This is a genomic window from Bacillus cereus group sp. BfR-BA-01379 (assembly GCF_022663605.1).
Taxonomy (GTDB): Bacteria; Bacillota; Bacilli; order Bacillales; family Bacillaceae_G; genus Bacillus_A; species Bacillus_A mobilis.
The window spans coordinates 1-48638 of record NZ_JAKUFT010000040.1; the positions used below are offsets into that span (position 1 = coordinate 1).

The following is a 48638-nucleotide window of genomic DNA, read 5'->3' on the forward strand; positions in this document are numbered from 1 at the left end:
AGCTTGTTGTGCTTTTTTCTGCTCTTCTTGTTGTTTACGAGCCTGTTCATCAGCTAGACGTTTTTGCTCTTCTTGTTGTTTACGAGCCTGTTCATCAGCTAGACGTTTTTGCTCTTCTTGTTGTTTACGAGCCTGTTCATCAGCTAGACGTTTTTGCCCCTCTTGTTGTTTACGAGCTTGTTCATCAGCTAGACGTTTTTGCTCTTCGGCTTGGCGTTTTTCATCCTCTTGCTTACGAGCTTGTTCTTCGGCTTGACGCTTCTCATCTTCTTGTTTTTGAGTTTTTTCGTCCGCTTCTTTCTTTTCTAGTTCTTTTTTCTGCTCGTTCTCTTTTTGTTCTGCATTGTTAGAAGCAACTTTTTTACTAGTTGCTGTCGTCTTTTCAGAAGAAGGAGCTGAAATACTTAATAATGCAACAAAAATGACAAATAAAATAGCAGTGATAATAAATTGTTTTTTTGCTACACCTGTCTTTTTAATTACAGATAAGATTGCTAGCACAAGGAAGAAAACAAATAAAACAAAACTTAAAATAGAAAAGAATTCAACAATTGGATTATTAGAAGTCTCAGCACTAGTTATTATTAATACAATCGAAATCATAAAAAGAATAACGGCAGGACGACCATATTGTGTTGCTTTTCCATTTTTCTTAAAGAATGAAATGATACATAAAATTAAAAGAATAAAAGCAATAAAAAATAAAGCTGCACCAATATTACTCAAAATCGCCATTTTTATACCTCCATTTGTAAGATTTTCACTATTGATTATATAGGAACTTATTGGTAATTACACGTTTTATATAAATTTAGAAAATTAGTATTTTTAATAGACTTATAAACATTTATTTTGTATATGAGGAAAAATAGATGTATTTCCTATTACATTTTTAAAGAGAATTCATAAAGTATAATATATCGATTGAAAGGAGGGGGTTTAAATGGAATTTCAATTATTGGTAACTTGTATATTACAAGAAGGTAATGCTTTCTTTTTAGTAACGAAAGTAGACGATGTTATTACGTTAAAAGTACCGATTACTGCGGGAGTAGCAGGTTTGTTCTTAGCTTTAGGTGTACCAAGATGTTCGTAATTTAAATCTCTACAGTAGAAAGAGGAGGACAAGCCTCTTTCTACTAGTACATAATAATTTTATGTAAACTGAAATTATGTTTTATTAATAGCACATTTAAAATGGACATGCATATACTATAATGTTTTTTAAGTTATGAAAATTAAAGAGGTGCTATTATATATGAAAAGAAGAACATTTGATATTCCAGTTACATTGCGAAGAGAGTGGTTTTTAATAGAATTAGCCCATTTAACGAAAAAATATGGAATTGAAATTGCAACTAGTAAAATGGAAGCTGCACCGTTTTTAAGAGATCAAGTTACGGAATCGAAAATAGGGTCAGGGCTCCAATATGATAAATATGATGATGAGTATATCATTGATTTATAAGAAAGAAGCTGCGTATAAAAGGTTATGGTATAAACCTTTTATACGCAGCTTTTTAGTTAGAAATATGTTGAGAAATTTTTAATGAGTTTAATAGGAAAAGGAATGAATACATGTTGAGAGAATAACGTTTCATAAGAAAGGACAGTTACTATTTTTTACCTAAAAAATAAGTAAGAAATAACTAGAGTAAAAATAGTACGTCCTTTCAAAAAAGGGGGAATGTTAATGAGGATTTTGAAAAGGTGTATGTTATTACTTCTCGCATTTTTTATTATGACTCCGATGGCAGTTAGTACGAAGGTAGAGGCAGAGGAAGTAAAAGAAATTAAAACGGGATTTCCAGATAAAGAAGTAGCTACACCTGGAGAATGGTTTTTAGGTCAAAAACCTGCAAATTATGATGAGAATAAACCTCCAATTCTTTTTGTACAAGGAAGGAATGGGAATGCCGATAGTTGGTATGGAAAGACAGTGTATCACGATATAAATGATATGTATGACTATGCTTTGAAAGCGGGCTATCAAACAGTATTTATACAATTATATGATGCTGCTGGAAAAGGATCAGCTAGTCAGTGGGACAACGGAAAATTATTAGCACAAAAATTAGAAGAAATATATAATCATTTCGGTAAAAAAGTTAATATTGTAGCACATAGTAAAGGTGGTATTGATACACAGGCTGCGTTAGTAGGATATGGTGCAAATCGGTTTGTCGGAAATGTTATTACGCTTGCGACGCCACATCATGGATCAAACTTGGCGGATTTATCATATAGTTGGTGGGCAGGATGGCTTGCTTCTATATTAGGTCAAAAAGATGATGGTACGTACTCATTACAAATGGGGGAAATGGCGAAATTTCGTTCAACGATTGATAATAATCCAGCAGCTAAATTAAACCGTTACTATACGGCTACCGGGACTAGCTGGGGACCAGTATTTTCTGCTTTATCTATGGGCGGGTTCTATTTGTCATCATACGGTTCAAATGATGGATTAGTAAATGAGTGGAGTGCTAAGTTACCGTATGGAACGCATTTATTTACAGATTCCAGATTTGATCATGATAATATACGAAAAGGATCAGCTGTTTTCGCGCGAATTGAACCATATTTACGGACAGCAAATGTAGCCGTACCAGCTTTAGTAGCATCCAGCACTAGTTCAAATGAAAATATAGAACAATTAAATACAACTTCAAATCAAAATATTTTAGGCGGAGAATTGCCACAAAATCAGTGGATAGAGCAAACTGTTGCGGTTGATAAAAAAGCTGAAGGAATCGTTTCTATATTAACGGCTTCTTCTGATGTAGAAGTACAAATGATATCTCCAAAAGGAAAAATGTATACAAATAAAGATAGCGTTATAACTGCTGGTGAAGGTGAATCTTTCTTTAATGGTGCGACAATTAGAACATTTAAATTTGATAAAATGGATGTAGGAGAATGGAAAGTTAAAATGATGGCGAAGCAGTCGAAAGATGCATATTTAATTGTAAGCGATTACGATAGTGGTGCGCCATTTGTTCTCCAAATGCCTACAAAAGTTAAAGTGAATAAATCTGAGTATAAACTGAAAAAATCACCTGTGGCGCCTGAAATGAAAGGGGATCTTTCCATAACAGTAAGAGTAGTTAATAAAGAAGGAAAGCTAGTCTCTGAATATAATGAATTACAAAATGTTAATAATACTACATTTACTGGTGCTTTAAAGGACATAAAGCAACCAGGAGTATACAACGTTACGATGGATATAAAAGGGATGAATAAAGAAGGACAACCATACAATCGTACAATTGTTAAGTCGGTTTATGTGGAGAAGTAAGAAAGAATGAGGGGGGATTAATATAAAAAGTACCGAACTTTTGTAATAGAAGAGTTCGGTACTTTTTTCATGTTATTAGATTAACAGAAAAGCATAATGGGAATCAAAAGAACAGTATTCAATAAAAAAAAGATGCTGAAATAGCATCTGAATGTGAAGATGATTATTAACTTAGTTTTATAACTGTTAATTCAACTGAATTGATACCATTATCACAAGTTGCAATACTTTGACGATTAAAACCACTATTATTTTTCAGTTGAAGAGTTGAATTAGCGGTAACTGTAACGATCGTTTCGCCTGCAAGTTGTAGGCATTCGTTATTGGATGAAGTATTCATTTGAAAAGCAAAGTCACCTTGACTATTAGCAAGTGGATTGTCATTTAGAAATATAGTCATGACTGGAATATGTGGAAACACAGGATTTACAGTAGTGTTAATCGTTGAAATGAAAGAAACTCTATAATCACCCGCTTGACTAAATTGTATCGTAGTAGGATTTAGTAAGGAAACTCCTCCTGCTATAGGGCCAACGTGATTAAATGGAAAAGGATCTCCAAAAGGAACAGTTATAAACTCTGTTTGCCAAAAAGTGCCGTATGCCGGACAGCTTTTTTTACAGGAACTAGAAGAGGAATTGCATGAGCATTTTTTATATGAGCTAGAAGAAGATTTACATGAACATTTTTTATTGGAGTTTGAAGAATGATAGTACGAACCCAATATATTACCTCCTATTATGAATGAAGTGTATACTCATAGTATTTTATGCCTGTCTTATATAAAAGGTGATAGATTTGGAGTATAAAGTGCTAATACGATGAAATATAGTAATAGAATAGAAGCTGTAACCATTTTTGAAGAAAAAAAGTTAATGATTTGATAAAAATACAAGTGGAATATATTGGGGGATTGAAGTGGAGCGGGAACGCATATTTTACTTACACATGTAAAAATAAAACCAGTAGTCTCAGTTGCAATGATGTGATCGTTTAAGCGAATGTCTGTCTTTTAAAATGTTTGTATATTAGAGTTTATGGTTGTTTGCCTTTATCCCGCTTTAATGGGTAGTAAGACCCCCACCTCAAAATGCAGCGAAAGCAAAGAAGTTAGGTGGGGGTCGGGCTGCCCATAAAAGTCCGATTGGTGAGGGCTGATTAAAGTTTCACTTTATTTACGTAGTGGGGCAGGAAGAAGACGAAAAGTATCGAATGAATGTACATATGTAGCATTGTTTGCTTTTGGTGTGAATAGTAGTAAAAGATACGTTGAAATATTTTAAACGGTAACAAAAGAGCGATTAAATAATAGAGGGAGCAACTTACATGGAAAATATATTAAAGGTATCTTCAAAATCAAAACCAAATTCAGTGGCAGGTGCAATTGCAGGTGTACTAAGAACAAGTGGTAATGTAGAAATTCAAGCGATTGGGGCAGGTTCTTTAAATCAGGCAATTAAAGCAATTGCGATCGCAAGAGGGTTTGTTGCTCCAAGTGGCATTGACTTAGCTTTTGTTCCAGCGTTTCAAGAGGTTACTATTAATGATCAAGAAAGAACGGCGATTAAACTAATTATTGGTCCTAGAAAGAAAAGGTAACTGCAGTAATTCAGTATTGAAATGATATTTAACATAACAAACAAAAAGTGTCACAAATGCTTGTAAAACAGGCATTTGTGACACTTTTTTTGATTTGTTTAAAATGAACAACCCTAAAACTGCTCATTCTTCTCCCAAGATTCAACGGGATAGTATGAAACACAAGGCCCAGACAAAGTTTAACTACAATCTTTATCTGGGTTTTGTCTATGTATTTGATATTATAGAGGGTGAAAATGCTATTAGAGAAAAAAGTCAATTTCTAATGTTAATAACTTATACTACCAACTGTATAATCATTACTGTAATCTATACTTGCAGAAACCTTCTTCTGTTTGTCACCAGATATATAGCCAGATACCTCAAGCCTACTACGAGAGATATCTGTAGAAAATTCTACTTTTGTCACGGTCATATCCCAATTTTTCTCCTTTTTAAAATAATCGATAGCGGCTTGTGATGCTTTTTCTTTCATTTCATTTTGTTCTTTTTAACTATAAGGGTGGGTAGCCTTATAGATTTGATATATAGTGCACGAACCTAAACCTAAAACAACCAATAATGTTATTAAAAGGATTTTTTTCATTTCTTACCACCTCTATTGATATTATAATAGATGTAACAACAGTTAGAAAATATGGAATGTTATGGCAAATGAGATTTCAGATCAAGCATATCGAGAATTAGCCAATGGAGCATATAAAAGTGATGAAAGGAAAGAAATTAATAATAAAAGAGGAAGTGAAGTGTGGGAACCAATACACCCTAAAGGAGCAAAACTCCATGATAAGGAAACTGGTTTTGATGCGACAGTATATCAAAATACAGTGACTGGTGATATTGTTGTTGCTTATTGAGGAACGGAAGGGGGAGAATCATTAGATAGATCAGTACCTGATTTTATAACTGATGCAAGATATATTTTGATGGGGCAGAATCCCATACAAGATGGAGAGAAAATAGATCCGTATGATAAAAGTCAAGTAATAGCGGCTAACCAGTTTACACAATCAGTATCACTTTTAGAAATAGTAAAAAAGGAATATCCTAATCAGAAGATTTCAACTACATGTCATTCTTTAGGTGGAGCCAATGCTCAATTTGCTAGTGCAATATGCAGTGTGCCCGCTGTTACTTACAGTGCTCCTGGTGTTTATGATATGCTTCCAAATGACATACAGAAAAAAGTAGATGCAGGAGAATATAAAGGACAAATAATTAATTATATTAACCCGAAAGATACAATTTCTGGTGGAGGTCTTAGAGAAGATAAAACACATATTGGTGATACCTATATGGTAAACTCTGATTTTAAAACAGCAAATAATGACTACGGGATGCATCAAATTGATAGGTTTTTAGATTCAATAGGAGCAAAGGATTTTCACGGGATAAAGAATTACCACGTCGATGCGTTTGGAAATATAGATAATTCTATGTTAGTAGATGCTAATACAGGTGAAAAAATATATAGATCACCTAGATTTTCAATTGGAGGTGCTGGAGAAGTTAGGGTACTTATGGAATACTTAGAGGAATCGGCAAAAAAAATGCAACAAAGTGCGGAAGAATTTCAAAATCAGATACCACGAGTAGTTTCAGAAGTAATGCAGCAGATGAAAAAATTGTTAATTTTCATTTAGCATAGTCTCTAATTTATCTAATTCAATAAGTAGAGGGTCGTCAAAACTTTTTACGAGACCGGTATCAGTATAGGCTCTCACCGCACCTTTAATTCGACGAGATTCTAATCCGTCATTAGTATAATTGTTATTTTGCAGATAATTAGCTAAAAGATTTAATCGTTTTAGTAAATCTTCATAGAATGGATCTTCTTTTTCTTTTTGTTTATTTTTTGTAATTTCAATTACTATCTCGATTTGACTTAATAGTACATTTGCATTTTTAGACATATATATATTTTCCTTCTATTTACCTGGAATTTCTCTAACTTCTTTGATCCATTCTGATGGATATCCGAATGGTAATAATACTTGATCTTCATCACCTTTAAATATTGTTCCAGACCTAGTTGTTTGTTTTTCAGCTCGTCCTATTTGTAATATTGTACCATCCGGGGCTTGTATTACCGCTTCATATTGTCGAGTGTTTTTCCATTCAGGTAATAACGCTAAATCTATTTTTGTTTGAATTTTGTTCGGCGCAGGAACTGTAGTAACAAATGTTCTGTTTGGTTTAGCTTGTCCACCATATGCTCGGTAAAAATTGATATCTTCTGTTGTTTTTACTGTTTTATAATTACCATTTTTAAATGTTGCACCAAGAGTTCCAGGTAGGTTTTGTTTTTCAACCGCTATTACTTTATCTTCAATACGAGTGGAGTATTGTGTAGTATTTCTTAGCTTTTCAGCTTTTTTAACAGTATTAACAGCTTCAACTGCATTTGCAGTCATTTTTCCCCCTTTTCCAACTGGTGTAAGACCAGCTACAGCCATTCCTCCAGCAAAAATTCTTTCCCAAGTAGAAAGTTTTTCGCCAGTAGAGGGATCAATACCGTTCCAAGCGCGTCGGATATACGTATTCATTTCGCTGATAATTCTCTAAGGAAAATGGATATAAAACGTAAAATATCAATCTTAAGTAATAATTTCAAAGGGGAAATAGATAGTGGGAAGAGTATGGGAAAATAAATAAAGGCGACTTCATGTAGAAGTCAGCCAATTAAATTATTACAATTCTTTATTTTTTTCTTTTTTAAATTCTTTTTGTTTGTCGAGCCAAATATGAATTAAATTTACTAATTCAATCGTTTCTATCTCGCAAAATGCACCTTTATCATCTTCGGCCAAATTGTCTAGAACGGTAGTTGTATCTTTTCGAATTTCTAAACCACAAATATTGCCGTTTACTTCCCCGTAATCCTTTTCTCCGTTTAAAACACTATGTATTTCTTCTAAAATCCAATCTCCAAAAGCGGAAACTTCAACATATACAAAGGTTCCGACAAGTTCAATTTCCTTTGGTAATCTCATGATTAATACGTCATTATCAAGCACTTCAAAACTATATTCATATTTCATTTCTAATATACTCCCTTAAATTTATTGAAAATAGAGTTTATTCTTTTGGAAAAGCAGAGATAATTTTCCCATTGCTATCTATATACATGGTTATCTCTATACCATCTGAACCTACTCCTTTGTATGTATTACCGATTATATGCCTTTTAGTATTGTATGCTTCATTGACATTATCTACAATCTTTTGTGAGCTCCATTCTTTAGGGAAAAATGTGGAGAACCCTCCATTTGTAGTCTTAGGAGTTCCATTTACTTCTATTTTAGCTTTATAGATGCCCTGATCATTTACTATTTCTTCTGTTCCTCTAATAATTTTCCCAGGTGTATTTTCTAATGCTTCAGAATGATAACCAACTGCCTTACCACTTCTATTTATTTCACCTTCTAGGATATGTTTAAGGCCATTTGGTTTGAAGTTTTCTGTTCCTTGTAGACTAGAAATGGCTTCCTGATTAGAAAGTGGTGGCGTATGATTTTCTTCAAAAGAATTACTCTTTCCAGGACTCCCTTCACCTTTAGCAAACTGATAAGTTGATAGTTTTTCTTCGGCTTGTCTAAAAGTAGTATTGTCAAATACAGATTTGATACCATTACTACCCGCAAAAGCAAAGTTGTCACCTTTATTAAATAATTGACCAGCTTTTGATATACCTTGAGAAAATTTGGCACCTTGCGCTAGTTTTGTAGCTTTACTGACCCCTTTATCTCCAAGAAGACCTAATCCAATTTGTGTTAATGCATACGATCCCCATCTTGCACGGGTTTCTGCATCTCCATTTATCACATCTTTATTAAAAGAATCTGATAAGGCATTCCACATAGCTGGCAAAGCTTCATCTAAATGGGTGACAGTGTAGCCCATGCCTTTCCAAGTTTCCCAGTCACCTAATGCCTTTATACCGTCGATTGTATCTCCAACAGCATCTCCCGCACCATCTACTATACCATCCCAAACTTTTCCTAGGAAAGATTTTTCAGATGCTTTACTAGATGTAGTTTTTTTTTGAGTAGTTATATCTTGATTATCCGTAAAGCGGAATTTTTCAGCAATTCTCTTTAATTCTTCTTCAACATGCACAAGTGCATTAATAGCTGTGAATGCAGATGGTCTTGCATTGTTAAACATTTGAACGAAATTTTGATTCGATGCACCTGTCCATTGAAAACACATGTAATCAATTTGATTGCATAAATTATTATGTATGGATTCTAACGCATGCTTTGTATCATTAGCCCGTTTTGCAACTTGTTCTAGTTCTTCAGGTGTAATTTTTATTTGAACCATTTTCTTCCTCACTCTCCCGATTAAAATTATGAGGCAAGAAGAAAAAAATGTAAATATAGAAAATTCACATTATATTAAGGGGCACTTAAGAGGGGAATTTTAATCATATGAATAAATTCAAAGCGCACTCTACTGAGTCGATTTTGTTGCTACGATATTTTAAATTTACTTTTAGCTAATGCTTTTAATATAGGAAAAAACAGATAAAAAAATAAAATAGGCCTAAGTTATTTAGGTTTGTTTTATTTTGTGGGGGTACCCACGAACCTACCCACAATTCACCCGCAAAATAAAAAAAGTGATGAATCACTATGAAACATCACTTTTATAAAACCTTGATAAATCAACGTTTTTGGTACTCTTTAAAACTTGATGAATTCAGAGGATATATTCCGCACGCAAATTCAACAATGGGAACGGTAATAGCTATTTATCAAAATGATTATAATTTAAGATTTATCGTAGAAATTTATGTTAAAAGAATTGTTTTAAATTAGAATTCAAGCTAATACAGTTTAAATAAAAGGTTATTATTTGCTCACATTTTGCTCACAAATAATATAAAAATATGTGAAAAAATACGAAATCCCCTTTTGAAGTAGAATATAATATAACAAATGAAAAGCGTCGCAAATGCTTGTATAACAGACACTTGTGACGCTTTTATAGTTTTATTTAATAAAAATAAACAACCTTAAAACTGCTCATTCTTCTCCCAAGATTCCACAATATAATGTGCAATCGTTGGATTGAATCCTTTCCCAACTAAAAACATAATCGCCGCAACTTCTGTTAAAGCGTGTTTGTGCGATGTATGTTTTGCTTCATTTAAACCGTAATCTACCCAAGGTTTTACGAAATCTAGTACAGGTTTCTTTAAAGGTAAAAACTGTGTACCGACAACTTGTTGAATTTGTTGTTGTGTTGGTTCTGTAATTGGTCCAGGCGGTAAGATTTGAGGCTGTGTGATATCAAATGTTGGTCCTGGTGGTAAGATTTGCGGTTGTGTAATATCAAGTGTTGGTCCCGGTGGTAAAATTTGTGGTTGTGTCGGATCAATTGTTTGTGGTGCCGGTGGTGAAACACGCGCGCCATAGTTTGGTTGATGCATTTGCGGCTGGTATTGCGGGTGTTGCGGCTGAGTTGCGTATGGATTTTGTTGAAATTGTTGTTCTTGATTTTGTGGTGTTGCATATGGATTTTGTTGATATTGTTGTTCTTGATTTTGTGGTGTTGCATATGGATTTTGTTGAAATTGTTGCTCTTGATTTTGTGGTGCTACATATGGATTTTGCTGATACTGTTGTTCTTGATTTTGCGGTGCTGCATATGGGTTTTGAGGGTAATCATAATTTGGACGTGCGTCGTATGCGTTTTGATCATATTGTTGCTCTTGATTTTGCGGTGTTTCGTATGGATTTTGTTGAAATTGTTGTTCTTGTTCCCCATATTCCTCATATTGATCTTCATACCGTTGGTCCTGTTGCTGAGGGTAAAATGGTTGTTGTGGATAAGGCGGTTGATTATTATAGAACATATTTATTCCTCCTTCATGATGATGCTTACCACTCAGTGTATGGGCGGACAAGAAAATATGTGATGAAAAAATGCGGGCGTGTTACAATAAGTAACTGGGTGAAGATAAAATGACAAAACAAGAAAAGATTCAAAAAACAATTACTTTTGTAAAACATATTTTAGAAAAAGATGCGAGTGGGCATGATTGGTATCATATTGAACGCGTACATAAACTGGCGATTTCTTTATCCGAGCAAGAAGGAGGAAATCGTTTTATAATTGAAATGGCAGCATTACTTCATGATGTGGCAGATGAGAAGTTAAATGAAAGTGAAGAAGCAGGAATGAAAAAAGTTTCTGATTGGTTAGAAGAATTACATGTGGAAGAAGAGGAAAGTAAACATGTTCTTCATATCATTGCCAATATGTCTTATAAAGGTGGTCATGGCGGTAAAGTGGAGTCACTTGAAGGGAAGCTTGTTCAAGATGCGGATCGCTTAGACGCACTTGGAGCAATTGGAATAGCTCGCACATTTGCGTATGGTGGAGCGAAAGGGAGATTAATGTACGATCCAACTATTCCTCCGCGTGAAGTGATGACGAAAGATGAATATAGAAAAAATAACGATCCATCTTTAAATCATTTTTATGAAAAACTTTTGAAACTAAAAGACTTAATGAACACGAACGCAGCAAAACAAGAGGCTGAAGTTCGACATCGTTATATGGAACAGTTTATTGAACAATTTATGAAAGAGTGGAATGCACAAATATGAAAATGTTAACTGTGGAAAACTTATCGAAATCATACGGAGAAAAACCGTTATTTGATGGATTATCATGTAGTATTACAGAAGGACAACGTGTCGGAATTATTGGTGTAAACGGTACTGGTAAATCGACATTATTAAAAATTATTGCAGGGTTAGAAACTCCTGATACAGGTGATATGACGCATTCACGTGGGTATACAATTAGTTATTTATCACAGCAACCAGAGTTTGATGAAAAACTAACAGTATTAGAGCAAGTGTTCCATGGTGATACACCTTTAATTCGTCTTCTTCGTGATTATGAACAATCGTTATTAAATATCGAAAAAGATCCAAGTAATGAAAAAGTACAGGAACAATTATTTGCAGTGCAGCAACGTATGGATGCGATGAGTGCATGGGAAGCAAATGCGAATGCAAAATCGTTATTAACGAAATTAGGAATTACTGATTTCACAGCAACTGTTGGAAACCTATCTGGTGGACAAAAAAAGCGTATTGCGATGGCGCAATGTTTTATTGAAACACCTGATTTATTAATTTTGGATGAGCCTACGAATCATCTTGACCATGAGACAGTGGAATGGTTGGAAGAATATTTAGCAAGATATAATGGTGCCGTATTACTTGTAACCCATGATCGTTATTTCTTAGATCGTGTGACGAATCGTATTTTTGAATTAGACAATGGTAAACTATATAGTTACGAAGGAAACTATAGTACATTTTTAGAAGCGAAAGCACTTCGTGAAGAACAAGAAATTGCGCAAGAATCAAAACGTCAAAACTTATACCGTCGCGAACTAGCATGGATTCGACGTGGTGCAAAAGCTCGTTCGACAAAGCAAAAAGCACGTATTCAACGATTTGATGAGTTAAAAGGTCAAGAAGGACCAGCTGCAAAACAGTCAGTTGATATTGCGCTTAGCGGGAGTCGTCTTGGCAAAAAAGTACTTGAGTTAAAAGATGTAACGAAAAAATTCGGTGATAAAACAGTATTACACAACTTTAATCATATAGTGAAGCCGGGCGATCGTATTGGGATTATCGGAGCGAATGGAAGCGGGAAATCTTCTCTTTTAAATATGCTTGCAGGTAAGCTATCTCCTGATAGTGGTGAAGTTGAAGTAGGACAAACTGTAAAAGTTGCTTATTATACGCAAGAAAATGAAGAGATGAATTTAAATCAGCGTATGATTGAATACATTAAAGAGATTGCAGAAGTTATTCATACGACAGATGGAAAAGTAATTGGTGCATCTCAAATGTTAGAACGTTTCTTATTCCCGACGCATTCACATGGTACACCGCTTGGTAAACTATCTGGTGGTGAAAGAAGACGCTTATTTTTATTACGTATTTTAATGGGAGAACCAAACGTACTATTACTGGATGAACCTACGAATGATTTAGATACACAAACATTAACAGTACTGGAAGATTATTTAGAAGATTTCCCAGGTGTCGTTTTAACTGTATCGCATGACCGTTACTTCTTAGATAAAGTAGTAGATGAATTGTTCATCTTTAGTGGTGGAGGCGAAGTGCGTGAATTCCTAGGTAGTTATACGGACTTTTTAGAAATGGAAAAGACGAAAGAACTGATTGAGAAGGCGGAAGTTCAAAAAGAGAAAAAAGTGGTAGAAGAAGCGCCGAAACAACAACGTAAACGTAAACTTTCATACAATGAGCAGCGTGAATGGGAAACAATTGAAGATACAATTGCCGAACTAGAAGAGAAAATTGAGTCAATTGGAGAAGAACTTGCGAAAGTTGGATCTGACTTCACAAAGGCACAAGAATTATCTGAAGCACAGCAGAAAACAGAAGAAGAGCTAGAAAAAACGATGGAAAGATGGAGCGAACTATCAGACATCGTTGAAGGATTAAAATAAAAACAAGCTGCATATATTGAAAAGTAAAGAGAAAAACTTTACACTATTGGTAGAACCTATTTTAGGAGGGAAAAAATGAGAACATCTAATCCAATGTTGAAAAAAGAGGCATTCCGTAAAGAGGGAGCAAGTGCTTCTGCGATGACGATTGGCGGAACAGTAGGCAAAACGTTTATTATGCTTATCTTGCTACTTGCAACGTCTGTCTATTCATACATACAGATGATAGAGGGTACGATGAAAATGCCAGTTTTAATTGGCTCTTTAATCGTTGCGGCAATCATCGCATTTGCGTCTATGTTCTTCCCGCGTATTTCACCTTTTGGTGCACCAATCTATGCGGCGGTAGAAGGGGTTGTATTAGGTAGTATTTCAGCTGTTTATACAATGAAGTTTGGCGATTCTATCGTTTTAAATGCTGTATTACTAACAATCTCAATTCTATTTGCAATGTTAGTGTTATATGCAACGCGCGTAGTAAAGGTAACGGATAAATTCCGTACAGGCGTGATGGCAGCGACACTTGGAATTATGGTTATGTACTTAGTCGTATTTCTACTAAACATGTTTGGTGTAACGGTTCCGTACATTCACCAAGGTGGTACAATCGGCATTATTATTAGTGCAGTTGTAATCGTAGTTGCTGCATTAAACTTATTACTAGATTTCGATTTAATCGAAAATGGTGTACGTAGTCAAGCTCCGAAATATATGGAGTGGTACACTGCAATGGGACTAATGCTTACATTAGTTTGGTTATACTTAGAAATTCTTCGTTTTGTTTCTTACTTTACGAAAAATGACTAATAAAAAAATCCTGCATGAAAAATGCAGGATTTTTTTATTTTCAAAGGTAGAGTGAAATTTTAATCAGTGAGGCTTATACTGCCTGTTAATGCAGGTTAATTTCATAAATGGTATAATATGGTTGTAGGTAACTCGAATTGAAGGGGGATGGAATATGATGAAAGAGAAGAAAGGGATTATGAAAAAACTATTTTCTAAAAGTTTTTTCATAGAACTAGAAGATGCTTTAACGTATCCATCATCAGAAGTTATTACTTCAGCAATAGAGGGATATGCGGCTGAATGCAATGAAAGTCTAAAATTTGAGAGTAAAGTTAAACCGATTACTTTTTACTTAGAAAATGTAATGTACAGCGTTGAAATAAAGATGGCTCGCGGTGGATATTACATATCCTGCAGTGAAGTATAAAGTTCAACTAATAATCAGTGGGGGGACTTCATCCCCCACTGATTATTAGTTGAACCAATCGGACTTTAATGGGCAGCCCGACCCCCACCTAAATTCTTTGCTTTCGCTGAATTTTGAGGTGGGGGTCTTACTGCCCATTAAAGCGGGATAAATTTTGAAACTTTACATGTTTTAAATATGTAAGGTTTCTTTTTTGTTTATATCAGATATAAAAATAATATTTTTACTATAAAAAATATTATTTTACGCTTTTTACCCTTCAAACATTTTTCTTTACAATGAAGAAAAATATATGAGGTGGTATAACTTATGATGAATCGAGTTGTATTAATCGGTAGATTGACAAAGGAGCCAGAATTATACTACACGAAGCAAGGCGTCGCGTATGCACGAGTATGTGTTGCGGTGAATAGAGGTTTTCGAAATAGTTTAGGTGAGCAACAAGTAGATTTTATTAATTGTGTCGTTTGGAGAAAATCGGCTGAGAATGTAACTGAATATTGTAAGAAGGGGTCACTTGTTGGAATTACTGGACGTATTCATACGAGGAATTACGAGGATGATCAAGGAAAGAGAATATATATAACGGAAGTTCTGATTGAGAGCATTACATTTTTGGAGAGAAGGCGGGAGGGGGCACCACAATAAGAGGAGAAGAGTATAAAAAATTAAGAGGGCTTAGTAGTATAGCCCTCTATCACTTTTGATTGATACCTTCCCAAACAACATCTAATTGTTGATTGAGTATATTTTTCGCGTTTATTTCATTAGCATGTAATAGTGAATGGGACATTAATGTATAAAAATAAGTACTCATAATTGTAGAGGTGATAATATGTATATCCCATTTACTGTTTAATTTTCCTGTCTCTTTCGCCTCTGCAATAATGGAAGACAAACCTTCGTGTAGCTGTAGTATACTTTTTAATTCATTTTCTACTAAGAAGTTAGACTTTATAATTTCAAAGACGGCATGCTTCATTAAATCACCATGTCCAGTAAAGCGGTCCAGTAAGTCACCTAGAACAAGTTTGATTCTTTCTTTTGGATGTTCCACATTTTCATATGCTTTTAAACTGTCATTCCATAGCTCAATTTGAGAATCCCCTAAAAATAATAATATGTTTTCTTTTTTCGGAAAGTAGTTGAAGAAAGTTCCTTTTGCAATCCCGCATGCAGTAGTAATATCTTGAACCGTTACATTTTCGTACCCGCGTTCTTGGAAGAGTTGTACTGCTTTTAGGAATATAAGTTCTTTTAATTCTTTTTTTCTCGTTTCTCTAAGCATTTTATCTACTCCTAACACAAACAATTATATCTATTTAATAGATAATCTCAAATAAAATCTTACTTCATAATTAAGTTAATTGTTTTATAAAGTTTCATACAATTGAAAGAAGGATAGAGAGAATTCCGTTCAGGCTTTTCGTTGGAGTTTATCATAAATGAAAACTGTATAGTTCATGTGCTTGTCTATCAGAAACCCATTTTGGAACATGTTTCATTATTTGGTTTCTTATTATAATTAAAGGCTTACTTTCTATTTGCGCCATTTTTCCAACTTTCCAAGCAGTATTTGAGATGTTTTCAATTCTATCTCGTCTTTTTTGTTCGTATTCTATGAATGCTTGACGATAATGGGCATTATTCTTAATACATTCAGCCAAAATAATCGCATCTTCAATTGCCTGACAAGCTCCTTGACCTAAATTAGGAGTAAGTGCATGAGCTGCATCCCCAATAAATACGATGCGCTTTTCAAAAAACTGTTTCATTGGTGTAATGTCCACAATGTCACGATGAATCTTAGTAACGTCCGATGCATTATTTAAAATAGTTGGGATGGGGTTGTGGTAAGTTTTGAAATGATGATATAAATCTGCTGTTGTGTAAGCTTTGTATTTTGGATCTCTAGCTTTAGCGTTTATGAGCGCATACCAGTATACTTCGTTGTTAGGAAGAGGGACGATACCAAATCTACCGTTTGTTCCCCAAGTTTCAATAAAATCGTTTGTTAAAGAAAGGTTATTAGTAGGAGTTACGCCGCGCCAACACGTATATCCTGCATAACGGTAATTATCGTTTTGTGTTACTTGTTTTCGAACGACAGAATGAATACCATCAGCAGCAATCAGTATATTACCGACTGCTTCACTACCATCTTGAAATACTATTTTTAAGGCGTCTTCTTCATTTTGTTCTATTTTTAAACATTCTTTTCCCCATTCGACAGTATCTTTTTGTAGTTCAGAAAGTAGTAATTGATGTAAATCTTTTCTATGAATAGAGTACATTTTTGGATAACAAGCTGGAATAATCAATTTATTGAAAATGGTTCCTTTTTCGGATACAAGCTTAAAGCCGTCACTTTCGTTGCCGAATTTTTTAATTCTGTCAGAAATTCCGTATGGTTCAAGTGCTTGCATTGCATTTGGAGCAATGATAATACCTGCACCAGCAACAGTAGGTTCAGTATTTTTGTCATATACTTTTACTTCTATTCCTATTTTTTGTAAGGAAATTGCTGCACATAGTCCAGCAATACCGCCACCAATAATTATGACATTATTCATTTGTTATCACTCCACCTTTGAATGACTTCGATCATAAAATGACTATGGTCATTTTATGAATTAAGGTTAATCCCTTTTTATGTAATTGTCAATTATACTTTTAACTATAGTTATGGAACGATTAGGTGAAAATAGAATGAATGGAACTTCTAAGAAATGTAGAAAAGGAATTAGCAAAATTAAGCGTCCGAGTAGGAGTCTAGAGTGATAACGTGTTACAATACAGCTAAGAACATGCAATAAAGGAGAGTTTTTTACGTGAAGATTAAAGCAATTGAACCGACGCCAAGTCCAAATACAATGAAAGTTATTTTGAATGAAGTATTACCATCAGGAGCACGTAATAATTATACAAATGAAAATAAAGAACAAGCACCAATGCAAGTGCAAGAAATTTTGAAAATTGAAGGCATTAAAGGTGTATATCATGTAGCCGACTTTTTAGCAGTGGAGCGAAATGCGAAGTTTGACTGGAAAGTTTTATTACAACAAGTTCGTGCTGTTTTCGGTGAAGAGGTAGTAGAAGAAAGTGAAGAACAACAACTTGCTCATTTTGGGGAAGTGAAAGTGTTTGTTCAAATGTTCTTTACAATTCCAATGCAAGTAAAGTTAACAGATGGAACAACAGAAGAACGTGTTGGCTTACCAGATCGTTTTAAAGAATCAATTATGAAAGTTCAAATGTCTGCACCAAACGTCGTAAAAGAACGTAAATGGGTGGAACAAAGTACACGTTACGGTAATTTTGAAGAAATCGGGAAAGAAGTAGTGGAAGAGATTGTTGCTGCTTATTCAGAGGAACGTGTAAATGAAACGGTTAAAGAATTATTAAACCAGGCAGGTGCTGTTGAAGTAACGATTCAAAAGCGTGAGCCATATAAAGTAACAGAAGAGATGATGAAAGATGCTGACTGGAAAAACCGTTTTGCAGCATTAGAACAAATGGATCCTACTGAAGAAGATATGGCAGTGTTGAAGATGGCGTTAGATGATGAAAAAGTTTCGATCCGCCGTTTAGCAACAGCGTATTTAGGTATGGTAAAAGGTGATGGAGTATTACCGTTATTATATAAAGCGTTATTAGATCGTTCAGTAAGTGTTCGCCGTACAGCGGGCGATTGCTTATCAGATGTAGGTGATCCAGCAGCGATGTTCGTTATGATTAAATCTCTGAAAGATTCAAGTAAATTAGTACGCTGGCGTGCAGCGATGTTCTTATTTGAACTTGGAGATGAAAGTGCGATTCCTGCATTAAAAGCAGCGCAAGATGATCCAGAGTTTGAAGTGGCGATGCAAGCGCGTCTAGCATTAGAGCGTATTGAAGGCGGAGAAGAAGCAAAAGGTTCTGTATGGAAACAAATGACGGAGTCTCGTAAAGGGGAATAATGTATGATTGTTTTCTATGATAGTTGGTGTCCGATGTGTACGGCGGTTGCAGAACGTACGAAAAAACTAGATAAAAAGGGTAAAATGAATTTTGTTTCATTTCGAGATGAAGATGTAGTTGAGAAGTATGAACTTTCTCAAGAACTACGAAGTAAGATGGAACAAAGATTGTATATTTTAAAAAATAATAAGTGGTATGACGGAATTCATAGCATACATGTATTAGCAAAGGCCGTTCCATCTTACTGGTTTGCCGTTCCTTTTATAAAACTGTCTATCTTACTCGGATTTGGAAGTAAAGTATACGATTATATCGCTAACAATAGAAAACTTGTCCCAGTTGGACATTGCCGTGAAGGGGTTTGTGAAATCCCTACAAAAAAATGAAATCATCGTAATCTTTCTTTTGCACCTAGTAATAGAGCGTGATATGATGAATTTGGAATGAAAGTTGAAGGAGAGATTACAAGATGTCAAATGCTTATGAAGAATACATGCGCCAAATGGTAATTCCAATGCGCCAAGAATTAGTGCGTTCTGGATTTGAAGAGTTAACTACAGAAGAAGCTGTAACAGAATTTATGGAAAACACGGCAGGTACAACTTTAGTAGTTGTAAACTCTGTTTGTGGTTGTGCAGCTGGTTTAGCACGTCCATCAGCAGGTCAAGCAGTTGTTCGTGCTGAAAAACAACCTGACCATCTTGTAACTGTATTCGCAGGCCAAGATAAAGATGCTACTGCAAAAATGCGTGAATACTTCGGAGAAATTCCTCCATCTTCACCATCTATGGCATTGTTAAAAGGAAAAGAAGTTGTTCACTTCATTCACCGTCATGAAATTGAAGGTGCAACTATGGATGAAATTATTACGAACTTAGAACAAGCTTTCGAAAAGAATTGCTAAAGAAGGGGGAGAGTAAATCTCCCTCTTTTCTTTATATAGAGGTGAAAAAATGATCGTAACAACAGCAGGAAGAACGAACAAAGAAATGACAGATTATGCAAACAAGGTAGCAGCAGAATTAAATGTTTCTTTTGTTAAACGTAATGACATACCAGTACATAAACTACATGAGCAGTATAAGCAAGATATACTTGTTGTAGGGAAAAACCGATTAGCAATTTATCCAAGAGGAACGGAAGAGTCGTTTTTCTTTCATCCAAACTCAGCGATGTTTCGTGTGAAAAGGTTAATGCGCGGAGAACACGATCCGTTTGTACAAGCCACGCAATTAGAGAGTGGAATGACAGTGTTAGATTGTACGCTCGGTATGGCATCAGATAGTATTGTAGCTAGTTATATTGTTGGTGAAAGCGGAAAAGTAACGGGACTTGAAGGCAATGAATATATGGCTTATATTATGGAAAATGGTTTAAAAACATGGTCTTCATCTGTTTCTGAAATTGATGAGGCAATGCAACGAATCGATGTGAAGCAAACGGAGCATTTCGCATTTTTAAAACAATGTGAAGATAATAGTTATGATGTTGTGTACCTTGATCCAATGTTTGAAGAAACTGTGATAGAATCAGATGGAATAAAAGGATTAAAACACTTTGCTTTGTATCATGATATTACTGACGAAACAATTGCGGAAGCGAAGCGTGTGGCAAGAAAGCGTGTCGTTTTGAAAGATCATTTCCGTAGTTCTAGATTTGAAAAACATAATTTTCACGTATACAAAAGAAAAAGTGCTAAGTTTCACTTTGGTGTAATTGACCCTTGCTAATTGTTTGAAAAGATGTATAATAAGCAATAATTAATTAAATATACTGTCTGTGATGAAGAGAGTAGTCTTTTTTTAGAAGGAAAGCGAGCTAGGGATGGTGTGAGCCTAGTGCGGAAGGAAAAGATGAAGCGCACTTCGGAGATGCTTCTTGAACGAATAGTAGAGAAAGCCGAGGCCCCCTGTCCTCGTTATAAACGGGAAAGTGGTTCGTAATGAACAACAAGGGTGGTACCACGGGTTTAAACTCGTCTCTTTTTTAGAGACGAGTTTTTTGTGTTTTAAAAAATAAGGAGGTTGTAGTATGGAGTATAAAACGCATTTTGCAAAAAGTTTATCCAATATTTTCACGAATGAATTAACGCAAAAGCAAATTTTAGATTTAATTGAAACACCGAAACAAGATGAATTTGGAGATGCGGCATTTCCATGTTTTTCACTTGCGAAGCAATATAAAAAATCACCAGCTCTTATCGCAAAGGAAGTTGCAGAGAAAATACATGATCCGTTCTTTACGAAAATAGAGGCTGTTGGTCCTTATGTAAATGTATTTTTTAATCGTGAAACTGTAAGTGATGAAGTATTAAAAACGATTTTAGCGGAGAAAGAAGAGTACGGTCAAAATCACTTTGGCTGTGAAAAGACTGTAGTTATCGATTATTCCTCTCCTAATATCGCGAAACCTTTTTCAATGGGGCATTTACGTTCTACAATGATTGGAAATTCACTAAAACATATTGCTGAAAAGTGTGGTTATGAAGTTGTAGGAATTAATTATATTGGGGATTGGGGAACGCAGTTTGGAAAGTTAATTACCGCCTATAAAAAATGGGGAAATGAAGCAGTAGTTAAAGAGGATCCAATACGTGAATTATTTAAGTTATACGTTCAATTCCATGAAGAGGTAAAAGACGACGAAGAACTAGAAGAAGAAGGGCGTGCTTGGTTTAAGAAATTAGAAGAAGGTGATGAAGAAGCTGTTGAGCTTTGGAATTGGTTCCGTCATGAATCCTTAAAAGAATTTTCTCGTATTTATGAACTTCTCGGTGTTGAATTTACTAATTTTCAAGGAGAAGCTTTTTATAATAATTTAATGGAAGATTTTATTGGGATTTTAGAAGAACATGATTTGCTTGAAGAGTCAGAAGGCGCGTTAGTCGTTAATTTAGAAGAAGAGGGAATGCCGCCTTGCTTAATTAGAAAATCCGATGGTGCAACGATTTACGCAACACGTGACTTAACGGCAGCGTTATATCGTCAAAACACATATGCATTTGATAAAGCACTTTATGTAGTTGGCCCGGAACAAAGTTTACACTTCAATCAATTTTTCACTGTATTAAAAAAGCTTGGCTACAATTGGGTTGATGGCATGGAACATGTACCGTTTGGGTTCATTTTAAAAGACGGTAAGAAAATGTCGACACGTAAAGGAAGAGTTATTTTACTTGAAGAAGTACTTGAGGAAGCAATAGACCTTGCAAAACAAAATATTGAAGAGAAAAATCCAAGCTTAAAACAGAAAGAAGAAGTAGCAAAGCAAGTCGGCGCTGGCGCAGTTATCTTCCACGATTTAAAAAACGAGCGTATGCATAATATCGAATTCTCATTAGAAAACATGCTGAAATTTGAAGGTGAAACAGGACCGTATGTACAGTACACACATGCACGTGCTTGCTCTATTTTAAGAAAAGAAAGTGTAGAATTTGAAACGTGTACGTTTGCATTAAAAGATGATCATAGCTGGAGTGTCGTAAAATTACTGAATAAGTTCCCACAAGTAATTGAAGTTGCCTTCAATAAAAATGAGCCATCAATCATTTCGAAATACGTATTATATGTAGCACAATCGTTTAATAAATATTACGGTAATGTTCGTATATTAGAAGAGAGAGAAGAGAAAGACAGCAGACTTGCATTAGTGTATGCTGTGACAGTTGTATTAAAAGAGGGATTACGTTTACTTGGGGTCGAGGCACCTGAGGAGATGTAAAATAAATAGGTATACGTATCATAGTAGATATGTATGCCTATTTATTTTTATAGAAAATGTGAAAGCAGAAGTTTTATTTTGTTAAATCTAAATTTTTTAGAATTGTTTCAAGTGTAGGAATGTCCTTATTAAATGGAGAATTGTAATGTCATATATAAAAAGGAGGTGTTAAACTTGGAAACGTACGACTGGAACAGTAAACTAACATATTTAAAAAACACGAGAGATTTATATTACAATGACGATTATGTAAGCTTTTTAGTAAATACAGTTTGGAAGATTACTAAGCCCGTACATATCGTTGATTATGGTTGTGGATATGGTTATTTAGGATTAGTATTAATGCCATTACTTCCAGAAGGATCAAAGTATACTGGCGTTGATAGTGGAGAAACATTATTATCTGAAGCGAGAGAGTTGTTTCGTTTACTTCCGTATGAGGCAGAATTTCTTGAGGGAGATGCTATAGAAATTGAATTGAACGATACATACGATATAGCAATTTGTCATGCTTTCTTATTACATATGAGTTCGCCAAAAATGATGCTACAAAAAATGATGCATTCAATTAAAAAGGGCGGAAAAATAATCTGTTTTGAACCACACTGGATATCAAATATGTCTTCATACTTTTTAAATGGAGAGACTCAATCGGAAATTATTAGGCTAGGTGCTTTGCAGCAGTTATTTGAAAGTGACATGCAGAGAAGCGGAAAAGATGGAAATATTGGTATGAAAATACCGATGTTTTTAAGTGAACTAGGCGTAAAAAATATTGAATGTAGAGTAAGTGATAAAGTGAACTTTTTAGATTCTAATATGCAGCATAATGATAAACAAAGTTTGTATTATTCATTAAAAGAAGAGGGGATTGCAGGGAATCCAGGTGATAAGCAGCAATTTATAGATCGTTTAATGACTAGAGGATTAACATATGATGATGCGCTAGCTCAATATGAAGCTGAACTCCGATTTTTTAAAGCATTTCAAATGCACTCTTCTTTAGTATATGCTCCGAATATGAAAATTACATTTGGTGACATAGGATGTTGAAAGATAGCGATTTATTGAGGATTGTCACTTTTTGTCAGTAAGTCGATATCCACCGTATAATCGCCGATATAATTGCATGTACTGATTCCAGCTTCCAATAGGTAAGATCCTCATGTTACGTTATTTCATTTAATCAAACAAAATACAGAGAAAAACAATCATTTTTACTATATTTTGTTATAAATTAGAATAATATTAAATAATACTATCCATTATAGGAGATTTTAGTTGAATACCTACAATATGGTGTGTAAAATCTAAGCAAGTAGCAGTGCAAATAAATATTCGAGGTGAATACATGCTAGATTTTAAGCAGTTAGATGCTTGTTTGAAAGACAAGAGATTTATAGATGGGTTACAGGAAATAAATAATGAAATTTCATATATAAAAGAAAAGAATACTTTATCTTATGTGAAGAATTGGCTTGCTAGTGTTCCTTCACATAAGGAGTTTGACATATTAATACGCCTTACTGATGAAGGGCTTATGCACCAATACAGTTCATTCCTCATTCGCTACGCCTATAAAAAATTCCCAAATATGAGAACGCTCTCTTTATATTGTGATGAGTTAATTGATGAGCGGAAAATACTTGAAGTAGAACAGTTGTTAAAAGACTCATTAGAAGAGGTAAATAAAGAAGAAATAGAAGTTGATCTTTTAGCAAAAACATATTTTACGTTAGTACGATGTTTGTTGGAAATGAAACGAAATGAAGAAGCTCTAATGTATATGCAAAAGGCAGAGGAGTACAGTGCACGTGCCGTTTTTGATAAATGGGGCTACGTCTATATGCATACAGGTGAATGGGAGAAAGCAGAAGAACAATTTATAGCTGGCATGCAGCATAAAGATTGTGAAGAGCTATCTACCTATTTATTATCACAGTTATATGCGAATCAAGGAGAACAAAAACGTGCATTACAGCTCATTGATGATGCGATTGTAAAGTTCCCGCAAGTACCATATTTTCATTTTGAAAAGGTGAAATATTTATTAGATTTAAGGAAGTATGAAGAGATGTTAGCGGTAATAGATAACATAAATAATCAGCTTCCTTATCATGCGTATAAAACTTACTTTGTTCATTTACGTGCAGAAGCGCTTTACAAAATGAATAAACTTGCAGATTTACAACAGTTATTAAAAGTAGAAAAAAGTTTAAAAGAGTCCTTATATCATAATTTAGAAAAAAATCCAGATGGCAAAAAGGTTCATTTACCGATAGTTCCGATTGTACAAAAGGATAATTATTGTGTTCCGACCAGTTTAGAAATGATGTTGCAGTTATGGGGAGAAAAACGTACACAAGATGAAATAGCAGAGTTTATTTTTGATATGACAGGCTCGAAGTTTTCAGATACTGTTTCTTATTTAGAAGAATTAGGTTATGAATATCGTTATTTTAAAGGTAATGAAGAAAATTATAAGAGGCTGCTGGATGAAGGGATTCCTGTTTTATTAAGTATAGATATTGAGCATGCTTCACATGTGCAAGTATTATCTGGGTATGATGATACGTTACAAGCTTTTTATGTTCAAGATCCGAACTTTATAGAACCCGTTATTGTAGAATATAGTAAGTTACAAGAAAAATATCGTTACACAGGGGGTTTAGCGATTACGTTTGTTCCGAAAGAAAAGAAGGAGCAACTAGCATTTTTAAATGAAGAAGAAAATCATTATTTTAAGTCTATTTTTTCTCTTACGGACCATTTAGATGAACATGATAAAGAGGGGATTCATAACTTAGTACAATTTTTAAAAGAGACGAGTGATAATCCGAATACGTGGTTATATACGGTTAAGCATTTAGATGTTGAAGTAGATAATGAGTTTATTATAAGTTGTATTGAAAAGTTAATGGAGAAGTTTCCAAACTCAGATTTTGTTAAATTGCATGGTGCACAGTGTTTTATTCGCCTTCAAGAATTAGAAAAAGCGGGGCAAATGCTTACAAGTGTCGAGAAGAAAAATAATCGTGCTTTATATCATCTAATAAACGGAAGATATGCATTTGAACAGGAAAGTTATATAGAAGCGATTTCAAGTTTTCGTTCCTCGTTACAATTAGACGCAGATCAGCCGATTGCTTGGAGTTTTCTCGCTTTATCATATATGTATATCGACCAATCTGAAAAGGCGTTGCAGTTTTCTCAAGTTGCTTTAGAACGTAGTCCAGAACGATTCACTTTAACGAATCACGGATTAATATTAATAGATTTAGAACGATATGAAGAAGCGTATGGAATTTTTAATGATCTGTTAAAAGAGTATAAAAATGAGGCACATGTATGGTATGAGCGAGCGAGATGTGCGCATCATCTAGGAAAATTACATTTAGCGATTAAAGGGCTTAAAATAGCGATTCACTTGGATAGTAATGCACCTTACATTTATACGAAACTTTCGGAAATATACGAATCTGATTTGAAGGATGAGGAACGTACGAAAGAAATTTTATTAAAAGGTATTAAGAATTGTGACGATAAGGCACCTCTATACGTAAAACTCGGTGACTATCATTTTCAAAATGATAGCCTGGAAGAAGCGGAAACATTGTATACTCGTGCTTTAGAAGAAAATTATGATGATGTTTATTCTCACTTTGGAATTACGCAAGTTTATATGGCAAGAGAACAATACAAGGAAGCTAAAGAATATATACTCGGTATTGAAAAGCAAATTGAAAAGAGCCAAGATTTTCTTATGAATGCGGGAATGGTTTTATGGGATGCTGAGGTTGAACTTGGTGGAAATGAAGAAGGATTTAAAGTAGCATTGTCCAAGTTAGAGAATGGTATAAAGCAGAGCGAATATAATGTAGCAAGTACATTAGATGAATATGTGAATCGAATTAAAGGAACGGTATTTGTACAACGAGGAATAGCATTCTTAAGAACATTACACAAAGAAAGAAATGAAGTAAGTGAATACGGTTGTTATATAGGTATTTTATATGAATCTATTGGTCAGTACGGCCAAGCGATGAAAAGATATAAAAGGGCGATAGAACAAAAGGAAACAGCATTACCGTATTACCGAATTGGTGAAACACTTATGGCATTAGGGCAATTGACAGAAGCGAAACAAGCGTATGAAACCTGTTTAGAGCTTGATGAGAATTTCGTAGGTGTACATTTACAGCTTGCAGAAATATACGAAAAAGAAGAAAACCGTACTAAAGAACAAAGTCATATGGTTCAGGCGATGAAAGAAGAGCCGTTACATATTAACATGGAATATTTGGCACAGCTTTCAGTAGAAATGAATCTTCAGGAAGAATTGCTGACTGAACTAGAACAATTAGCGGACGAAGTACCTGAAATATGGCGATTAGATGCGATTGCATATGTGTATGGAGCGATGGATGAAATAGATAAAGAACAGGCATGGATTGAATACGCGCTACAATTAGACGGTGAGCATACAGAAGTTCTATATCATTATGCAAAAGTGTTAGTGAAAAATAGAAATGAAAAAGCAATTGAGATTGCAATGAAAGTGATACAAAAAGATGTAAATAATGAACGTATATTTGAGGTATACGTAAAAGTGATAGAACAACATAAGAAATTGTCTAACATACGAGATTTTCTGCATACATTAAAAGTGAAAAAGGCAGAAAGAAGTATGGTATTTATGTATGCTGCATCTGCGGTGACGGAAAGATGGATTGAACGTCAACAAAATGAACAGCCGAAGAAATCCATAATTACGAGAGCTTTTTATCGTATGAAAAACCGTGCGAAAGAAATTTCGATTATTACTACAATCATTGATTTATATGAAATCTCATTAAAATTAAATCCGAAAAATAGTATGGCAGCGCAGCGATTTGCACTGTTTTACGAAAATGTGGCGATGTATAAAGAGGCGATAGATGTATTGCAAACATCGTTAGAAAATAAATGGGATTACGATGTAGCGAAGCAACTTGTAAATCTTTTCATAGAGTGTGAGGAAGAAGATATGTTACGGGATGCTTCGGAAGTAACGAAGCAAATGGTTCGAGAGTTACCAGATGATTATGATACGCTTCTTTTACAAGCACAAGTATTCTTTAAAATAGGGGAAGAAAGAAAAGCAGAAAAGATTACCTTACAATTAACGGAGCAAACACCGTTTGTAAATAGAGCGTTTCTTGCTTTAGGAGAAATGTATCAAAGTCAAGAAAGGTTTGAAGAGGCGATTCATATATTAGAAAATGCTTCTATACATCATCCAAATGAAACAGCAATTCTTCTTTCTTTAGCGTCTTCATATCATGGTGCCGGCCAAACACGAAAGGCAGAAAAAATAACAAATGATGTATTAACAATTGATGCAAGTGATTTGTTAGCAAGATACGATCGTGCTTGTTATTTAGCACAGTTAAACAGAATTGAAGAGGCGAAGGAAGAGCTTGAAATTGTTCTTTGTGAGGATGAATCAGGATTCTTTGCTGAGCTTATTGAAGAAGATGAAGATTTAGCTGGAATACGAGAATTTGAAAAGTAATTGTATAACAATCGCGAAAAAGGGCATAAATAAAAATATATTTTGAATTAGTTGACAATTCATTCCCTAATGGCATAAAATAGCTTTTAACAAAGTATACAAATCTGAAGACGAGAAAGAGTAAAATAGTGTACTGTTCCCCAGAGAGCCGGTATGTTGCTGAAAGCCGGTGTGCAGACATTATTTGAAAATCATCTCCGAGGAGCCGAGGCTGAAAATAAGTAAGCCCGGACGGATGTCTACCGTTACAAAGAACACGTATGACAGTACGTTGCTAAGTGCTATTAGTGAAGAGCTAATAGAATTAGGGTGGTAACGCGGGTAAACCCGTCCCTACTTTATAGGGACGGGTTTTTTGTGTGCTTTAAAACATTCAAAGGAGTGATTGTAGATGAAGAAAGTAGATGTAAAAGAGTCAGCTGTAGGGAGAGAAACACGTATTCGTAAGCAGTGGAACGAGCAAAGTATTTTCGAGCAATCAATTCAGAATCGAGAAGGCGCACAATCTTTTGTGTTTTATGAAGGACCACCAACTGCGAATGGATTACCGCATGTAGGTCATGCACTTGGACGGACAATTAAAGATGTAGTAGCAAGATATAAAACGATGGCTGGTTATAAAGTGTTAAGAAAAGCGGGATGGGATACACACGGTTTACCTGTAGAATTAGGTGTTGAGAAGCAACTCGGTATTTCTGGTAAGCATGAAATCGAAGAGTATGGAATTGAGCCATTTATTCAGAAGTGTAAAGAGAGTGTATTCACATATGAGAAGCAGTGGCGTGAATTCACTGAAAGCATCGGTTATTGGGTAGATATGGATGATCCATACGTTACGTTAGAGAATCCATATATCGAAAGTGTATGGCATATTTTAGGAACGATTCATGAAAAAGGCTTATTGTATAAGGGACATAGAGTTTCACCATATTGTCCAAGTTGTCAAACTTCACTAAGTTCACATGAGGTTGCACAAGGCTATAAAACAGTAAAAGATTTAAGTGCAACAGTTAAGTTTAAAGTGAAAGATAGTGAAAATGAGTATTTCCTAGGTTGGACAACGACACCTTGGACACTTCCAGCAAATGTTGCGCTCGCTGTACATCCAAATATGGAATACGTGAAAGCGAAACAAGAAGGTCATGTATACATTGTTGCGAAAGAACGTGTACAAGATGTATTAAAAGAAAACTATGAAGTATTATCTGTTCATAAAGGTGAAGAATTAGTAAACGCATCGTATATGCCGCCATTTCCAATGAAAGAAGTTACAAATGGCTACCACGTTATCGCAGCAGATTTTGTCACGGCAGATAGTGGTACAGGACTTGTTCATATCGCTCCAGCATATGGGGAGGACGATTATAGAGTCGTTCAAAGTGCAGGATTGTCATTCTTACACGTTGTAGATGAGAAAGGTGAGTATACAGAAGCAGTACCATTTTTGAAAGGCAAGTTTGTAAAAGATTGTGACGTGGATATCGTTCGTTATTTAGCGAAGGAAGGTTTACTATATCATAAAGAAAAGTATGAACATAGCTACCCACATTGCTGGCGCTGTGATTCACCACTTCTTTATTATGCAGGAGAGAGTTGGTTAATCCGAACAACTGCAATTAAAGATACATTTTTACAAAATAACGATTCTGTTACTTGGTATCCAGATCATATGAAACATGGACGCTTTGGTAAGTTTTTAGAAAATATGGTGGACTGGAATATTAGCCGTAATAGATATTGGGGAACACCATTAAACGTATGGGAATGTGAAAGTTGCGATCATCAATTCGCACCGAAAAGCATTGCTGATTTAAGAAAGCATAGTACGAAAGAAACACCGGAAGATTTAGAATTGCATAAGCCATATGTAGATGAAGTGCAAGTATGCTGCGAAAAATGCGGAAGTACAATGAATCGTACACCAGAAGTAATTGATGTTTGGTTTGATAGTGGTTCCATGCCATTTGCGCAATATCATTATCCATTTGAAAATAAAGAGTTATTTGAAGAACAGTTTCCAGCAGATGTAATTGCAGAAGGTATTGATCAAACACGCGGCTGGTTTTATAGTTTATTAGCAGTATCAGCACTATATACAGGAAAAGTACCGTATAAACGAGTGCTATCACTAGGGCATGTTCTAGATGAAGAAGGACAGAAAATGTCTAAGAGTAAAGGGAATGCACTAGATCCAGTTGATTTAGTCAATCAGTTTGGTGCAGATGCTTTAAGATGGGCGCTACTTGTTGATAGTGCTCCGTGGAATGCGAAGCGTTTTTCTGAAAGAACAGTACTGGAAGCAAAATCTAAATTTGTAGATACATTAGTCAATGTGTATAGTTTCTACGTTTTATATGCAAATTTAGATGAGTATAATCCGAAAGAAACGTATGATGTAAAGCGGACGAAATTGGATGAATGGGTATTATCAAGATTGCATAGCACAACAAAAAAAGTGAGAACAGCACTTGATGATTATCAATTTACGAATGCAGCTCGTGAAATCGCGGCACTTGTAGATGAAGTAAGTAACTGGTACGTAAGACGATCACGTAATCGTTTCTGGGAGTCTGGTATGAGTGCTGAAAAAGCAGCTGCGTATGAGACACTTTATGAAGTACTTGTGACAATTAGTAAATTAATTGCACCATTTACACCGTTTGTCGCTGAAGATATTCATTTAAATTTAACTGGAAGTAGCGTTCATTTAGAGGATTATCCAGTTGTGAATGAATCACTACTTCAGCCGAAATTAGAAGCAGAAATGGATGCTGTTTTACAAGTTGTTGAACTTGGAAGAAGTAACCGTAATCAGCATTCTTTAAAAGTAAAACAGCCGCTAGCAGAACTTGTATTACTTGAGCATAACGAGAATGATATGGATTGGGAATCTTATCGTGATATCGTCATGGATGAGTTAAATGTAAAAGCGTTCCATGTTGAACTCGATGAAACGAAATATACGTCCTATCAATTAAAGCTTAACTTTAAAACAGCTGGGCCGAAGTTTGGTAAAAATGTGAACGCAGTGAATGGTTGGCTAAAACAATTATCACAAGAAGAAGTACAAAACTTTGTATCAACTGGAAGAGCAGTTTACGAAGCAACACCAGGAGAAGAAGTAGTTGTAACTGATGAAGATGTGTTAGTTGAGAAAGTTGCAAAATCAGGATTTTCTAATACGACTAACGGACAATATACAGTTATGTTAGATACGAATGTAACGGAAGAATTGTTACAAGAAGGAGTAGCGCGTGAATTCATTCGAGCAGTTCAAGAATATCGTAAACAGTTGAATTTACCGGTTAATTTACGAGTAGATGTTATTCTTGATACAGAGGAAGAACTACAACGCACATTAACGAACCATAAAGATTTATTGGAAGAAAATTTACTCGTTAAGCAATTTACATTTGATCACTTAACGAATGAAGACGATGAACTATCTTTAGGTGAAGCGAAAGTTCGAATTAAATTAAGCGCGGCTCATTAAAGAAAAAAGGAAGTTGGAATCATTCCAACTTCCTTTTTCGTATGGAGGTAAATTAACTAGCTAATTTCCTCATAATCCATTCGATAGGTCCTCTAGAAAATTTCTTTCTCCATAACACACTAATTACAATGCTGAAAATGAAAAATGCAGTAGCAAATAATAAAACGAATAGTAGTGATTGATGTTCCATTCTATTTAATAGAATTAATGTCCCAATACCGATAAATACATGACTGACATAATGAGTTAACGTTAATTGTCCTGTTTGTACAATGGAAGTGACAAACCAAGTGTTTCTATATTTTTCAGCGATATTGAGGCAAATGATTAATATAGTAATTGCGGATCCTGTAGCAGATAAAATATATAAAATGTTTGGTAAGATGGGTCCTGTATTAAATAAAAATGTGGCGACCTCTTTGCTGATGTATGGAATAAAAAAGTGTGTAAGTCCTTTTGATAAAAGTTCTGTCAATATTGTGATTGTAATACCGAGTAAGAGTAATCTTTCTTTAATTTTCTTATTATGAAGATCTAACCTGCCAATTATCATACCGATTAAGAAGAACGAGAACCAAGGAAAAATTGGGTGATACCCATTAAAGAATAAGTTGCGAAGAAAACCCTTTATTGTCCAGAAGTCTACATAATTTATAAATGGAGTTGGACCTCCCCAGCCCTCGAAAGTATTAAAAGTAAGCTGAAGAGATTGTGCGATGAGTAGGATAATAATAGATAGCAATAGTAATACTTTTTTGCGTACGGTAATAAGGAATGCAGCGACGAAAAGGTAAACACCGTAGTAGTGTAATATATCCCCAGTCCACTCCATTACATATAGTAGTAATCCTAAAATAAATAAGAATAGTGATCGTTTCCATATGGTCTTTCGACTACTAGAAATTTTTATTTGTTCATTGCTAGCAACGGCTGACCTAGTCATTAAAGTTATACCGATGCCTGCAAGTATAACAAACAAAGCAGAAGCTCTACCTTCAAATATTGACATGATGGTTATTAAAAAAGGGGGACCATTTCCTTCTGCACCTGTTATCACCATGAAATTGACAAGTAGCATACCAAACATCGCCAAAGCTCTAGCAAAATCTAAGCCGATAATGCGCTTTTTTGTATTCACTTCAATCCCTTCTTTCAAAAATGCTATTTACAGCTTCAATCCAAATTTGCTTATAATCTATCTTTGCATCAATCATCATAAAATTTCCGATATTATCAAGCACTAATGCTAACATATGAGATTTTGAAACTAGATTTTTATTTTCAATTAATTGAAGTTCATTTGCTTTTGTAAGGAGTACTTCAAATCCATGTAAATATTCTGTTTGCACAGTTAGTAATCGATCTTTGTACATATTGTTTCTGGAAGATAGTAATACATACTCTTGCAACACACGATTAAAATAAGGGTCGTTTCGCTGTTCATCAATTATTTTAAGACCAATTGCAGTGCATTTTTCAATAAAATTTGGTTTCGTAAATTCTTCTGTATGAAAATACGAAGAGAACTGCATCGCTTTACATAATTCTGTAAAAATACATTCAATTAAGGCATCTTTAGACTTAAAGTAGTAATATATAGATGGTTTTGCGATACCAACCTCCTCACCAATCATCGTATAAGTTGTTTTAGCAATACCGTACGTAGCAAAAAGGCGATAACTTGCTTCCATTATTGAAGAGAGTGTTTCTTCACTTTTACTCATATAGTTCCTCCTAAAAAAAGGTTATTAACATCGTATCATTCATAAGTGTTTTTTTCAACCTACCGTTAGGTAAAAAATGGCCTATTTTTTTACACAGTAATATGAAAAGTTTCGGGGGGAAGGGAAGGAATGGATTTAGAAATTTCTTTCTAAAGTATTGTTTTTACTTTACACATAAATATTGAGAAAATTTCACTCACCCTAAATGGAAAGGTAATAGAATTGTTTATAGAGAATTACTCGTAGATTCAATTTTTATCCCCCCATTTTGTGGGGAATGATTGCCTAGTGGTAATGGGATAAGGTTGAGCTACTTTATTAGGGGGAGTGGTTCTATGTTTAATAAAAAAATGGTGGCAATGGCAATGACTGTGCCATTAGTAATGGGGACGATTTCTACGGTTTCGGCATTGGAAAAACAACAGCAAGTAAAGCTAGAAGCTTATTCACCGCAGAAAAAAGCAACTGAATATTTAAAAGAAAATGCTGCGCAGTATGGATTGAAAGCTGACCTCTCAGACTTGCAATATATTTCTACAACAGAAACGTCAGTAGCTTCATATGTTAGGTTCCAACAAGTTGTGAATGGTGCGCCTGTATTTTCAAAACAAATTACAGTTACACTTAACGGAGAGGGAAAGGGAGTACTTGCTGTTTCTGATTATCAATCGGTCAATGGTGTGAAGGAAGTAACGACAAAAATTAGTGAAAAAGATGCAATACAAAAATCAATGGCGTATGTTGGAGAAGCAAGTGAGCAAAATTTATGGGCGCCTACAGATAAAGAGTTCGGATATATTGTTGAAGCAGGAATTGCTCGTCCAGTATATAAAGTTGTAGTCCATTCTAATAATCCATTTGGTGCATGGGAAACATTTATTGATGCAGAAAATGGAAAGTTAATTAAAAAGGTTGATATAAACCGAAAAGCAGAAGGGTCAGGAAAAGTATTTTTACCTAATCCGGTCGTATCTAGTGGTAGTAAAGTAGGTTTAAAAGATAATAACGATGCAGATTCAACGGCGCTAACGAACCAATTGAAGACTGTTACGTTAAAAGGTTTAGATGGAACAGGATTTTTAATTGGAGAGTATGTAACGATTTCTTCAAAGGCGAAAACAAAATCTACGAATTTACAATTTAACTACACACGCGCAAATGATAGCTTTGAAGATGTGATGTCGTATTATCATATCGATACATTACAGCGTTACATTCAAGGGTTAGGTTTTAAAAATATTAATAACCGTTCGATAAAAGTGAATGTTAATGGTACAACTGATGATAACTCATTCTATTCTCCATCAACAAAAGCTTTAACTTTCGGTACTGGAGGTGTTGATGATGCAGAAGATGCTGGTATTATCGCACATGAGTATGGGCATTCGATTCAAGATAACCAAGTTCCTGGCTTTGGTAGTTCAGCAGAAGGTGGAGCGATGGGAGAAGGATTTGGCGACTTCTTAGGTGCTACATATGAAGATGCAGTATCAACTACTGGATATGGTAAAGCATGTGTTGGAGAATGGGATGCGACAGCTTATTCTAGTTCAGATCCAACATGCTTACGACGATTAGATACGAATAAAGTATATCCGAAAGATATAACGAATGAAGTGCATGATGATGGTGAAATTTGGGCTCAAGGTCAATACGAAATGGCACAAGCTTTTGGCCGTGATGTAGCAACAAAAATCATTTTACAATCACACTGGTCATTAACACCAAACTCTAAATTCAGTGATGGAGCAAAAGCGATTAAGCAAGCGGATGCTCTTTTATATGGCGGACAACATGCTGCTGATATCGATCGTATTTGGGCAGCAAGAGGAATTAGTACGAATTAATATAAAAAGTCGTGGCATTTATAAGCCACGACTTTTTAATTTGCTTATGGACTGGTACTAGTAAAGGTAGCTACATGAATGGTAGTGTGAATTTAGCTGCATTCGTTTATTTTTTCTCGTCTTTAAAAACAAAATGCTCTTTAAATTTTCTAGACTCAACTTTTTGACCGTTTCTCATGGAGCGGAAAGGGTGTTCTTGCCAAGTAATGATTACATCAACTACATCTGCTTTTGTAGCAACTGGAAAATTAGCATGTCTAAATCCAGTTTTTCCACTTGCTAAACGACTTTCCTTTAGGGAAAAGAGTTCATATTTCGTTTTTGTTTTTGGCGCGTTGCGGAATACTTCGACTTGTACGTTATATACTTCACTGTTTCCAACATTTTTTACTGAAAATTGATATGTATTAAATTCATCTTTTTTAGCTTGAAGCATATTTTTATCTATGTTCTTCGGTTCATCGATATTCACTTGCCATTGATCAGAGTTTTGGGAGATTGGTAAAGCTTTTGGTGAATAGGCGTACGTTTCATTCACTACAATTAGACATAACAAAAGAAGAAAGAAACTAATTGCTTTTTTCATAAGAACACCTCGCTACAAAGTTTTTATCCCGCTATTTGCCGGACAGTCAGACCCTCCACCTCAAAATTCAGGGAAAGCAAAGAAGTTAGGTGGGGGGCTTCCCGTAAAAGCCCGATTGGTGAGGGCTGATTAAAGTTTCACTTTATTAATATGCGTAAACAAAACAGTTATTATGTAATAAAATGGAAAAAGGTGATGCTTTTGATTCAGATGAATTTGAAAAAACTTGAAGAGGTAGTAGGTGGCGAAGGGTTACAAGAATCGTTTCATCAAATAGAGATACATGGTGTCTGCATAGATTCCAAAAGCATTAAAGAAGGAAATGTATTTGTTCCAATCATTAGGGTGAAAGATGGACATGATTATGTGAAGGAGGCAATGGATAATGGAGCTGTCGCTTCCTTATGGAAAAAGTCTCACGGTACTCCGCCAAAAGGAATGCCAGTTATATTTGTAGAGGACACTTTGCTTGCTTTGCAACAATTGGCACAATTTTACCGAGAAGAGCTAAATGTAAAAGTGATTGGAATTACAGGGAGTAATGGCAAGACAACGGTAAAAGATATTGTAAACACGATTTTAAGTACAACTTATCGTGTGCATAAAACAAAGGGGAATTTAAATAGTCAAATCGGTTTGCCGTTAACAATTTTAGAAATGAAACGAGATACAGAGTTTTTAATACTTGAAATGGGAATGAGTGAAAAAGGACAAATTCGAAACTTATCAAAAATAGCACAGCCAGATGTAGCGATCATTACTATGATTGGACAATCACATTTAGAAACGCTTGGATCAAAAGAAGAGATTGCGAACGCTAAATTAGAAATTATTGATGGGTTAAAAGAAAATGCTTTGTTTTTATATAATGGTGATGAACCATTGCTTTTGCAAAATAAGAATCTACCAAGAATAAATTGTAAGGCATTTGGTGAAAAGTATACAAATGATTTGTTTCCAACAAACGTGAGATTAGATGAATATGGTGTTCATTTTAAAGTAAATGATTCAAAAATACAGTACGATGTTCCCTTATATGGAAAACATAATATTTTAAATACGATCGTCGGAATCGCAGTAGGTCAATATTATAATGTCCCTACAGAAAAAATACAGGAAGCATTGCGGCAAGTAAATATTACTCATATGCGCTTTCAATTTTTAACTGCCAAAACAGGTTTTACAATTATTGACGATGCGTGGAATGCTAGTCCCTCTTCAATGAAGGCTGCAATTGAAACGTTACAGACATTAAATGCCTATAAGAAAAAAATGATAGTAATTGGGGATATGTTGGAGTTAGGGAAGAATGCTGAAACATATCATAGAGAAATTGGTAAAATGCTCAATCAAGAGAGTATTCAATATGTATTCACTTATGGAGAGTTAGCTGAAATTGTAGCGGAAGAAGCGAGAAAGAAATATGATACAGAAAAAGTACAGTCATTTAATAATAAGACCAAGATTGCAGAGGAAGTATTAAAAGTTATAACGGAAAATGACATCGTATTATTAAAAGGCTCACGTGGAATGGCTTTAGAGGAGATTGTACAAAATTGGATATGAAAAATGAAAATATATTTAAAAAGGCTTGCGTTTTATAAAGTAAAGAGATAGAATACTCTGTAAATATAAAAAAGTGATGATCAGGAAAAGTACATGATGCAAAGGTCTACAGAGAGCAATCGGTTGCTGAAAAGGTTGCGATACCGCATGATGGAAAGACACCTGTGAGTGTTGCTTTGAACGTGATTATTAGTAAAAGCAAACGGTACCTACCGTTATCAGGGCTAAGATGGTCAGTATGACAATTTGGGTGGTACCGCGGAAAAAATCCGTCCCTATTTATAGGGGCGGATTTTTGTATTCTTTGAAAGGGGGTGAGTGACCGTGGATGATGACGATGACAACAATAACGTAAATAAATATAAAATTACTGGAGGGAAAAATAATGGATTCAATAATGAAGCGTTCACTCACAAAAGAATGTACAAAGCAAAGCGGGAATGTTGTATTACTTCAAGGATGGGTAAAAAAGATTCGTCATCTTGGAAATGTTAGTTTTTTATTATTACGGGACAGAACAGGAGTAATTCAATGTGTATTAGAAAATGAATTGGCTGGATATAAAGTTGATGTAGAAAGTGTCGTCCACGTAATTGGTGAAATAGTCGAGACATCGAAAACAGAATTGGGTGTTGAAGTACTTGCTCATGAAGTGAAAGTAATAAACGGTGCAGAACCACTTCCATTTGAAATAAACAAAAAGAAGTTACAAGTTGGCTTAGATCAACTACTTAATGAGCGGGTACTCTCATTAAGACATGAGCGAACCGCAGCGATTTTTAAAGTGAAATCTACACTCGTTCAGAGCTTTAGTGAATTTCTTATAGAGAACGATTTCACACGGATCTTTACGCCGAAAATTGTTTCGCAAGGGGCAGAAGGAGGAGCAAATGTTTTTAAACTTCCATACTTCCAAAAAGAAGCTTATTTAGCACAATCACCACAGTTCTATAAGCAAATGATGGTGGCTGGGGGACTAGAACGTGTTTTTGAAATTGCACCTGTTTATAGAGCGGAACATCATAATTCTTCCCGTCATTTGAATGAATATATATCGTTAGATGTAGAACTTGGATTTATTCATGATTTTTATGAAGTGATGCAACTAGAAACGGATGTTTTACAATATATGTTTCAACAAGTAGCAAAAAAATGTGAAATAGAACTACAACTATTACAAATAGAAGTACCTGTTATTACTGAAATACCTAAAATTACATTGTTAGAAGCACAAGAAATTTTGAAAAGTAAGTATCGTAAAGAATCTCCTGTAGGGGATTTAGATACAGAAGGTGAAAAGTTACTAGGGAGATATGTAAAGGAAACATATAATAGTGAATTTGTTTTCATTACACATTATCCGAAAGAAGCGAGACCGATGTATACGATGCAAAATAAAGAGAATCCAGCTATTACTGATTCATTCGACTTATTATATAAAGGGTTAGAAATAACGTCAGGGGCACAGCGAATTCATAATTATGAAATGTTACTCGCTTCGTTTAAAGAAAAAGGATTACACCCAGAGAAATTTCAATCTTATTTAAATACATTCCGATACGGTTGTCCCCCGCATGGAGGTTTCGGAATTGGGTTAGAAAGGATTGTATATAAACTATTAGAATTAATAAATGTACGAGAGGCGAGTGCTTTTCCGAGAGATTGTACGCGTCTTATACCGTAAGAATAACCCTCTTCTATAGTATAGAAGGGGGTTATTCCTTTCAACACATGTTAAAAGAAATAATTTTTTGTGTGAAAATATGTAAATTATATTAAGAACATTTTATAATGAATTGAGAAAAAGAAAATTCATAAGTTATAATGAAATATGAATATAAAAAAGATTCATATAATAATGTATGGAAGGGTATGAAACATGTTATATCAAACTCAAGCAACACAACAAACACCAGCTTATATAATTTATCTTCTTGATGTAAGCGCATCAATGAACCAAATGATGGATGCAGGTGGAGAAGAAAAAAGAAGAATTGATATTGTGACGGATGCTCTTTCTTTAGCAATTCGCCAAATGGTATTTCGTTCAACAAAAGGTAGTCGCCTGCTTCCAAGGTATAAGTTATCTATTTTAGCCTATAGTGATCATGTTTTTGATTTATTGGGTGGTGTGAAAACAATAGACGAGGTAGCAAGACTGCGCCCATTAGAAAAAATTCAAACGCATCGTTTAACTGATACAGCAAAAGCTTTCTCTGTAGTGGAGAAGTTATTGCAAAAGGAATTACCAAATTTACAAGATGGGCCAGCTCCTGTTGTTTGTCATATGACAGATGGAGCATCAACTGGTGAAGATCCAGAATTAATTGTACGAAGAATTATGAATATGTCTGTACCTGATGGAAACGTACTAATTGAAAATATTTTTATTTCAGATGAAATTATGCAAGAACAAATTTCTAATATAAAGAAGTGGGAAGGGATTATGCCAAATACAGTGATTACAGATGAATATGGTGCAAAGTTGCAAAGACTTTCATCGCCTATACCTCAAAGCTATCGTGAGATGATGACGGAACATGGGTTTCATATTACTGATGGTGCTGTGATGATGTTTCCTGGGACAAATGCTGACTTAGTATCACTTGGATTTCAAATGTCTGCTGCAACGCCGGTTCGATAGGAGGAGAGAGTAAGGTGAAATATATCCTATCACAAAAGGAAGAAACGGTATTGCAAGAAAAGGAAACGAAACATTTTACTTATAGATATAGTTATGTAAGAGCAAAAGAAACGCAGGATTTAAATGAGAGTGGACAAGACTTTCTAGTATTACTAGATAATGGAACTAGTTTCATATTTGCCTTATGTGATGGTGTAGGGCTATCTTTTCATGGTGAAATTGCTGCGGAATTTCTTGGTATGAAGTTAGTAAACTTGTTTGATACATGTCAAGAAAGTGGACTGGATATTGCTACATTATTAAATGAACAGTTAAATAATTGGATAGAAGAAGCTTCAGAGGAAGTGAGTGCATTTCGATTGCCAGAAGAAACACCGTGGTTACTACGCGATGTTTTGGAAGAAAAGCGAAAAAAAGGTAGTGAAACGATGTTTATTGGCGGGAAAATAGAACTCATTCCAAATCAAGATAAAGTACAAATAACGATAGTTACACATGGCGATTCGTTTGTACAATTGTTTCAAGATAAGGAGAATTGTTCGAATGTAATGAAGTTTAAGAGAAATATAGAGAAAAGATGGTCTACACAGCGAGGCATTATTGGTGGGGAATTGGCGGTTTTTTCAAAGGTATTATCTAGACAAGAAGCTAATCGGATAGTTATTCACTCAGACGGACTTGTGTCACTTAAGCAGTATAACTTTGAGGACGTATTAAAAGAAATTGAGAGGGCACAGAACTCTCCGACAAGCGATGATATTTCATTTTTAGATGTTTCTTGGTAACAAACATGATGGAAAAAAGGTGAATAAACGTGGAAGAGATTATTGTGACATACATAAAACAGTCAAATGAAGAAATTGATATTGCAATTCCAAATGACGTAAAAGTGGTGCAAATTATTGAAGCGATTTTATATCATGAAAAAATAGATGAAGCATTAAGCGGGATCTATGAAATTAGAGTGGCAAAAGATAAAGAAGAGTGGCATTCTATTCGAAATGATGAAACGTTGCGCGATAATGATGTGTGGGATGGACAATATGTAATGCTACATAAAAAAGGAGCAATTATCCCTTCTTTTGAAATGATGCCAGCAGAAGAAGTTTATAATGAACCTGTTAAACAAAATATGTCTTCTAGTGAAGAAGATTATGTATGGAAAATCATTGAGTAATAGTTTTGGGATGGGGAAGGAGAAATGTTTTGTGCAAAAATCACCGTATTTTCAACGCTCTCCGCGTGTGAAAGTAGATATACCGACAGGGGATGTTATTATTCATGATCCACCGAATATACCGGAGGAGCCGAAGTTTTCAATTGAAACAATGTTACTGCCTGCCATGATGACGGTTTTAACATTGGTATTATATTTTGTAATGATGAAATTTATGAAGATGAATTCAAGTTATATGCCATTAATGATGGTTTCAAGTATTCCGATGTTGGGATCATATATAATTACAACGATGGGGCATTTCCGTAAAAAGAAAGAACATCGTCAAATGGTTGAACAATTACAAACAAGATATTTAGAGCAAATTCAAAAGCATCGAGTGGAATTAGATACGTTAAAGGTTGAACAAGCAAAATATTTAATTACACAAAACCCAAGCCCCTTAAAAAGTGTACAAAGAATTGAAAATCGGGAAAGTAATTTATGGGAGAGAACACCTGAAAGTCCAGACTTTTTAGATATTCGTATTGGTACAGGAGAAAGACCATTTCTTGTAGAATTGAAGGTGCCCGAACAGAAAGGTTATGAAGAAAATCCATTAGTTACAGAAGCGCAAAATGTCAAAAGGGATTTCAATATGATACCAAATGGACACATTTCCATTTCTTTGAAAAAAAACGATGTAATTGGTGTAGTTGGAAATAAAGAAGATAGACTAAACTTTATTCGAATTGTAACGACGCAAATTATGACGCATCATGCACCAAATGAAGTGAAAATAGCAGCATTTTATCATGAGAAAGAGAAAAAGCAGTGGGATTGGATGAGGTGGCTTCCTCACGTATGGGATGAACAGAGAAGTATGCGCTTTTTATCTGAAAATCAACAAGATGCACAGAAACTAGCTGAAGTACTATTTACCCCACTTAACATGCGTAGAATCTATAATTCTTCTGCACAAGCGGATGCAAAAGTTCCTTTAATTCCGATGTATGTCTTTTTCTTATCAGCGAGAGAATTTTTAGAAGATGATCCTTTAACTCCAATGTTACTTAGAGAAGGTGAAAGTGTAGGAGCTTCTACATTTATTTTTGCGGAACAAAAGGAACGGTTACCGATGGAATGTGATCTTGTAATAAGTTTAAATGGAGAAAACGGTGAGTTAGTAGAAACGTTTTCAAGTTCAGCTGAAAATAGTGGGACAACGCGTGCTAGTTTTAAAGTAGATCGACTTTCATTCGAACGATGTGAACTAGGAGCGCGAAGCATTGCTCCAATTCGAATGAAAAGTTCTACAGCAGCAAACATTCCGAAAGTATTAACATTTTTAGACTTGTTTCAAGCTAAAAATATGGAAGAGTTACAAGTATTAGAGAGATGGAAAGGAAATCGATATCCGACTTCATTGCCGGTTCCAATTGGTGTAAGAGAAGGAAGTAAACCTGTTTTTCTAAATATTCACGATAAAATAGAGAAAAAAGGGCATGGTCCGCACGGTCTAATGGCTGGTACAACTGGATCAGGAAAAAGTGAAGTAATTCAGTCTATAATAGCCGCCTTAGCGGCAACCTATCATCCTCATGAGATGGCATTTATGCTTATCGACTATAAAGGTGGTGGAATGTCAAACACATTTGCGGGATTACCACATATTATTGCATCTATTACGAACTTAGAAGATCCAAATTTAATTGAGCGTGCCAGAATTTCATTAAAGGCAGAATTAGAGCGTAGACAAAAATTATTCATTCAGGCTGGAAATGTTCAGCATCTAGATGAATATTATGAAACAAGCTGGCGTGAAAAAGAACCTTTACCACATTTATTTATTGTTATTGATGAGTTTGCTCAAATGAAAAAGGAACAACCAGAATTTATGGACGAGCTAATTAGTGTCGCTGCAATAGGAAGGACGTTGGGAGTTCACTTATTATTAGCGACTCAAAAACCTTCAGGGGTTGTAAATGACAAGATTTGGAGTAACTCGCGTTTTCGAATTTGTTTACGTGTACAAGATGATGCGGATAGTCGTGAAATGTTAAAGATTCCAGATGCATCAAAAATCAATGTACCAGGACGAGGGTATCTCCAAGTAGGTAGCAATGAAGTATTGGAATTATTCCAATCAGCATGGAGCGGAGCACCTTATAATCCAGATGAAGAGAAAGTTCTTGATATTGTTGATTTTACAGAAGTTAAGCTCTCGGGTGAAAGAATAAAAGTGAAAAAGCGTCCAAAACCAATGACAAATAGTCCAAAACAACTACAAGCTTTTATTCAATATGTACAGAGCGTATCAGAAAAAGAAAATATTAAAGCATTACCAGGACCTTGGCTGGATCCATTACCGGAAAAATTATTGTTAAAAGAATTTTATGCTATGGAAGATTGGACAATTGCTGAGTGGAATAAATCAAAAGAATATTTACAAGTAACGGTAGGATTAATTGATGATGTTGCAAATCAAGCACAATTTCCTCTGAAGTTAGATTTACAAGAAGGGCATTTAAATATTTATGGTATGCCAGGTACAGGAAAAACGACGATGTTGCAAACTATTATTATGTCCTTAGCTGTATCTCACACACCAGAAGAAGTGAATTTCTATGTTATTGATTTTGGTCGTATGTTCTTAGATTTTAGAGATTTACCTCATATAGGCGGGATTATACAAGAAGGCGAAAATGAGAAAATGAAACGTCTATTCGGATTTTTAAAGAAGGAAATCACGCATAGAAAAGAGAGTTTTTCTAATATCGGTGCAAAGTCATTCTCTATGTATAATCGAATGGTAGAAAAGAAAATACCAGCTATAGTAGTAATGATAGATGGTTATATAAGATTCAAAAATGAATTCGAGAAAGAAAACGAAGTATTAGAATTATTATTGCGTGAATCAAGTACATACGGAGTATATTTCTATTTCTCTCTGAATCAAACAATTGATATGTTCGATCGTGTTCGTAATAATATACCGATGGCACTTACATTTGAATTGCAAGATGGAACAGAATATCATAACTTAGTTGGCAGACCTAAATTCCCGTTAATTGAAGTTCCTGTTGGCCGTGGATTAATGAAAGGGCAACCGCCGGAATTATTCCAAGCAGCATTGCCGTTTATTGGCGAAAGTGAACTTGAGTACTCGCAACAATTAAAGACAATTATTCAAAAAATGAATGGAGAATGGAATGGTGAAAAAGCAAAAGCTATTCCAATGGTACCTAAAGAAATATTTGTAGAACATATGATTGAAAAATTAGAAACAGCCCATATTTCAGCAGGTATAGAAACAGAGGATATTCGTTTACAAAGTTTTTCTTTAGATGAAATGAGTCATATATTTATTGGGGGAAGAATAGAAGGTGGAAAAACATCGCTATTACAAACACTTCTATTCACTACTACATACCAATACTCTCCTGAAAAGGTTGAGCTATACTTAGTAGACCTTGGTGAAAGACCTACAGGCTTATTAGCTCTTGGAGATTTACCACATGTGAAGAAGACAGTTACAGATGGTATGCAATTAAAAGAAATGTTAGATGAATTGATAGAGCTAATAAATAATAGAGAACCAATAATGCCTTCTATAGATCCAAACGCAACAGTGGAGATTCCATATAAGAGAATAATCATTGCGATTGATGATATCGATCAAATGTTAACTTTATTATCTACTGATTATGAGGCGAAAAATAAAATAGAACTAATAGTACAAAACTGTAAAAATAAAGGAATCCACTTTATGACAGCTGCTACTACGTCTAGCTTAAATAGCTATTCTCATGAAAAATGGTTTGCGGAAATTAGAAAGAGAAGTATTGGATATTTATTGGGAACGACACAAAATAACGATGTGTATTTCTTTAATATGAAACTGCCACATACTGAAATGGATCAAGAATTATTAAGTGGGGATGGATATTGCATACGTAGAAAGCCAATAAAAATAAAATGTGCATATACACCATTACATTTACTTCGCACGATGACAGATAAAATTAGTGTGAAATGGTCTGAATTAAAAGTGAAATAATATTAAAATAGGGTTAAATTACTAGAAAATAGAATATTTTTGTAATTCAACCCTTTAAAAATTGTATGAATATAGTTTATAATCTAATTGTTGTATCATTTTTGATTTGAAAGGGGAAATTATTAAGATGGCAGAAATTAAAATCACACCAGAAGAACTTGAAAGAATCTCAGGAAACTTTAAAAACGCAGCAGGAGAAGCACAAAGTCAAATTAATAGACTTGAAGGCGATATTAATAGTCTAGAAGGACAATGGGCTGGGGCAACACAAGCGAAATTCCGTGGAGAATTTATCCAATCTAAACAAGCAATGCAACAATACATTCCAATTTTAGAAGGTATTTCAACAGATTTAAAACGTATCGCTGATAAATTCCGTAACACAGATAACGCATACTAAGAATAGAACAATTGCAAAAGACCAGGAGCTATTGTTCCTGGTCTTTTTTGAAAAATTGTAATACGAGAGTAAGGGGATAAAATGGGATTCCGACCAGAAGTAGGAGAAAAAATTAATTTTAATAAAGATGTTTATCGTTTTGAGAAACACCCAGCTGTAATTGGTATTGAGATGCCCTATGGTCAAGAGGGAAGACAAGGAACAGTTTATCAATTACAACAGGAAAATGGTGTAGAACGAATTGCATTAAAAGTTTTTAAGGAACGTTATCGTGAGGAAAAACATCAACTAGCATTTTTGAAACCACTTTCTTCCTTAGTGGGTCTGAAAGTATGTTCACGCTATATCGTTACTAAAGAAGAACATACATCTGCTATCGAAAAATCAGAAGATCTTGCTAATAGTATTGTAATGCCTTGGATTGAAGGTCCAACTTGGGCTGATATTTTACAAGAACAACGAATGTTATCAAAAGAACAATGTTTCTTTATTGCAGAAGCATTTCTTACAACACTTAAAATGATGGAAGAAAATGAAGTTGCTCATAATGATTTATCGTCTAGCAACGTACTTGTACCTTTCTTAAGTGAAAATGCAATTGAAGGTCAGCACAATATCGAACTTGTTGATGTTGAGCAAATGTATGGCCCAAAAACGAAAAGACCTTCATTATTGCCAGCAGGTTCAGCGGGTTACGCACCAAAGTATTTGACAAGTGGAGTATGGCAAAAAGAAGCCGATCGATTTGCTGGTGCTATTTTATTAGGAGAAATATTAAGTTGGTGTAGTGAAGAAGTTCGAAATAAAAAATGGACTGATGCAAGTTACTTTAAAACGGAAGAAATGCAGACAGAATGTGAAAGATATACGTTACTTCAGCAAGTATTACATAATCAATGGAACGGGGAAATTGCAAAATTATTTAAGCAGGCATGGAGTAGTAATTCTTTTGCAGAATGCCCAAGCTTTGCACAGTGGTACGATGTATTTAATAGCGCGAGAGAAAGAATAAAAATTGATGCGGAAAGGCAGTCAGCAGAAGAACACTCTCTTTTTGTATCAAAATGTTTGGAAATTGCAAGATTATTAGAAGAGAGAGGATTTAAACAAGCGGCATTATATGAATATAAAATAATTTTCAATTCACTTAATCCATCAACAGCGCTGCAAAAAGAACTCGCATATATCATTCAAACTATGGAGAGTCAAGAGCCTGAAATAAATAATAAAATGGTCCTACAACATTATTTGGAATTAGCTACTGAATTGGAACGAGAAAACAATGCAGCATTTGCTTGTTTCGTCTATTCACGAATCGTACAATTTCCAAACATTGATCAGGCGTTAAAACAGGAAATTGAAAGCATTATTAAAGAGATAGAAGAAGAGCAAGGAACACAGTCGCAGCAAGAAATAGCAGCTACAATTACAGTGCCAAATAGCATTCTACAGAGCCGAAAACAAACAAAAAAACAAGTGGAATATGATATAGATGATGAGATTTTAAATGCAAAAGCATCCAATCAACCACTTACAGTAGCACATGAACAAAGTGAACCATCACCTTTTTCTAAATGGTGGAAAAAGAATAAAAAACGGGTTTTGATTATTGGCTCAATTGTAGTAGTTGTTATAGGTGGTTCAACACTATTTTACTTTTATACAACAAATGCTAAATACCAAAAATTTATGGGACAAGCACGCCAAGCCTATCATGATAAAAAATATATAAAAGCAGAAGAAGCTGTTGGTCATGCGATCGCAGTGAAAGGAAAAGATGAAGCTCATCTTCAGCTAGCAACGATTTACATTGCTGAAGGGAAAAATAAAATTGCAATCGACTACCTTACAAAATTAATAAAAGATAGAGAAATAGATAAAGAAAATAATGAAGCGGCATATCTATTAGCTTCAGCGAATTTCCGTATAGGAAAATATCAAGAAGCAGTTCCGAATTTCGAACAAGCATTAGCGAATAATGCAAAAGGAATTGAACCATATAAAAAAGATGCGATGCGAGATTTAGCTGTAAGTCATATGAAAATGAAAGAATTTGAAAAAGCAGAAGATGTTATTGTCAAAATGAGTACGAAAACAAATGAAGATAAGGCAATTGTTTCATATTTAAAAGGACAACTAGCAACTGCAACTGTGCAATTAGATAAAGCAGAATCTTTCTTTAAAGAAGCCATTATGGAAGATTCAAAGAATGCTATATATGCAATTGAACTTTCGAATTTATATGTACTTTGGAATAAAACAAATTTAATTGATAGTGCAAAAAAAGAAGTGAATTATCAACAAGCATCGCAAGTATTACAAGCTGCAATCCAAAAAGATACGAAAAATATAGAGTTACTAAATCAATTAGGAATTGTATATTATGAAGCTGGTCAATTTTATGAAACACGAGATGGCGGAAAAAGTAATGCGGCGTATCAACAAGCGTTAGAGGCTTACAATAGAGTTGTTAACAACGGGACTCGTGACACAAATACGCTTGTGAATATAGGGATTTTATACGACAAAGTGGGACAAGGAAATGAAGCAGAGAAATTTTTCACGGAAGCATATTCACAAAATGATGAAGATCCGCATGTGAATTTTGCATTCGGGATGTTTAAAATTAAACAAAAAAAATATGAAGAAGCGAGTCGTTTCTTAAGAAAAACGGTACAAGCAAATGAAAATGAAACTGAAGTAAGAGCAGCACAAGAAAAACTAACAGAGATGAAAACAAACGGCTGGATTCAATAAAGATGTGAAAAGGGGAAGAAACATGGAAGAAAACAACAACAATCTAGGAAAAAAAGTTGCTATATCAGTAATGTCGGTGGCTTTATTTGGAACGTCAGGATATCTTGTTTATGACAAAGGCTTTAGTACAGCAGGAAGAGAAACGGTAAAACTAGCAAGTAATACAGAAGAGAAAAAAGATGACCGTATTACAGGAGGTAACTTACAGTCTATGTTCCCAAATTTAGTTGCTGATCCTGCAAAAAAAGATGACAAACCTGGAGAAAAACCAAACATTAATTTAGCAGACTTAATCGGAAATAATAAATCACCGATTACACCAGTGACGTATAAGCCAGATGATGTGTCGGTGGAAAAGAAAGATCCACTAATCAAATTATCAGATGCACCAGCGCCACAAAAGCCGGAACTGCCAACTAATATGGGTGGGCCTGTGGTGGAGCCGAGTAAAAATTTACCGGATAGTTTGGTGGATACGGGGAAAACACAGGGCGATGGAAAGACGCCAGGTGGCGATAAAGAACAAGAGAAGCCAAAACCAGGTGG

Annotated in this window: 38 protein-coding genes, 3 pseudogenes and 3 other annotated features; of the genes and pseudogenes, 28 read left to right on the forward strand and 13 right to left on the reverse strand. The window is 34.8% G+C overall.

Going from position 1 to position 48638, the window contains the following annotated elements:
• On the reverse strand, nt 1–735 hold a 735-nt coding region (locus tag MR113_RS16030), incomplete at its 3' end, for a calcium-binding protein (RefSeq protein WP_242255457.1).
• A 208-nt stretch (nt 736–943) separates the two neighbouring features.
• On the opposite strand from MR113_RS16030, the gene exsG reads away from it, so the two are divergent.
• The 3 genes from exsG to MR113_RS16045 all read left to right on the forward strand — a co-directional run bounded on the left by exsG (nt 944) and on the right by MR113_RS16045 (nt 3298).
• The gene (gene exsG / locus MR113_RS16035; RefSeq protein WP_000395678.1) at nt 944–1096 is read left to right on the forward strand and encodes an exosporium protein ExsG; all 153 of its coding nucleotides are present in this window, start codon (nt 944–946) and stop codon (nt 1094–1096) included.
• A 162-nt stretch (nt 1097–1258) separates the two neighbouring features.
• The gene (locus tag MR113_RS16040) at nt 1259–1468 is read left to right on the forward strand and encodes a hypothetical protein (protein WP_046959276.1); all 210 of its coding nucleotides are present in this window, start codon (nt 1259–1261) and stop codon (nt 1466–1468) included.
• A gap of 246 nt (nt 1469–1714) precedes the next feature.
• Nucleotides 1715–3298 carry an esterase/lipase family protein gene (locus tag MR113_RS16045; RefSeq protein ID WP_396022469.1) on the forward strand — a complete coding sequence of 528 codons (1584 nt, stop codon included), beginning with the start codon at nt 1715–1717 and terminating at the stop codon, nt 3296–3298.
• 166 nt (nt 3299–3464) lie between these two features.
• On the opposite strand, the gene MR113_RS16050 is transcribed toward MR113_RS16045, so the two are convergent.
• The gene (locus MR113_RS16050; protein ID WP_061678592.1) at nt 3465–4022 is read right to left on the reverse strand and encodes a hypothetical protein; all 558 of its coding nucleotides are present in this window, start codon (nt 4020–4022) and stop codon (nt 3465–3467) included.
• Nucleotides 4023–4624: 602 nt separating this feature from the next.
• On the opposite strand from MR113_RS16050, the gene spoVS reads away from it, so the two are divergent.
• Nucleotides 4625–4897, forward strand: coding sequence for a stage V sporulation protein SpoVS (spoVS, locus tag MR113_RS16055; protein WP_061678591.1), 273 nt, complete (start codon nt 4625–4627; stop codon nt 4895–4897).
• A 268-nt stretch (nt 4898–5165) separates the two neighbouring features.
• Here spoVS and MR113_RS16060 read toward each other — a convergent pair whose 3' ends face one another.
• Nucleotides 5166–5372, reverse strand: a complete 207-nt coding sequence (locus MR113_RS16060) for a hypothetical protein (protein WP_242255460.1) — start codon at nt 5370–5372, stop codon at nt 5166–5168.
• A 172-nt stretch (nt 5373–5544) separates the two neighbouring features.
• Here MR113_RS16060 and MR113_RS16070 point away from each other — a divergent pair.
• Nucleotides 5545–6516, forward strand: a pseudogene (locus tag MR113_RS16070) (Tle-like phospholipase domain-containing protein); the annotation flags it as partial.
• 9 nt (nt 6517–6525) lie between these two features.
• On the opposite strand, the gene MR113_RS16075 reads toward MR113_RS16070, so the two are convergent.
• The 5 genes and pseudogenes from MR113_RS16075 to MR113_RS16095 all read right to left on the reverse strand — a co-directional run bounded on the left by MR113_RS16075 (nt 6526) and on the right by MR113_RS16095 (nt 10760).
• A complete protein-coding gene (locus tag MR113_RS16075; RefSeq protein WP_242255463.1) occupies nt 6526–6810 on the reverse strand; it encodes a hypothetical protein in 285 nt (94 codons plus the stop codon).
• 15 nt (nt 6811–6825) lie between these two features.
• A pseudogene (locus MR113_RS16080) lies at nt 6826–7431 on the reverse strand (pre-toxin TG domain-containing protein); the annotation flags it as partial.
• 156 nt (nt 7432–7587) lie between these two features.
• Complete coding sequence (locus MR113_RS16085; RefSeq protein ID WP_000873112.1) at nt 7588–7938, reverse strand: hypothetical protein; 351 nt, start codon at nt 7936–7938, stop codon at nt 7588–7590.
• A 37-nt stretch (nt 7939–7975) separates the two neighbouring features.
• Nucleotides 7976–9223, reverse strand: a complete 1248-nt coding sequence (locus tag MR113_RS16090; RefSeq protein ID WP_242255464.1) for a WXG100 family type VII secretion target — start codon at nt 9221–9223, stop codon at nt 7976–7978.
• 694 nt (nt 9224–9917) lie between these two features.
• Nucleotides 9918–10760 carry a hypothetical protein gene (locus MR113_RS16095; RefSeq protein ID WP_242255465.1) on the reverse strand — a complete coding sequence of 281 codons (843 nt, stop codon included), beginning with the start codon at nt 10758–10760 and terminating at the stop codon, nt 9918–9920.
• 109 nt (nt 10761–10869) lie between these two features.
• On the opposite strand from MR113_RS16095, the gene MR113_RS16100 reads away from it, so the two are divergent.
• The 5 genes from MR113_RS16100 to MR113_RS16120 all read left to right on the forward strand — a co-directional run bounded on the left by MR113_RS16100 (nt 10870) and on the right by MR113_RS16120 (nt 15273).
• The gene (locus tag MR113_RS16100) at nt 10870–11517 is read left to right on the forward strand and encodes an HD domain-containing protein (RefSeq protein ID WP_087980942.1); all 648 of its coding nucleotides are present in this window, start codon (nt 10870–10872) and stop codon (nt 11515–11517) included.
• A complete protein-coding gene (locus MR113_RS16105; RefSeq protein ID WP_061679547.1) occupies nt 11514–13409 on the forward strand; it encodes an ABC-F family ATP-binding cassette domain-containing protein in 1896 nt (631 codons plus the stop codon). Before MR113_RS16100 ends, MR113_RS16105 begins: the two co-directional genes overlap by 4 nt.
• 75 nt (nt 13410–13484) lie before the next feature.
• Nucleotides 13485–14216 (forward strand): Bax inhibitor-1/YccA family protein, encoded by a 732-nt coding sequence (locus MR113_RS16110; RefSeq protein ID WP_063262724.1) that lies wholly within the window; start codon nt 13485–13487, stop codon nt 14214–14216.
• Nucleotides 14217–14370: 154 nt separating this feature from the next.
• Nucleotides 14371–14625, forward strand: coding sequence for a DUF4318 domain-containing protein (locus MR113_RS16115; RefSeq protein WP_073518521.1), 255 nt, complete (start codon nt 14371–14373; stop codon nt 14623–14625).
• Between the two features lie 309 nt (nt 14626–14934).
• Nucleotides 14935–15273: a single-stranded DNA-binding protein gene (locus MR113_RS16120; protein ID WP_242255466.1), complete on the forward strand. Its 339-nt coding sequence runs from the start codon at nt 14935–14937 to the stop codon at nt 15271–15273.
• Nucleotides 15274–15322: 49 nt separating this feature from the next.
• Here the strand turns inward: MR113_RS16120 and MR113_RS16125 are convergent, their stop codons facing one another.
• A complete protein-coding gene (locus MR113_RS16125) occupies nt 15323–15913 on the reverse strand; it encodes a TetR/AcrR family transcriptional regulator (RefSeq protein WP_242255467.1) in 591 nt (196 codons plus the stop codon).
• Nucleotides 15914–16064: 151 nt separating this feature from the next.
• Complete coding sequence (locus tag MR113_RS16130) at nt 16065–17198, reverse strand: FAD-dependent monooxygenase (protein WP_242255469.1); 1134 nt, start codon at nt 17196–17198, stop codon at nt 16065–16067.
• A 258-nt stretch (nt 17199–17456) separates the two neighbouring features.
• Between MR113_RS16130 and MR113_RS16135 the strand changes: the two genes are divergently transcribed.
• The 8 genes from MR113_RS16135 to ileS all read left to right on the forward strand — a co-directional run bounded on the left by MR113_RS16135 (nt 17457) and on the right by ileS (nt 31352).
• On the forward strand, nt 17457–18584 hold the full coding sequence (locus MR113_RS16135; RefSeq protein ID WP_242255470.1) for a conserved virulence factor C family protein: 1128 nt from the start codon (nt 17457–17459) through the stop codon (nt 18582–18584).
• A 3-nt stretch (nt 18585–18587) separates the two neighbouring features.
• The gene (locus MR113_RS16140) at nt 18588–18971 is read left to right on the forward strand and encodes a thiol-disulfide oxidoreductase DCC family protein (RefSeq protein WP_242255471.1); all 384 of its coding nucleotides are present in this window, start codon (nt 18588–18590) and stop codon (nt 18969–18971) included.
• A gap of 83 nt (nt 18972–19054) precedes the next feature.
• Nucleotides 19055–19489 (forward strand): BrxA/BrxB family bacilliredoxin, encoded by a 435-nt coding sequence (locus MR113_RS16145; protein WP_000063705.1) that lies wholly within the window; start codon nt 19055–19057, stop codon nt 19487–19489.
• Nucleotides 19490–19538: 49 nt separating this feature from the next.
• Nucleotides 19539–20315: a class I SAM-dependent methyltransferase gene (locus MR113_RS16150; RefSeq protein ID WP_242255473.1), complete on the forward strand. Its 777-nt coding sequence runs from the start codon at nt 19539–19541 to the stop codon at nt 20313–20315.
• A 40-nt stretch (nt 20316–20355) separates the two neighbouring features.
• Nucleotides 20356–20571, forward strand: a binding site (T-box leader).
• Between the two features lie 45 nt (nt 20572–20616).
• Nucleotides 20617–22305 carry an arginine--tRNA ligase gene (gene argS / locus MR113_RS16155; RefSeq protein ID WP_242255475.1) on the forward strand — a complete coding sequence of 563 codons (1689 nt, stop codon included), beginning with the start codon at nt 20617–20619 and terminating at the stop codon, nt 22303–22305.
• 174 nt (nt 22306–22479) lie between these two features.
• Nucleotides 22480–23358, forward strand: a complete 879-nt coding sequence (locus tag MR113_RS16160) for a class I SAM-dependent methyltransferase (protein ID WP_242255477.1) — start codon at nt 22480–22482, stop codon at nt 23356–23358.
• Nucleotides 23359–23656: 298 nt separating this feature from the next.
• A complete protein-coding gene (locus tag MR113_RS16165; protein WP_242255479.1) occupies nt 23657–27859 on the forward strand; it encodes a bacteriocin-processing peptidase family protein in 4203 nt (1400 codons plus the stop codon).
• 98 nt (nt 27860–27957) lie between these two features.
• Nucleotides 27958–28197, forward strand: a binding site (T-box leader).
• A 53-nt stretch (nt 28198–28250) separates the two neighbouring features.
• Entirely contained in the window at nt 28251–31352 is a 3102-nt protein-coding gene (ileS, locus tag MR113_RS16170; protein ID WP_242255481.1) for an isoleucine--tRNA ligase, read from the forward strand.
• A 52-nt stretch (nt 31353–31404) separates the two neighbouring features.
• On the opposite strand, the gene MR113_RS16175 is transcribed toward ileS, so the two are convergent.
• Both MR113_RS16175 and MR113_RS16180 read right to left on the reverse strand, forming a co-directional pair.
• Entirely contained in the window at nt 31405–32490 is a 1086-nt protein-coding gene (locus MR113_RS16175) for a DUF418 domain-containing protein (protein WP_242255483.1), read from the reverse strand.
• Between the two features lies 1 nt (nt 32491).
• A complete protein-coding gene (locus MR113_RS16180) occupies nt 32492–33076 on the reverse strand; it encodes a TetR/AcrR family transcriptional regulator (protein ID WP_242255485.1) in 585 nt (194 codons plus the stop codon).
• Nucleotides 33077–33411: 335 nt separating this feature from the next.
• Between MR113_RS16180 and MR113_RS16185 the strand changes: the two genes are divergently transcribed.
• A complete protein-coding gene (locus MR113_RS16185; protein ID WP_242255487.1) occupies nt 33412–34923 on the forward strand; it encodes a M36 family metallopeptidase in 1512 nt (503 codons plus the stop codon).
• 106 nt (nt 34924–35029) lie between these two features.
• Here the strand turns inward: MR113_RS16185 and MR113_RS16190 are convergent, their stop codons facing one another.
• Nucleotides 35030–35509, reverse strand: a complete 480-nt coding sequence (locus MR113_RS16190) for a hypothetical protein (RefSeq protein WP_242255489.1) — start codon at nt 35507–35509, stop codon at nt 35030–35032.
• Between the two features lie 201 nt (nt 35510–35710).
• On the opposite strand from MR113_RS16190, the gene MR113_RS16195 reads away from it, so the two are divergent.
• The 9 genes and pseudogenes from MR113_RS16195 to MR113_RS16235 all read left to right on the forward strand — a co-directional run.
• The gene (locus MR113_RS16195; protein WP_396022468.1) at nt 35711–37075 is read left to right on the forward strand and encodes a UDP-N-acetylmuramoyl-tripeptide--D-alanyl-D-alanine ligase; all 1365 of its coding nucleotides are present in this window, start codon (nt 35711–35713) and stop codon (nt 37073–37075) included.
• A 67-nt stretch (nt 37076–37142) separates the two neighbouring features.
• Nucleotides 37143–37355, forward strand: a binding site (T-box leader).
• 105 nt (nt 37356–37460) lie between these two features.
• Nucleotides 37461–38759 carry an aspartate--tRNA(Asn) ligase gene (gene aspS, locus MR113_RS16200; protein ID WP_242255491.1) on the forward strand — a complete coding sequence of 433 codons (1299 nt, stop codon included), beginning with the start codon at nt 37461–37463 and terminating at the stop codon, nt 38757–38759.
• Nucleotides 38760–38954: 195 nt separating this feature from the next.
• Nucleotides 38955–39719 carry a vWA domain-containing protein gene (locus tag MR113_RS16205; protein WP_242255494.1) on the forward strand — a complete coding sequence of 255 codons (765 nt, stop codon included), beginning with the start codon at nt 38955–38957 and terminating at the stop codon, nt 39717–39719.
• A gap of 14 nt (nt 39720–39733) precedes the next feature.
• Entirely contained in the window at nt 39734–40504 is a 771-nt protein-coding gene (locus MR113_RS16210) for a PP2C family serine/threonine-protein phosphatase (protein WP_242255496.1), read from the forward strand.
• 29 nt (nt 40505–40533) lie between these two features.
• Entirely contained in the window at nt 40534–40896 is a 363-nt protein-coding gene (locus tag MR113_RS16215; RefSeq protein ID WP_242255497.1) for an EsaB/YukD family protein, read from the forward strand.
• Between the two features lie 31 nt (nt 40897–40927).
• Nucleotides 40928–44935: a type VII secretion protein EssC gene (essC, locus tag MR113_RS16220; protein ID WP_242255499.1), complete on the forward strand. Its 4008-nt coding sequence runs from the start codon at nt 40928–40930 to the stop codon at nt 44933–44935.
• A 127-nt stretch (nt 44936–45062) separates the two neighbouring features.
• The gene (locus MR113_RS16225) at nt 45063–45335 is read left to right on the forward strand and encodes a WXG100 family type VII secretion target (protein ID WP_002141592.1); all 273 of its coding nucleotides are present in this window, start codon (nt 45063–45065) and stop codon (nt 45333–45335) included.
• Between the two features lie 81 nt (nt 45336–45416).
• Nucleotides 45417–48092 (forward strand): tetratricopeptide repeat protein, encoded by a 2676-nt coding sequence (locus MR113_RS16230; RefSeq protein ID WP_242255501.1) that lies wholly within the window; start codon nt 45417–45419, stop codon nt 48090–48092.
• 22 nt (nt 48093–48114) lie between these two features.
• Nucleotides 48115–48638 (forward strand): annotated as a pseudogene (locus tag MR113_RS16235) (hypothetical protein); the annotation flags it as partial.

Coding starts and splice junctions, on each gene's coding strand:
- MR113_RS16120 (WP_242255466.1), top strand. CDS start 14,935: ATGATGAATCGAGTTGTATTAATCGGTAGATTGACAAAGGAGCCAGAA.
- MR113_RS16140 (WP_242255471.1), top strand. CDS start 18,588: ATGATTGTTTTCTATGATAGTTGGTGTCCGATGTGTACGGCGGTTGCA.
- MR113_RS16075 (WP_242255463.1), bottom strand. CDS start 6,810: ATGTCTAAAAATGCAAATGTACTATTAAGTCAAATCGAGATAGTAATT.
- aspS (WP_242255491.1), top strand. CDS start 37,461: ATGGATTCAATAATGAAGCGTTCACTCACAAAAGAATGTACAAAGCAA.
- MR113_RS16060 (WP_242255460.1), bottom strand. CDS start 5,372: ATGAAAGAAAAAGCATCACAAGCCGCTATCGATTATTTTAAAAAGGAG.
- MR113_RS16085 (WP_000873112.1), bottom strand. CDS start 7,938: ATGAAATATGAATATAGTTTTGAAGTGCTTGATAATGACGTATTAATC.
- MR113_RS16225 (WP_002141592.1), top strand. CDS start 45,063: ATGGCAGAAATTAAAATCACACCAGAAGAACTTGAAAGAATCTCAGGA.
- spoVS (WP_061678591.1), top strand. CDS start 4,625: ATGGAAAATATATTAAAGGTATCTTCAAAATCAAAACCAAATTCAGTG.
- argS (WP_242255475.1), top strand. CDS start 20,617: ATGGAGTATAAAACGCATTTTGCAAAAAGTTTATCCAATATTTTCACG.
- MR113_RS16040 (WP_046959276.1), top strand. CDS start 1,259: ATGAAAAGAAGAACATTTGATATTCCAGTTACATTGCGAAGAGAGTGG.
- MR113_RS16125 (WP_242255467.1), bottom strand. CDS start 15,913: ATGCTTAGAGAAACGAGAAAAAAAGAATTAAAAGAACTTATATTCCTA.
- MR113_RS16095 (WP_242255465.1), bottom strand. CDS start 10,760: ATGTTCTATAATAATCAACCGCCTTATCCACAACAACCATTTTACCCT.
- ileS (WP_242255481.1), top strand. CDS start 28,251: ATGAAGAAAGTAGATGTAAAAGAGTCAGCTGTAGGGAGAGAAACACGT.
- MR113_RS16115 (WP_073518521.1), top strand. CDS start 14,371: ATGATGAAAGAGAAGAAAGGGATTATGAAAAAACTATTTTCTAAAAGT.
- MR113_RS16180 (WP_242255485.1), bottom strand. CDS start 33,076: ATGAGTAAAAGTGAAGAAACACTCTCTTCAATAATGGAAGCAAGTTAT.
- MR113_RS16185 (WP_242255487.1), top strand. CDS start 33,412: ATGTTTAATAAAAAAATGGTGGCAATGGCAATGACTGTGCCATTAGTA.
- MR113_RS16145 (WP_000063705.1), top strand. CDS start 19,055: ATGTCAAATGCTTATGAAGAATACATGCGCCAAATGGTAATTCCAATG.
- MR113_RS16130 (WP_242255469.1), bottom strand. CDS start 17,198: ATGAATAATGTCATAATTATTGGTGGCGGTATTGCTGGACTATGTGCA.
- MR113_RS16205 (WP_242255494.1), top strand. CDS start 38,955: ATGTTATATCAAACTCAAGCAACACAACAAACACCAGCTTATATAATT.
- MR113_RS16100 (WP_087980942.1), top strand. CDS start 10,870: ATGACAAAACAAGAAAAGATTCAAAAAACAATTACTTTTGTAAAACAT.
- MR113_RS16090 (WP_242255464.1), bottom strand. CDS start 9,223: ATGGTTCAAATAAAAATTACACCTGAAGAACTAGAACAAGTTGCAAAA.
- MR113_RS16150 (WP_242255473.1), top strand. CDS start 19,539: ATGATCGTAACAACAGCAGGAAGAACGAACAAAGAAATGACAGATTAT.
- MR113_RS16165 (WP_242255479.1), top strand. CDS start 23,657: ATGCTAGATTTTAAGCAGTTAGATGCTTGTTTGAAAGACAAGAGATTT.
- MR113_RS16230 (WP_242255501.1), top strand. CDS start 45,417: ATGGGATTCCGACCAGAAGTAGGAGAAAAAATTAATTTTAATAAAGAT.
- MR113_RS16105 (WP_061679547.1), top strand. CDS start 11,514: ATGAAAATGTTAACTGTGGAAAACTTATCGAAATCATACGGAGAAAAA.
- MR113_RS16110 (WP_063262724.1), top strand. CDS start 13,485: ATGAGAACATCTAATCCAATGTTGAAAAAAGAGGCATTCCGTAAAGAG.
- MR113_RS16045 (WP_396022469.1), top strand. CDS start 1,715: ATGTTATTACTTCTCGCATTTTTTATTATGACTCCGATGGCAGTTAGT.
- exsG (WP_000395678.1), top strand. CDS start 944: ATGGAATTTCAATTATTGGTAACTTGTATATTACAAGAAGGTAATGCT.
- MR113_RS16190 (WP_242255489.1), bottom strand. CDS start 35,509: ATGAAAAAAGCAATTAGTTTCTTTCTTCTTTTGTTATGTCTAATTGTA.